Raw genomic sequence first — 51,407 nt, 5'->3', positions numbered from 1 at the left:
TCAGGTCGAACCGGCGACGGGTCATCTGAGGCCTCCAAATCAAAGCCTCATTGAATCAAAGCCATGCCCGCGTGTGAACCCCGTTTATGAGTGTAGGGCCTAGTTCGGCCGGTACCATACGTTCCGTCGTCATCCTCGGGCTCGTCCCGAGGATCTGCCGAGGGTTGGTCTGGGCTGGACGTGCATGGATTTTAACGCCGGTGGGCGGTCCATGACCGTTGAACTCGCGGCGGCGTGCTTAGATCCTCGGGACGAGCCCGAGGATGACGTCGCTGGGTGGGGTTGGCGTCGTGGCGTACTGGCACAAAAGGCTACCGCCCCCCTCAAAACCCGATCGTTTCCTCGAAGGCGTCCCAGGAGCGGGTGAGTTCGTAGCGGCCGATGCCGGGGAGGGCGAAGTGGCCGAAGTAGGGGCTGAGCTGGAATTCGGCGAAGGCTTCGCTGAGCTTGCCGACGGCGCCGACATAGATCGCGGAGGCCAGGCCCGTGCGGTTGGCGCCGTGTTCGCAGTGGATGAGGAGCGGCTTGGGCGCATCGGCCATCAGTTTGGCGAGACGCTCGGCTTCGGGGATCGGCAACAGCTTCGATGAGGACATCGGGAAATCGATCAGGGTGATGCCGGCTTTCTCAGCGGCGGCGGCCTCATTGTGGTACCAGTCGGTACGCTCCTCGTCGCGCAGGTTCACGATGGTCTTGATGCCGTAGGTATCGGCATAGGTGGCGATGTCGGAGCCGCTCGGCTGGGCGGAGCGGTAGAGCTCGCCGGGGATGACTTCGTGGAAATTTCCGGTGAGCTGGCCGATGCCGGCATGGCCGAGGACCAGGAGCACCGCGCCGAGCGCGAGGCCTGCGGGCCACTTCAAAAATTTCAGATATTTACGCGTCATGCCTTCACTTCTCAGCCGTCGTCGTGGCTGTTCCAGCGTCTCTGTCACAGCAACCACGCCTCAAATAGGCAGCCGGATCGCGCCGTGCCAGCGATTTCGGCGACCAGCCTCTTCAACGAAACGTGAGCGGTGGGCTCTAGCGGGCAAATGGCGCGATGATGTGGCGGCGGGGCAAGCGAAACTTCTCACGGGAAACTTAGGGGCGAAACCTGCGGGGGACAAACGGCGCTTGCCAACCTTTCGGAAAGGATTGCGCGGCGATAATCGGCCATCACGGGAATCGGGACGCCATGGCCAAGACAGCGACACGCCGCAAGACATCGACACGCTCGCGGGCGGGAGCGAGGAAGAGCGGGGGCGGCAGCGCGCTTCCCTGGGTGGTCGTGGGTGCGCTCGCCTTCGGTGGCATCGCCGTCTACGACAACTGGAGGAGCGTGAAGCCGTTGCTCGCCTCGCATGCGCCATCGGTCTCGCGGCCGGTCAGCGTGGCGAAGAACACACGCGAGCGCGATGCGGTGCGTGAGGCCATCAAGGATACGAGCCGTGACACGGGGCCGAGGCAGACGGCGTCGATCGCGCCGGTCTCCAAGATCATTCCTCCGGCCGCCGTGCCGATCCCCTCGTCCAAGGGGCTTGCTTCCGAGAGGGCGGAGCCGGTTTCGATTTCGCCCGCTTCCATTTCACCGGCGCAGACGCAATCCGCCAAGGCTGCCTTCGGCTATTGCGGGCAGGGTGAGCATATCAACTGCGTCGCCGATGGCAGCACCTTCTGGTACAAGGGCGAGAAGATCGTGATCGCCGATATCGTCAGCCCCGGCATCGACAACGCGCGCTGCGACGGCGAGCGCAAGGCGGGCTTCGCGGCCAAGCTCCGGCTGCTCAACCTTCTGAATGCCGGATCGTTCTCGATGAACGCCGCCGGCCAGCCCGACAAGGGGGCCGCTCCCCGCGTCATCTCGCGCGACGGTCGCTCGATCGGCGCGCAGCTGGTGGATGAGGGGCTGGCTCGCAAGCCCGGCAAGGGCGCCTGGTGCGCCTGAGGATCGTTTAAACCTACTTCTGCTTCGGTGCCTTGCCGTTGGTCTTGAAAACGGCGGAGAAGGCCGTGTCCGTGCTCTTGGCGCTGCATTCGATCGCGACCGGCTTGCCGTCATAGGGGTTGCCGAGCGTGCAGCTTCCCGAGACCTTGACGTGGCCGGTCATCTTCTGGCCGGCGCCCGTCACCACCATATCTAGCGGCAGCGTGACATTGCCTGCTGATGCCGGCTTGATCTTGGTGCCGTCGCCCTGGAAGCCGAGCATCTTGCCTTCGGCGGAAAAGATGAAGGTGACCTGACCGTTGACCAGCGTGACGCTGGCGATCTCGTTCTGGCAGGGCTTGGAGACATCGACCTTGCCGACGACGAGCTTGCTGCATCGGCCGGCCAGCGTCAGCGCACCAGGCGCGCCGGGAAAGTTCTGCTGTGCCGTGCCCGCTGCCTGCGCGATCGATGCCGACAGAAGTGCGCCGGCGGTCAGAATTACCAGTTTCATTTCAATACCTCGTCATGCCTAAAGCGTGTCGCGATCCTGCGGATTCGCTTGTCACGCTTTAGGCCCTTGTTTTGTCGCATGTCGGTGCCGCAAAACCGCTGCACACTTTTGCGCGACATGCTGCAATCGTGTCGCCACAGCACCGAGGCCATGACATTCTACTGTGTTCGAAATTGGTCAGCACGCTAGACTTTCAATGTCTTGGCACACAACTTCGCAGTCCAAGAAAAGCCACCAGAAATGGCTGCCAAAACCACTTTTACATATGCTCATCCGATAATAAGACCGTCGCGCCCCGTGTGGGGCGTTTTGAGGGGGAACATGAGAAACATCACGCTGTCGGCGGTCTCCGCCATCGCATTTCTGGCATTTGCAGGCGCCTCGCACGCGGAAGACCTGGTCTTCACGCTGAAGAACGGCACCAACTCGGTGCTCACCAATTTCTACACCTCGCCCGTTGGCGTCAACGAGTGGGAAGACGACGTCTTCGGCAAGCAGGTGCTGAACCCGGGCGAAAGCATGGACATCACCATCGGCGACGGCCGCGACGTCTGCAAATACGACATGAAATTCGAATTCGAGGAAGGCTCCAACCTCGACACGACCACCGACACGCAGAACCTCTGCGAAATGGGCTCCTATACGATCCACGAATAAGCGCTCGCGCGGTTCGCTCCGACATGAAGAGGTCCGGCCCATCCGCCGGGCCTCTTTTCGTTTCAGCGCCTGCCTTGCGCCATGCCCGACAGCAAAACGCCCCGGAGACCGGGGCGGTGGTTGCTGCTGCCCGTCAGGCCGAAATCGTTAGCGGCAGACGCGGATGCTTTCCAGGTGGTAGCCGCCGTCATAGGCGTTCTGCACCTGGCGGTCCTCGAACCAGCAACGCGGCGGAGGCGGCGGAGGCGGGTCGATGTAGCGCGGGCCGGAATTGCCGTTGGCAATCGCGCCGCCGATCAGGCCGCCGATCACGCCAGCCGCAAGACCACCGGCGATGACGGCGCCATCATTGTTGTGATGGTGGCGGCGCGGGGGCGGGGGTGGCGGCTGGTCGCGGTAACCATAGCCCGGCGGGCGACGGTCGTAATACTGCGCCATTGCCGGCGCGGTGGTCGCCAGGACGCTGCTGAACGTGGTTGCGGCAACCACGGCGTACAGAGCCATCTTCTTCATTCGCATGCGTCTCCGTTAAGATCGAGAGGCTCGATAGCCACTCAACATGCCCAGAAGATGGCATTGGTTGGCTTAATGGATTCTGAACGAGGTTGGGGGATATAGCTTCGTCAGCTAGACTTTGGACATCTCATGGTTACTGCAACTGGCAATGGCCGCTCTGCTGCCCAAAGGGGGCAATCGCGGCCCTTTTTCTGTGATGAGCAATGTGCAGCTACCGCTGCCAGTCACCTGCCGTTGTGGTTGCGCCGCTCTCCAACGCAACTGCCGCCATCGAGCGTCACGAACGCGCCCGAGTGTCGAGCTACGGCACGAGTTCCAGATCGCCCGGTTTCCAGCTCTTGTCGAACCATGGCTCCAGCGGTGCGTAGAGCCGCATGATGACCTGCCAACTCTTGCCTTCACGGGTCTCAACCCAGTTGCCCTCGTGACCGGCCGGGGCCTTGGGGCCAAACCAGACTGTATAGGACCCGTCGGAGTTGGCCTTGATATCCTTGGAGTTGCTGTCTACGCCCGCCGTGCGTTGATCGGTTTCCAGCATGGATCGCGTCTGGGCGTCATAGACGGTGAAGGACCAGAATTGCTTGGCGGGCACGGGACCGGGCAAGGTGACCTTGTAGGTCTTGCCGCCATCCAAATAGGCCCCGGTCGTGTCCCGCACCGCAAAAGCATAGGCAGAGCCCGTTCCGGGTTTCGCTGCGGCCATCGAGGGGGTGATGCCGGTTGCGGCGTAGTGGAAGAGCGTGCGGGCATCGAGCATGCGCTCGCCATGATCGAGGAACTGGTAGCTATTGCCGATGAAGCCGTTGCCCCACTGGCGATCGGGATAGAACTTGACCCGGGGATCGCGCGAGGAAAACAGGATCGCGCGGGCCGAGGCGTTGCCGACCGCGACGGCATCGACGAGGATCGCCTTCATGCGGGCGTCGGGATTGAATGGCTGGCCCTTCTTGATGCCGATCGCGGCGAAGAGCCCGACGATCTCGGGGTCGAACGCATCCTCGGGCTCATGCTGGATGACCTCGTCGATCTCCTGGTAGAACCTGAAATCGTTGGCATGGATCGTGTTGATCTTCTTGCCTGTCATGTTGACGAAGGCTGTCTCAGGCGGATTGTCGGCCGACGCGTAGGGGTAGATCCGGGCCTTTTCCTTCACGACCTTGACCGCCGCCGCCACGTCGTTGTTTTCGACGAAGACGCGGCACAGCACCCAGTTGATATAGGTGGGTGAGCGAACGACGAAGTAGCCCTCCTTCGGCAGCTCGCCCTTGTAATCGGGCGCGACGAAGAGATATTTGCCGCCCTTGCCCTTGTCCGGACCTGTGAGGCCGATGTCGGTGACGAAGCGGAAATAGGCGTCGTCGACAGGACCAAGCGCGTTCGGCGGCACCTCGACGACCATCGGGCCGTCCTTCAGGTCGATGCAGAAGAAATTATAGACTGTCGTCGCATTGGGCGTGAGAAACAGCGAGCGCGCGTCCATCAGCTCTTCGGTAATGCCGATCCCCTTGTTGGGCGCGACGCCGGCGTCGCTCAGGCCCTTGCACATCGCATGCAGCGAAGCCGCGGGCACGCCGGACAGGAACGCCTGGATGCCGCGGGAGAAATCGAGCTGGTCATAGGCCTTCTGCGCCGTTGCCTCGTCCGGCAGGCCATCGAAGAATTTCAGCGTGCCGATCCGGGTCTCGACCGTGGATGGCGTGGTGATGTCGCTCGGAACATCGGCGGAATATTTCGGCTGCTCGGCCATTACCGGCGCGGCAAGCAGCAACATCAGCGCACCCGCGAGGCGACTGTACATGGTCATGGCATGTCTCCTTGTTTGCGACGGCATCAGGTGCGGATCAGTTGGCGATCGTCGGCTCGGGGAAGGTCCAGGAGCCGTCGAGAATTGCCGCGCGTGGCCGGTAGAGGCGGACGACATAGTTCCAGTCCTTCATCACGGGCAGGCAATTGACGATCTTGCCGTCGCAGCCTCCGAACTGAACGGTGACCGATCCGTTGTCCTCCTTCGCGGTGACGCTATTGAGAGCGTAGGCGTTGTATGGGTTCTTTTCGTAGAACCCTTCAGCGTTGTAGACGCTGATGGACCAGAAGCCATCGACCGGTACGTCCTTGACCGTGAGCTTGTAGACCACCTTGCCGTCATTCTTGGCCGGAACGACGTTAAGGTATCGGGCGTCCTTGTCCGGATTTCCGCCCCATCCATAGGCCGCGCCAATCAAATGACGGATCGGATCGACCTCCGCTTTCGTCCCAAACGCTCTGTCGAAGTTTGAAAGTGTCGATGCCAGAACGAGAAGCGCGTCGTGTACCTTCTTCTGGCTGGCGCTGTCGTATGTCGGCAGTTCCAACGTACCTGTCCCGCCCTGGCTGGCCTTGATCCCATCTTGAAGCGCATGGACCTGCTCAATATCCTTTGGGTCGTTGGGATCAACGAGAATGCGGGTGCCGATCAACACGTAACGCGTGCCGACGGTGGCCTTGTCGAAGCTGTGCGTACCGGCGCCGTAAACGGTGGTCGCATAGTGATCCTGGCTCACGGCCATCAGAGACATGAAGCGCGCGCCGGGATCGGGCAGCGTGAAGGTGACCGGGCCGGCATCGAGGTCGAAGATGCCGAAACTGTAGAGCGTGTCGCGGTTGAGCCGAATGATCGAGTGATCCTCGATGGGCGCCAGCTCGCGGTGATGAACGAGTTTCGCAAGCCCGCCGGCCTGCTTGGCGAGGCCGCCGATATAGGTGTCGGATTCGGCCCGCACGAAGTTGTCGGCCGTCACGAGCGTGGGGGCGGACTGGCTGAAAGCGACGGACGGTAGGAGAAGGAGCAGTGCAACTACGGAGGGGCCAACGCGACGGTTCATCAAAATCTCCCATGTTAGATAGGAGTCTTCTAAGTGGTCGCAGAAGATGCGGAGAAGTACGTAACAGTAACTGCGACGTAAATGGCGATCGTTGACCTGGAAGGGGCGACCGGGTTTGGCGCGATCCTTGGTTAGCGGCGACCGGCCAGACGCGGACATTTACGGGCGTGCTTACCGTTGCGTACTTACGCGGGTTTTGCCTCCATGACATCATTCGATCGTCGCATAAGGCGACGATGCCTGCCGCCAGGCTGCGGCGTTCGATGGAGGTTTGAAAGATGACGATTTCGAAGATGTTGTTTGCAAGCCTTTTTCTCGTAGCAAGCTCAGCACTGGCCGATGACGGAACAAGGGTGACCCCCGACAACTTCGTTCGGGCGGAAAGCGATATGTACTTCGAGGTTTCCGCCAAGGAAGCCGGCATCGGCAAGATCTTCCATCGTCGCGAACCCTTCGACGTGGAGCACCAGACGGTCGTGCGCGGCAACCGTGATACCTTGTATTCCAGTGGCGTCTTCGATCTTGATGCAGGCCCCGTGACGATTACCATGCCGGATGCAGGCAATCGCTTCATGTCGTTGATGACGGTCAACCAGGATCACTATGTGACCGGCGTGTACCACGGTGCGGGGAGCCATACGCTCACCAAGGACGCCACCGGCTCGCGGTACGTCTTTGCGGCAGTTCGCACCCTGGTCGACCCCGGCAAGGAAGGAGATGCCGACGAGGTTCACAAGCTCCAGGACGCCATCAAGGTGGATCAACCGGGCGGTCCCGGCAAGCTTGAGCTGCCCACTTGGGATAAGGCCAGTCAAGACAAGGTGCGCAGTGCGCTCTTGGCCCTCAACGCCACCATGGACAGCTTCAACCGGGCGTTCGGTAGCAAGAATGAGGTTGATCCCGTCAATCACCTGATCGGGACTGCAGCGGGGTGGGGTGGCAATCCCGACAGCGAGGCGACTTATATCGCGGTCACACCAGAAAAGAACGATGGCACGACAATCTACACGCTGCACGTTCCTGCGGATGTACCTGTCGATGGCTTCTGGTCGGTCAGCCGCTACAACAGCGAAGGCTTCTTCGTTCCCAATCCGCAGAAGGCTTATTCGGTCAACAATCTGACCGCCGCCAAGGGTAGCGATGGGTCAATTACAATTCAGTTCGGTGGCTGCGACGGCAAAGCTTCGAACTGCCTGCCTGTCGAGGCCGGGTGGAATTACACTGTTCGGCTCTATCGACCTCAGCCGCAAGTGCTGGATGGAAGCTGGACGTTTCCCGAACCGCAGCCGCAGTGATCATTCGCACAGGCAAAAGCGGAGTACGGCAGAGACTGCGGGAAGCCAGCCCACTTCCCGCGCCCTGGGAGGGTCTCCGACTGCTCAGATGAGCAGAAGCTTCTTCAGGACGGAGAACACCTCCTTGTAAGGCAGTTTGGATGCGCCAGCGATTGCGAATGGGATCAGGGCCGCCGCAGCGACTGGCAGCAGCGTCTTGCGGTTGACGAGCATCGAGGACAGCTTGCGGGTCTGCTCGTACTGCTTGGAAAGATCGACGGGATCGATTGTCTGCTCGGCTTCCTTTGCATCCGGCGCGACGACATTCTCGCCGATCGCTTTGCGCTCGGAAGCGCGCTGTTGCGTTGTCGCCCGCGCCGACATGGTCAACAGCGTGCGATCCTTCATCTGGCGGAGCGGTTTCGAAAAGGCTGACAGCGGATAGGCAAAGAAGGCGAGCACGATCAGCAACCATACGGCCATGATGGTCGTGAGCGTCGCTGCCGATAGATCGGCCTGCATCTGGTGCTTGGCAACCGCGGCTGCCATGCCGCAGCTCACACCGAATACAAAGAGAACGTAGGCGTTCGGATACTCCCCGACGAAGGCAAGGCCGCCTTTGCCATCCGGATGCGTGGAGACCAGCCTCAAGTCGAGACGCGCAATGCTTCTGAGCAGATAGGCCCACACCAGATGGCGCCACACACCGCGTGTGAACAGGAAGATGAACAGCGGAATGCTGATGAAGACGCACCACCAGCCCGCAAGGGTGAGATGACGGACGTCACCTGTCACCGTGGCTGCCCAGCTCGTCGACGGCGCCTGCTTGAAGGTTGCGAAGGCCAGAAACGCGGAGATGATCGCAAGCGCAAGACATGCAGTTTCCGCAAGGGTGGAGTTGCGGCGCGCCATAGCTTTATCCAGTGCGTTCATAGCCGCTCCCTGGGACGTTGCCGGGATCAAAGGCGCGCGGAGGAATTGACCCAACTTGCGTCGCAATCCCGCTTCCACCGCCTGTTCCGCCGCCAGAAAAGCTGCGATGCCAACGAAGAAGCGCGCCCAGGGACCGGGGTCGGTCAGATAGGCCTGAACCGTTGGTGCCTGCGAGGCCAATGTCGGCAGCGTCAGAAGCAGCGGGATAACCCATGCGGCGGCGACAAACAGGAGGATGCGGCGGCCTGTATGAAGATTGCGTTCGTGAACGAGATTGAACCGCCGCTGAAGCTCGAAGAACGGCCCGCCGTGCGACGCCAGATATTCCAGCCGGTCCTGCTGCAGGGCAACCTCGCTCGTCGATTGTGCCACAAGCTTCGTCTTCACCATCCTCAGTCCTCGGTCACCGACCAACGGTCGCCCGGATTGAACTGCTTCATGGCCCGCGCGATTTTGTCGGTGTCGGCCCCGAGATCGGCCTGGTAGACGATGCCGTTGCGGTTGACCACGAAGGTGTTGACCCCTGTCTCGCCATACTTGACCGGCCACGCGACCAGGGCGAAACCGGCGATCATGTTGCCGTTGATCACGTAGTCATAAGGGCCGCCGGCGATATTGCCGCCCTGTCGGGTCAGGACCTTGTACCGGTAGCCGAAGTACCCGTTGTTGTCCTTCGACTTGTCGAACTGGACATAGTCGAGATAGGGCGCCGCCGGGCTTGCGCCGAGACCTTCGCTCTCGGGCCAGTAGAGACCATCCGCCCGACCGGGGCTGCTCACGAGCTTCTGCGCGTATTCGAGAACGCCGTCGCCATCGTGATCGGCGCTCGCATATTGCTGTTGGGCATCGACATAGCCGCGCACGGTTTCGATCGTCTGGATTTCGTTTTCGCCGATGCGGCGATTGATGATCTCCTCGATGCCGACGACAGGGTCGAAGGCGAACTTGCCGTTCTCTGACTTCACGATTGGGAACGGAAACGGCCACATGATGTCACCGACATCGACGATGCTTTGGCCATTCCTCTCCTCAAGGCCGATCCGCTTCCCGATCCCATCCTTGATCGCCGCAAGCGTCTCCGTCACGCCCGCGGTCGCCTTGAGGTGCGCCGCGTCGACGCCGAGGATGGTGGCCAGCTTATCCAGGTCGGAGGCGATGACTGCTTCCTTGAACGCTGCCAGTGCGGCGTCCGCGTTGTCGTATTCAGTCGGCAATTGCTTCGACACGAGATCGACGAGGTTCTTCTCGGCGGCAAACGTCATCGAGGTCGATAACACAACGGACAGCGCTGCAGCGGTGAACAGACGAAATCCAATTCGAGAGGTATGAGCGCTCATGGCAATAACTCCGTTCGGTTCGATTAGCGTCGACGTCCACCATGGGGCACGCGGGCATGGCCACCACCACCGCGGCCGCCGCCACTGAAGTGGGCTCCACCACCACCTCTGCCGCCGCCGCTGAAGTGAGGACCTCCGCCTCCGCCCCCGCGATGCGCCGCGAATTCCGGTCGGCTGGCGTGGTGTCCGCCACCCATTGCGCGGCCGCCGCGCTGCGAGTGGAGGTTGGCCGCGCTTCGCGAGCGGACTTCGCCGAGGCCGGACGGACGGTTCGGCCGTACATCCCGTTTGCCCGCCATTGCGTGGTTTCCGATGTCACGGTTTCCGCGTTCGCCGATTTCGCCGCGACGGTCGCCGGCTGGGCGATTGGCAACACGGTCTCGCAACTCGCCACCGCCGCCGGCGATCTTGTTGGCCCTGATGTCCTTGATGGCGGACGGCGTTACGCGGGCATGGTTGGCGTTGGCTGCTCTTGCCTTGACGGACTTGGCCTTCGTGCGAATGTCATTATTGCCGCCCGCTTCCAGCCGGTTGCGAATGTTGGTCTTGTCGATGTTGGCGAACTGGTTGTGATCGAACTTGATCTTGCTGCGATCGACATTCTTCCAGTCAACATCGTTGAAGTTGACCTTGCCGTTGCGATCGAAACGGTTGAAGCAGTGGTCGCAATCGATGTCGATATCGTTGCCGTCGAACCGGCCGCCCCACACGCCCCATCGATCCCAATCGACCACGGCGCCGAAGATCGCACCGGTCACGAAGCCCGCGAAATAGGTGGCCGTGGGATAATAGTAGTTGGGGTAGGGATCGGGGTAATAGCCGATCGGCGCCGGCGCGTATCCGTCGTCGTAGAGCATTTGCGGCTCGTACTGCGGCACGTAGATCTTCTCGGGGTTAGCGGCCTGAATGACCACATTGTCGTTCTGCTGGACAACCTTCACCTTGTCGTCAGTCTTGATGACGCCGTCCGCGACCGCCTTGTCGCGGAGTGTCTGGATGGCGATCAGCAGGTCCTTCTGCTGGTCGGCGACCGCATCACCCAGCTGCTGCGTCCAGTCGAGATCGTCGCTCATCATCTTGACAATGTCGGGGTAGTTCAGAAGCGAGACGACGCTGCCATCCCAATCATCCTTGGGCTTCAGCGAAGTATTGCTCTTGACCTCACCGAGGAACCGGGAGGCTTCGACGATCTGCAGCGGATAGAGCGAGGCGGAGGTGACCAGCGCGACGAGCTCATCGGGATAGAGCGCGATCCTGGCGACGAGCACCTGCATCTCCTCGTCACTCAGGGCGTCGGTCGCCGGAGCTGGAGCCGATGCCGGCGTTGGTGCGGCCGCCGGCGCCGGGGTTGGCTGCTCCTGAGCGTTAAGAGCGCCCCCACCGACAGCGAGAAACGCCGACGCAAGGACCAGGATCGCCCAACGTCCGGGGGCAGCGAGAGAACACAACGCCATCGACAGGTCTCCTTCGAGCATGAAGCCACAACCGCCAAGCGGCGGGCAACGCAACGGGATCGAAGAAGCATGGGAACAGATAATTCAGCGCGCTGTAAGTACGTTACCGTAAAGCGCAATGTTACAGGGACCTCTGTTACCACCGACGACGCAGAATAACTGCCACCCTGGGCGGTCTAAATCACTTGGGGAAGAGGAATGTAATTCCGGCGCGAACGCCCCAGCCCTGCGGACCACCATCCGGCGATTGTGCCCAGTAGCGTGCACCGAGCTGGAAGCTCACGGGTTGCTTGTCGAAGGTGACGAGCTTGGAGACCGAGAAGTTGATCGGGACGCTCCACTGGTTGCTTTCCCAATCATAGGTGCTTTCGGTGTTCAGCGCGAAGGTCCAGGCATCGTGCGTGGTGTAGGAGATAAACGGCTGCAGGAAGGTCGAGCTGATATCCGACCGCCCTCCGTCGCCCGCCACGGACCAGATATGGTTGGCAAGCGCGCCGTAGGTCCACGGTCCGTCCTGCTTGAGGACGACGCCCGTCGGGCCGAGACCCAGCTTCTCGCTGCCAAGTAACGGTTCCGTCGCCGTGGGGATCAGGATGGCTGGACCCAGCCCCCAGATGATGCTACCGGGTGCCGGCTGTTTCGGCGAAAAGAAGAAGCTCTGCAGCGTGTCGCCAAGGCCGAACTGGGTTCCGCTGTCGCCCGCGATATCGTCTTGCCATGTCACCGGAACGATCGTTCGCGAAATCACTTCCCAGTCGTTGTTTAGGTCGAACGGGATGACGGGCTGGATATTGAGAACCGCCTTGTGCCCATCCTCTGCACCGTAGCCGCTGTCATAGTTGAATTGGAACGGGACGCTGACCAGTGAGGCGATGGGGTTGGAGAGCTTCTTCGCGAGATCGGCGTCCTGTGCCGAAGCGGCCGACATCGCCGAAAGAAGGCTCGCCAGGGCGAGCAGAGGCAACCGTGTCGTCATCTTATTCAGCTCCGACCTTTGGCTCAGAAACGAACCTGCAATCCGAGGATCGGCCCGTGCTGGATCATGTCGTAGGTGAAGCCGTCATTGCTGTAGTTGACACCCTGCGCACGATATCCGGCAACCGCCGAGACCGTTTCGTTGAACTGGTAGCCGATCGCGCCGAGCACATCCCAGTCGAGATCCGCTCCGCCACCGCCGATCATGCCCCATCCAGTGACGAAGATCGTATCGGTGAAGGAATTGCTTCCCTTGAAGCCGACCAGACCATCGACCCAGTTGGCGTCGTCGGAACGCGAGATGTCGCCGAGCGATCCGCCGCTCAGGCCGATGCGGGTTTCCGCGTGCCAGAAACGCGCGCCACCGAGTATGTCGAACCGCGTCTGTTGATCCTCGTAGAGCGTATAGGCGCCGCCGACCATGGCCGTGAAGGTCACGGACTTGAGGCTCACCTCATCGGCGATCACGCCGCGAGGCGTGGCGGCATCGCTGGTGACCTTTACATAGCTGATGTCGGTAAAGACGCTGTACCTGTCGTAACGGGCGTCGCCGGCCGCCGAAAAGGCAAAGTCGAGATCGGAAACGATGTCGCCGAACGACTGGCTGATATCCACGGTCGGCAGGCCGAACACCTGGGACTTTCCGTCGAGCCCAGCCACCCAGAAGTAGGGAGAGAAGGAAAACGACCAGCCGTTGGCGGCCTGCGGCAAAGGCTGTGGAGCGGATGCCGGCAGGAGGTCGGCTGCGAACGCTGAGGATGACATGGCAAGTGCTGTGACAATGCCGGCGACGTACCCAAACTTACGAAACATCAGCTTCCCCCGAAGGCTGTAGTATGAAGGGACATAGGTCAACCTGAGCTTGCTCTCGTTTTTGCGGTAAGGAAAGCGATCACACGCGCGGGGACCCTGGAGCGAGATAGATTACTCTCGGATGTTGCATGGCCGCTACGCGCGATCACCGCTGCACTGCCGTTTGGTTTGTGGGAGGCGATCGCCGTACTCATGCGCTGTGGCGGTGTCATGCGACTTCCGTGCAGACCAGAGTGCTGAAGGCACCCATGGGATAGGAACTGACGAAGGCCGATCGGACTATCTCTTCGTAGAGGCCCGGCGCATCGACGATCGCGAGCCCGTCCGCCATGGCGCGCTCAAAAGGAAGCCGACCGCTGCTGATCTCCGCTGCTGCGGCCTGCGACATCAGGACGACACCGTCGCGGATTCCGTCTTCGTCCGGTTCGATCCTTGGAGGAGACGGGTTGGCCTTCACATCGAAGCCGCCGCGCGTTGGGCTGAAATAGCCCCATGTGCGGCTTTCGATCATGAGAACATAGAAATTGGGCAATGCCATCAACCGCGACGCTGACAAAACCTGCTCCAACCGCTGCTGCATCGTGGTGAGCTGCACGACCGCGTCGTGACGCGATCGTGCCATGTCGATTTCGATCGTCGGATCGGGTTCGGGTAGGAGGCCCCTGTCGATCGCCTGCCGTGTCGCCACCGCAACCGCCAATGACTGCGGGTGCTCGACGGCAAACTCGATCGTCAAGGAGCAGATGGTGCACATTGAAAGGCCTCCTGTCTGATTAAGCCGTGACGATCGGGAACCAGAACTCGAAGTTGTCGAGCAGCCCGACGAACTCCGACAGCTTCTTGGGATCCCCAGTCAGCTTTGCCTTGCCCTCGACAACCTGCTTTTCCATCGTCGACGTTCCGAGCATGACGTCATTCAGCGCCTCTCGGGTTGTCGAGATCGACACGTCGGCGCTGGGCGCGGTCTTGTCCTTGGAGTAGTGGATCGCCGAGTTCTCGACGCCGACGACATACTTCTCCTTGGTGTCGGTCAGCTCCATGTTGATCTCGATGGTCTTGCCGGCAGCCCGGTCGCCGTTCAGGCGGACGCCGAGGAAGTCGAAGAACATGTCGATCGGCATCGCCTTGATGGTGTCCGGGCTCGCCGTATTCGGAACCGGGAGCTCGGTTACGCCTTGGCGAAGTTCGCTGGCGCCCGTGAGATAGAAGTTGCGCCACGGTCCGGATTCCGCCTGATACCCCAATTGCTCGTAGGTATCGGCCAGAAGCTGCTTGGCGGCGACATTATTGCCATCGGCGAAGACCACATGGTTCACGACCTCTGCCACCCACCGATAATCGCCCTGTTCGAACGACACCTGAGCCTGCCGCAAGACATTGTCGGCGCCACCCATGAAGTCCACGTAGCGCTTGCCGGCTTCCGTCGGCGGAAGCTGATGCAGCGTTGCGGGCACGCCGTCGAAGAAGCCGAGGCGAAGGTTATATTGCGCCACCGCGTCGTGATAGACCGTGCCGTAGTAGCTGCGGCAAGCCCATGTCGTCGCCAAGGCCTGCGGGAGCCGGATGACTTCGCCGATCTCCTTGGGCGTCATGCCGCTGTTGGCCATGCGCATGACCTGGTCATGGATGAAGCGGAACATGTCGCGCTGGCTCTTCAGGTGGGCGATGACGCGATCGTTGCCCCATGTCGGCCAATGGTGAGAGGTGAAGAGGACCTCGGTCTCGTCGCCGAACATGTCGATCGACTGCTGGAGATATTTCGACCACAGCAGACCGTCGCGAACCTTGGCGCCACGCAGCGTATAGAGATTGTGCAGTGTGTGGCAGGCGTCTTCGGCAGCGCAGAAGGCTTTGTATTTGGGGATGTAGAACATGAATTCTGACGGCGCTTCCGACTCCGGCGCCATCAGCACCTGAAGCTCGACGCCGTCGATGGTGATCTTCTGTCCCGTCTCTGTTGCCCAATCGGTTGGCAGCGCCAGCCCGATCTCGCCGGTCGAGGTCGTCTTGCCGAGGCCGCCATCGACCTGGCCTTGCGGCCCGCGCGGCAGAAGGTTGCCGTACATGTAACTGGCGCGGCGGCTCATGGCGTTGCCGGCGATAATGTTTTCGCCAACAGCAGCCTTGGTGAATTCTTCAGGCGCAAGAATTTTCACCTTGCCGGCATCGATATCCGCCTGGTTGACCAGGCCGCGGACGCCGCCATAGTGGTCGACGTGGCTGTGGGTGTAGATCACCGCGACGATCGGCTTGTCGCCGAGTTTGGGGATGACGAGCTCCTTCCAGACCGCACGCGCCGTTTCGGAACTGACCAGAGGATCGATGACGATATAGCCGGTGTCGGTACGGATGATACTCATCACCGACAGGTCGTAGCCGCGGGCCTGATAGATGCCGTCAACCACCTCGAAGAGGCCGTGAACCATATTCAGCTTGGCCATGCGCCACAGGCTGGGGTTCACAGTGTCGGGCGCGTCGTCCGTCTCGGAATTGCCGAGGAAGTTATAAACGCTGAGGTCCCAGACGGGCGTCCCTTCCGCGTTCTTGATGATCGCCGGATCAGGCAGTGCAGCCAGCAGGCCACGGTGCGCGTCCTTGAAATCCTGCACGTCGTCGAACGGAAGGCCGTTTCGATAGAGTGCGTTGTAATCAAGGGTCGCCTTGGTCGCGGGCTTGGCCGCGACTCCGCTTTTCGAGACAGGCGGTGCGTCCTGCGCGTTCGCCTGCGCGGACTTTCCGACCAGGGTGACAGCGAGACCGGCCGACGCCATGCCTCGAAGGAAATCTGCTCTGCTGATGCCATTGCCGTCTGGGGAGGTCATGTCGTTCTCCGTGAGTTTGCATGTCTCAACATTCCGCGGCCCGGACGGTACGGGTGCGGAGGCATATTGGAAGTACGTTACGGTAATAGGCGACATTACAAACGTTACAGCTTCAGGCCGTTCGAGCGGTTTACCGTAACGTACTTCTCAACGACGGTGACGGGAGCATCTTCGATCGAGCGTTTGGTCGGAACTGCGAGCAATGATCCGATGAGCGATGCGGAGGAGCCAGCAAGTACGAGTTCGAGAAAGGCCCAGCGCGGCCTCTGGCGTCTCATGCTCAAGTTGCCCGCCATACGTGGGCGCTTGCAAGTCATCGCAGCCCAATCGCCCCATCTCAACGGCATGTTCGAAGCCTACGAGGAGGCATACGTTACGCTGCAGAGGTTCCAGAAGGAGCGTGATCGAAACGATTGCCCGCTGATCGAAGAGTACGAGACGCTTTGTTCCGAGATCGAAAGTGACGTGCTCTCGATCGTCCTTGGCGACACGACATCGATTTAGAACTTCGCCTAATGACTGATGGTTTCATTAGGATTCAAGGTTGCAACTTAATGTTATCGGGTTGATATAGGGTTCTGCGCATATTTCAGCTTTTCGACCGGCGTATCGGGGACGACCATGGGTGCTGAGATTGACGACGAATTCCAGGAGCACGTGGACGACACCGAGGCGGAAGCCGCACTCCAACGGCTTCTCGCAGATCAAAGGTTCAAGACTGCCGACCGCCAGAAGGCAATACTTACCTATCTCGTAGCTCAGCGTATCAAAGACGAGGAAGTCAAGGCCTATGCCATTGCCGTGGATGTGTTGGGACGGCCGAGCAATTTCGACTCTAGCATCGATCCAATCGTCCGCATCGAGATCAGCCGTCTCAGATCAACGTTGGAATCCTTTTACGTTGCGTTCGGCGAAGACCACGACATCTGGATAAGCGTAAAAAAAGGGAAATACATCGCCTGCTTTGCTCGCAACACCGCTAACGCGCCTCATCACAGAAAAGCCGACGAGATACCGCTCGGCCATACCATCCGGCGTAATCCATACCAGCCGGAGAACACGCCGCCCAAGCGGAGGTTGATGTTCGCCGGGTTAATGGTGTCGGTTCTGGCAGCGATCGCCACGCTGAGCATATACTCCTACGCGCAGAGACCCGTCATTTCCACGAAACCCGTCGTGTACGTCACCGTCGACGCGGCGAACCCACAACAGGCCGGAGAGGCAAGCCAGGTACGTGACGGCCTGCTGACGGCACTCACACAGTTTCAGACGATCATCGTCGCGCAGCCGGCATATGCATCTGTAAGGACCAACGCTGCCGACCGGCGTTACTCGGTTCAGCTCAAATACTATTCCGATCTCGACGAGCGAAGCGTCTGGTGGCAGGTCACGGAGAACGCTTCCGGAAACCTGCTGATGTCCGGGTTGGAAAAGGTTGAAACGGCAGGAAAGAGCGAAGCCGTCGCGAGACAGGAGATCGTTGCGTCGCTTGCCAAGCGGATCGCGGCCAGTCGAGGCGTGATCAACTCGATCAAATTGAATGCCGCTCAGGATTCCGTCGGTAACGACTGCGTCGTGCGCGCGGAGTACGCGCTCGAAGTTCGGGGCAGCCTTGAGGCGGCAGCCAATTGCCTCGAACGAACGGTGCGTCTCATGCCGCACGATTCCGACGCCAATGCAGTTCTCGCCCGTATTCTGCTTGCACCCGCCGGAAGAGCGACGCCGCCTGAGGTCGCCGATCGTGCGCTTCGGCTTGCGCAGGACGCCGTTGCCAGAGCCCCATTTTCCGACCGGGCGCAGCTTGCTTTGATGGCGGCTCAAGCAGCAGGTGGAAGGTTGGAAGCTGCGATCGAGGCAGGCAACAAAGCCGTCGCATTGAATCCGAACAGTCCGGATTCCTTAGCGGCCTTGGGTGGCTTGCTTTATTCAGCAGGATACACGTCCGCCGGACTGGCAATGGCGAAGGAGGCAAGCGCGGAAACCGACATCGTTCCCCGATGTGCCATGGTCGTCCTCGCGCTGGACGCCTTCCGTGACGCCCGCTATTCAGAGGCCCTCCTTTGGACCGAGCGGGTGACCGGCCGCAGTTCGCTGACGAGTGTTATCCGCGCTGCCGCACTAGGAGAGCTTGGCTCAGAGCAAGCGCCAGGTAGCGTGACGGATGGAGGCATAGACGCGGCCGCCTTCAAAAAGACCGTTGATGCCGTAGGTCTTCCGCCAGATCTGGTGACAATGCTCGAACGCGGGGTGACCAAGGCAGGGGCGGATCTGGAGCCTGTGGGCAGCATCTCGCGCTAAGTCGACGTGTCATGAATTGTTGCTGAATGTGCCGTGACCCCGTTGTCGGGATTGGATGACAAAAACGGCTGGGCTCAGGTGATGGACGCCACCGGGAAACGCGAATCAGCGATGGTTGTTGATCTCACGGAACTGGGAAAGGTCGCTTTGTCACAGACGGGAAATGTTCCCTGGAGTTCCCGGAAATCTGCTTGCTAGCTGCTTACTGAAAAGGCTTAGCAACGATCAACGATGTCGCTAAGCCCTTGACTATTCAGTCTAATCTGGATGGTGGGCGTGACAGGGATTGAACCTGTGACCCCTACGATGTCAACGTAGTGCTCTCCCGCTGAGCTACACGCCCATCCGATGTCGGCGCATAGACCACAAACCTATTTGGCCGTCAATAGGCCTTTTTCAGATTTGTGACATGCGCCCACAGAACCCTTAGGCCGCAAGCATTTTATTGACTTCGTCAACGAGGTCGCGGAGGTGGAAAGGCTTGGAAAGGACCTTCGCGTCCTTCGGTGCCTTCGAATCAGGGTTGAGTGCCACGGCCGCAAAGCCGGTGATGAACATCACCTTGAGGTCGGGATCGAGTTCGGTGGCGCGGCGCGCCAGCTCAATGCCGTCCATTTCGGGCATGACGATATCGGTGAGAAGAAGGGAAAAGGGTTCTTCGCGAAGGCGGTCGTATGCGCTGGCGCCGTTGTCGTAGGACAGGACCTTGTAGCCTGCCTTTTCGAGCGCCTTCACAAGGAAGCGGCGCATGTCGTTGTCGTCTTCTGCAAGAAGTATCTTCTGAGTCATTATCCAGACCGCTGATCAGTGGAATTTATGCGTGAGTATTGGTCATTTACACTAGATTTCGGCCGGTAAACAACCGGTGAAGCGCCTGTGCAAAGCGTCATCCCCATGAGATAGTATGGACTTGGCGGCCTTCAACTGGCAACATGGGCAAGATAGCTGCCTGCCAGCATGGTTAAGAGGGAAACAGGTGGACGAGATTCCCGCGTACGAGCTTTTTGAGATACGGGAACCCGCGTCGCACACCATTCCATTCGTCTACAATTCCCCCCATAGCGGCCGCATCTATCCGCCCGAGTTCATCGCGCAATCCAGATTGCAGGGGATGTCGATCCGGCGTTCGGAAGACCATTATGTCGACGAGCTGTTTTCCGCCGCCGGCGCGCTCGGTGCGCCGCTGCTGCTCGCGAATTTTCCGCGCGCCTATCTCGACGTGAACCGCGAGCCCTATGAGCTAGACCCGCGCATGTTCGACGGGCTCCTGCCTGCCTACGCCAATATCAATTCGCTGCGCGTGGCCGGGGGTCTCGGGACTATTCCGAGGATCGTCGCCGAGAACATGGAAATCTACGCGCGCCGCCTGCCGGTGCAGGAGGCGCTCGATCGCATCGAGGCGGTCTACAAGCCCTATCACGCGGCACTTCGGCGGCTGATTGCCCGCACGCATGTGCAGTTCGGCTTCGGCGTGTTGATCGACTGCCACTCGATGCCGGGCAATATCCGCGTTGCAGGCGCCACCTCGCGGCCGGATTTCATCATCGGTGATCGCTACGGCACGAGCGCTTCTGCTGAGCTGTCGCGCATGGCGGTCAGCATCTTCGAGGAGATGGGGTTCGCCGCGATCCGCAACAAGCCCTATGCCGGCGGCTTCATCACCGAGCATTACGGCCGCCCCTCGCGGGGCCTGCACGCGCTGCAGATCGAGGTCAACCGCTCGATCTATGTCGACGAGGTGACCCTCGAGCGCCGCGCCGATTTCCCGCTCGTGGCAGCCGCGATCACTTCCTTCATGCGTCAGATGGCCGACTACGTCGCCAAGTTCGCCGGCGATACGGCGCTGGCGGCGGAGTAGGGCGGTTTTTTCGCGCGCATTGATGCTTGGTCGGGGCCGCTCTATTTTTGGCTATCGGTCGATGGTGGTGACGATGGATATCGCAGCTACGGTTTTGGGGACTGTCAATGCGCCTTACGGGCGCAAGCTGACGGCCGCCGAGCTGGCGTTTTATCTCTCGCATATGGATGAGGCCAAGACCGTACCCGGCCACATGTCGTCCTTCTTCGCGGAAGTGACCCCGCAGCTTCAGGCGGCGTTCGCGGCCTCGGTCGGCATTTCGCTGCCTGAATTGGTGGAGGCCGCCAGGGCGTTCTCCGTCTATTCTGGCGAAATCTATCCGTTGGCCGCGTGACGATCGGCGGCTTACCGGCCGGCGGGCGATCCAGCGTACTAATACTGTCTTGAAGATGGTGTAGCTTTTCCGCGGCAGAGTAATGGACTTCGGCGGTTCCTCTTGGTTGCCATTCCAACCCGACAAAAAAAGACCGCCTTGCGGCGGTCCAAGTCTAGGGAGGAAACACCCAAGGAGGGTATTTACAGTCAGAAGACTGTAGGCAGACGCTACTATTGCAGTGCACAATTGTCAATCATTTTATTGCGGTGCGCAAAATATGTGCAGCCGGCTAAAAATTGCTGCTTCCGTTTGCAAAATGAGCCTTTTCGGCTATGGAAAGCGGCATCGACAGTCTCACACGGATGTCCCTCATGTTTCCTGATCGCACCTTCTTCAATCGCCTCGCGGAAGCCGCCAAGGCCGAGACGCTGCCACGGTTCCGCTCCGGGACCGGCGTGACGAACAAGCTGGCGTCGGGCTTCGACCCCGTCACCGAAGGCGACCGGGCGGCGGAAGTGGCGATCCGGGCGCTGATCGAGACGCATTTTCCCGAGCACGGCATTCTCGGCGAGGAGTTTGGCAATGTCGGGCTCGACCGCGAACATGTCTGGGTGATCGATCCGATCGACGGCACGCGGGCGTTCATCTCGGGCGTTCCCGTCTGGGGGACGCTGATCGGCCTTTACAGAGACGGCCGGTCGATCATGGGGATGATCGAGCAGCCGTTTACCGGCGAGCGCTATTTTGCCGATGAGAGCGGCTCCTATTACACCGGTCCCGAGGGCGAGCGAAAGCTTCAGGTGCGCGATTGCGCCGGGCTTTCCGATGCGATCCTGTTCACCACCTCGCCGCATCTCTTCGCCGGCACCGAGATGGACCGGTATCGCGAGATCGAGAGCCAGGTGCGGCTCTTCCGCTATGGCACCGATTGCTACGCCTATGCGCTTCTGGCGGCCGGGCACATCGACCTCGTCGTCGAGAACGGCCTGAAGCCCTATGATGTCGGCGGGATCATTCCCGTCATCGAGAAGGCCGGCGGGATCATCACCACCTGGGATGGCGGGCGGCCGGAGAATGGCGGCTCGATCATCGCCGCCGGCAGCCAGGCGGTCTATGATGCGGCGGTGGCGATCCTGCGGCGCTAAGCTGCGGGTTGTGCCAAGTTCGGCGGGATCAGGTCCGGTTTTGTTAGCTGCAGGCGATGTTTGACAGTATCGGTTGTTCTCGGTCGATGTGATCTCTCATCGGTTGTTTGTTTGCAAAAACATGCGGTTACTTGCCTTGCAAGATGCTCGCAGGGGATGAACATTAATCGAACAGAAAGAGTTCGCTGCAAATCTTGCCGCTGAAATGAATGTTTATGGATCCTTGCTTTTTCGGCGGTCCGCATTTCGGTTTGAGGCAAATTATAATGCAGCTTTTTTCTTTCGGATCCGCCGCGGGCGCCAAGGCCGTTCTTGATGCCGTCAGCCGTTCCCAGGCCGTGATCGAGTTCGACATGGCGGGCAAGATCCTCTTTGCCAACGAGAATTTCTGTCAGGCGATGGGATACAGCCTGAACGAGATCGTGGGGCGACCCCACAGTATGTTCGTCGATCCGGAAGAGGCTCGAAGCGCGGAATACGCTGCCTTCTGGAAGGGCCTGAACAAGGGCGAATTCGATCGCCGGCAATACAAGCGCATCGCCAAGGGTGGGCGCGAGGTGTGGATCGAGGCCTCCTACAATCCGGTCTTCAAGGGCAGCACGCCCTACAAGGTCGTGAAGTTCGCCACCGTGATTACCGATACGAAGCTGAAGAGTGCCGAGGATGCCGGCAAGCTCGATGCGCTCTCGCGTGCGCAGGCGACGATCGAGTTCACGCCGGACGGCCATATCCTGACAGCCAACGAGAATTTTCTGAAGACGCTCGGCTATACGCTGGAGGAAATTCGCGGGCGGCATCATTCGATGTTCTGCGATCCGGCCTATGCCGCAAGTGCGGAGTACAAGGAATTCTGGCGCAGCCTGGCGGCCGGGCAGTTCGCCGCAGACGAGTTCGCGCGTATCGGCAAGGGTGGCCGCAAGGTCTTCATCCAGGCCTCCTACAACCCGATCTTCGACATGAGCGGCAAGGTGTTCAAGGTGGTGAAGTTCGCGACCGATGTCAGCGAGCGGGTGCGGGCCGTCAACGAACTCGCCGTTGGCCTGCAGGCGATGGCGGATGGCGATCTCGACCAGACGATCGAAAAGCCCTTCATCGCCTCGCTGGAGACGCTACGCACCGATTACAACTCCTCGATCGGCCGGTTGCGGGCGGCGATGCAGGCGATCGCCAGGAACGCGACGCAGATTGCATCGGGAACGCGCGAGATCAGTGCTGCGTCCGACGATCTTGCCCGCCGTTCGGAATCGCAGGCTTCGTCCGTCGAGGAGACAGCCGCGGCGGTGACAGAGATTTCCACGACCGTATCGGATTCGGCGCGCCGGGCGGCGGATGCGGGGCGTCTTGTCGACGACACGACGAAGAGCGCGCAGGATTCCGCCGATGTCGTCAGGCAGACGGTGGACGCCATGGCGCGGATCGAGCGTTCCTCGACCCAGATCGCCGGCATCGTCAGCGTCATCGACGACATCGCCTTCCAGACCAATCTCCTGGCGCTGAACGCCGGTGTCGAGGCGGCGCGTGCCGGGGAAGCCGGCAAGGGGTTTGCGGTCGTGGCACAGGAGGTTCGGCAGCTGGCGCAGCGTTCGGCCGATGCGGCCAAGGAGATCAAGGCGCTGATCCATGACAGCGAAGCCTCGGTTCGCGATGGGGTGGCGTTGGTGGACAAGACCGGTGCGGCGCTGGAGGCGATCGCGACGCGGGTGGTGCAGGTGCACGACAATGTCTCCGGCATCGTCGTGGCGGCGCGCGAGCAATCGCAGGCGCTTGGGCAGATCAACGAGGCCGTGATGTCGATGGATCAGGACACGCAGCGCAATGCGGCGATGGTCGAGCAGACCGCGTCCGCCAGCCGCAAGCTGGCGGCGGAGGCGAGCGCGCTGTTCGAGCTGATCGGCCAGTTCAAGGTCGGTGACGAGCGAAGCGCGCGGGGCATGGCGCCGCTGGCGAGAGTGGCCTGACGATCGCGATCTGGCGCGTCAGCGATGACGCGCCATAGACCGGACATACAGACAGATAGGCAAAGAAAAAGGGTTCCGCCGGCAGGCTGGAACCCTTTTTTGTTCGATCGTCTCGGGAGGACTGAGATCAGCCGCCGATGCCGCCGCGCATGCGGGCGGTGTCGAAGGCCGCCGGGCGCGGCGTCGGCACGGCCACTGCCGTCGGGACGGTGTAGGCAACGGCCTCGAAGGCGGCGGGCGCCGGCTCGGATGGGACATAGGCCTGCTGGACTGGAACCTGCAGCACGTGCTGCTGCTTGGCCTGCGCCTGAGCTTGCTGGAACCGATCCTGCTGGAATTGCGGCTGCTGAGTTTGCGCCGGCTGAAGCTGGGCGGTCTGTACCTGTGCCTGCTGAACCTGCGGCTGTTCCATGCGGACCGCTTCGGCGGTCGTCTGCATGGGGGCGGCCTGCGGCACGGGGACGCTTTCCGGTGCTTCGTATGCGGTTTCGACAACGCCCTGCGCCATCGGAATCGGCTCGCGGGCCGGCGAAGCGGCTGGCGTCAGCAATTCGAACTGAGCGGCCATCTGGCTATGAGCGGGCACGAAATTCATCGCGACTTCGTAGGCGGGGAGCGGCGAGGGGGTCTGCAGCTCGCCATCGGCACCGCGCTTCTCATAGAAGGCATTGCCGCCGGCAACCGTCACGTAGTGCATGTTGTCGTAGGGGAACTTCATGCCGTCGGTATGGAAGAACATGGCTTCCTTGACGGCGGGATTGCGCTCACCCTTCAAAAGTGCATCGGCGGCCGCGTTGAGATCGGGCTCCGCCTGGGCCTTGACCTCGCGGGTCATGACGCCGGGGGCGAACTGCTTGGCCTGCGAAACGACGCCGCAAATGGACTTGGGATAAGCAGGGGATGTCAGGCGGTTCATCACGACGCTGCCGACAGCCATATAGCCGTCGTGATCGGAATGCAGCGATTCGAAATACATCGCCCGCTTGAGACAGGTTCGGTCTTCCGTCGTGTAATTGTAGGTGACCTTACCGGGCGTGCCGGTATGCAGACGCTTGGTCGTCTGAATGCTGCCTGTGGTCTTTGGCGTGCTGGTGCAGCCCGTGGCAGCTAAGCCCACAATCATGATCCCGAAGAGAGATCGTCCCAATACGTAATGCGCCCTCAACGCCAGGTGCCCCCTATGTGATTAGTTCAGCCCTTATCGAAAAAGTGGGTAACTATTATCTTACAATCGTAAAAATTCAAACACCGCGTTACATTTTTGTCTCAAAATGTGATCGGCCCGGCCGGAACTTCACGATGCCGGACAAGTGCGGCGCGGAATGGGACCCCGCCTAAGGCGCTTCGGCTCAGGTGCCGAAGCCCTCGAATTCCTCGGAAACCTCGGCATCCGCGCCCGGAATGAAGGCGTGGAAGGCGGCGAGCGCCGCTTGCCGGTAGACGTCGCGCTCCTGCAACACTTCGTGACGAGCGCCGTTGATCGGCACCAGCTGGCCGGCGCGGAAATAGCGCGAGAGACGCTCCTGGGCGATGTAAGGCACGATCGTATCGCGCGTCGGCGCGATGACGACGGTCGGGATGGTGATCGAAAAGAGGTGGTTCGGCGCGGTGACGCGCTCGATGGTCTTGAAGGATTCGACCAGCCAGCGCGCGGTGGGCGGGCCGAGCGTCAGATCGGGATTTGCCTGCGCGATCGCGACGTTGCGTTCGAAGCGGACCTCGTCCGATGTCAGCGGATTGTCGCGGAAGGGTTTTTCCCTGAGCTTGCGCGACAGCGGGTGCGACCCGAGGCCGAGCGCACAGGCCGCCGACGCCAGCCAGCGGATGGTGCCCGCCGAAGCGGCCTGACCCGAGAGGCCAATGAAGGGCGCCGTCAGCACCATGCGCTCGATGCGCGTCGTGAGATAAGGAGCGGCCGAGAGCGCGATCAGCGCGCCGGTCGAATGCGCCAATAGATAGAAGGGCAGGCGGGTATCGGGCAGCACGACTTTCTCGAGGAAAGTGTCGAGGTCGTGCTCGTAATCGACGAAGCGGCGGACATGGCCATAGTGACGCTTCTTCAGCATGCGGTCGGAATTGCCCTGGCCGCGCAGATCGAAGGTGGCGACCCAGAGACCCTTGTCGGTCAGGTCGCGGATCGTCTCGTAATATTTCTCGATGAATTCGTTGCGCCCGTGCAAAAGCACGACGGTGCCCTTGGCGACGGAGGCCTGGGAGCGGAAGACGGCGTAGCGCAGCTTCAGGCCGTCATGCGTCTCGAAGTAGCCTTCCGTGCGATTTTCCGGAACCGGATTGCCGGGTGTCGAAAACAGAACCTGTTCCATAGCCGTCAGCGCGCGCCCTTCGAAAGGATTCGGAATAGAAGTAAAGCGGATAGGCGATCGGCCTGTCAAATCAAAGAAAAAAGCGTTCCTGAGATGCGCGTCGCCCGCGCCCGTCCAAAAAAAGTGGCCGGCATGCGGGACCTGAGGGGAGCGCAGTGCCGGCCGGAGATCGGGCTGAAGACGAAGGGACGATACACTCCAGCCATCGAGCCAGTGTAACCCGATGACGCAATCATTAGGCCCGTGCGTCTGAACGGATACCGAACCGGGTGTTCATGCGCGGTTCACGGTGGCTGGCCGCGGATTTCCGGTGGTTGTGGGCGGCTCTTCGAAAGGGGCTTGAAGTCCGAAAATGCCATCCCCATCTCATGGTAGCGGACGCCAGAACGGGTCCGCGGAACCGTCCCGAAGCTGCCGATCAAGGGGTTTTTGGGGCAATTTATCGCAATCAGTCGCTTCCTCAGGAGGACATCATGCGTCACGTAGACTTCTCTCCCCTCTATCGTTCCACCGTCGGTTTCGACCGTCTCTTCACCATGCTCGACAGCCTGGGCCAGCCCGACCAGGGCCAGACCTATCCGCCCTACAATATCGAGCGCACCGGTGAAAACACCTACCGCATCACCATGGCCGTCGCCGGTTTCGACGAAACCGAAATTTCGATCGAAGCGCAGGCCCATGCTCTCACCGTCAAGGGCGAGAAGAATGAAGACAATGCGGAAGGCTCCGAATTCCTTTATCGCGGCATCGCCAAGCGCACCTTCGAGCGTCGCTTCCAGCTTGCCGACCATGTCGAGGTGACGGCTGCATCGCTGAAGAACGGTCTGCTTCACATCGACCTGCTTCGCAGCATTCCCGAGGCCATGAAGCCCCGCAAGATCGCGATCGCCGCCGAGCCGGTGAGCGCGCCGAAGGCCATCGAGGCCCAGGTCACCAACTAAGTCACCAACTAACCAATCCCTCCCAGGATATGGCAACAAGGCGGCGTCCCCCACGGGGCGCCGCTTTTTTGTTGTCAGAAGGATAAAGATCTCAGCTTCGCGTGCCTGCTGATCGGGATTTCATGCATCGATGGCGGCTGAAGCAGTTTTACGATCTGCACGACCTCTGGCCATCGCAATACCAGGAGGGACGCGACTTGGTGGAGAGGTGTCTTCTGATAGGTCGGCGCGAGGATAAAGCCATGCAGGCCCGCCGAGCGCAGGGCGGCCCTTTCGGCAGGGTTCCTCAGAATTCGGCCGTCGCCGGAAAAGAATATCCACTCGTCATTCGATTTTCGAAGGAAGTCGATCCACTCGACATCCGCCGAGTGGCGGCCTTTCGGTAGTGCGCCCAAGTCTCGTATGTGGACGGCTTGGTGCCCTTCGTGAGCTATGAATCCATTGAGCGTGCTGGCGAAAACGGGGGACGTGCAATTGTCGAAAAAGACGTTCACGCGGCCAGCCGTTGTTCCATCATTGTTTCGAATTCAATGGCGTGTTTGACCGATGTTTCAGGGACATCGTAAGCGCGGGCAACGGCTTTCACATCGCCGTCCTGGCGAACCGCGGCGGCCAGGATCGCAGTCGGGACGCTCGACTGTGCGTCGATCGGCTGGCCGAAGGAGCGATTGGGATCGACCATGACGTTCAATCGCCTTCCGCCCGGCCACCAGACAAGCGGATTGCCGCTCTCGCTGAAATCGACCGTCTTCAGGAGAGGATCTATGATCTCGTTGAATTCGAACTGCTTGCGGAACAGGTTTAGCAGTTGCTCCCGCTTTTCGCCGTCCTCGTCCTCGCTGATGATATGGAGAAAAATCTCCCGCCCGTCCGTCCGGAACCGGTTTGTCGACAGCGGATGATCGTCACCGATGACTTCGCGGGCCACAGCAATTGCCGCGCGTATGCGGATCGCGGAAAGGCCGCGCTTTATGAAGGCGTCGGCGACGCGGATTTCCATCATATCCCGGAAGCTTAGGAATATCCGGTCATCACCGAGCGAAATCTCGGATGTCCAAAGCGGCGGATAGAACTTGTTCTTGATATAATGTCCGCGTAGCCAGCGCGATATTTTCGCCGGAGCGACACGCAGCAGCCTTCCCGCTTCCGCAGGTGTGTAAAGCCCCATGCCGATCAGGTTGCTATCGCTCATGAGCTTATAATTCACCCGGACGAATCCGTGTCAACAGATATGCGGTGCACATGCTGAGTTGCGAGGCAAAGCAGCCGATTTGGGCCGCTTCGCCTCGTTCTGTCACGCCGCATTAGCGGCGCGACCGGTCACGCCGGGTTGGCGGCCTGTTCCACTTCGGCGGCGGTGGCGCGGCGGTGGTGGGCGGCGGCGTATTTTTGGGCGATGACGGCGCAGACCATCAGCTGGATCTGGTGGAAGAGCATCAGCGGCAGGACGATGGCGCCGATCGCCTGGCCAGCGAAGATGACGTTGGCCATGGGGACGCCGCTCGCCAGGCTCTTCTTCGAGCCGCAGAAAGTGATGGTGATCTGGTCGGCTTCGTTGAAGCCCATCAGGCGGCTGCCGAAGGTGGTGGCGCAGAGGACGAGCGCCAGCAGAACCATGTCGGCGACGATGACGACGGCGATGTCCGAGAGCGAGAAGGTGTGCCACAGACCCTCGACGACGGCGGTCGAGAAGGCGAGGTAGACGACCATCAGGATCGAGCCGCGATCAACAGGCATCAGGATCTTCTTCTTGGCGCGGATCCAGTCGCCGATCCAGGGCTGCAGCGCCTGGCCGACGATGAAGGGGAGCAGCAGCTGCGTGAAGATCTGCAGCAGCGCATCCCACGAGAAGCCGCCATGGCCGCCGACCGAGAAAAGCAGGCCGACGAGAAGCGGGGTCAGGAACATGCCGAAGATGTTCGACGCGGAGGCCGAGCAGATCGCGGCCGGCACGTTGCCGCCGGCCATCGAGGTGAAGGCGATCGACGACTGTACCGTGGATGGCAGAACGCAGAGGAAGAGAATGCCGAGATAGAGCGAATGCGGCAGGATCGTATCAGGGATGAAGCCGAGACCCATGCCGAGCAGCGGGAAGACGCCGAAGGTGGTGAGCAGGATCACCAGATGCAGCCGCCAGTGCAGCAGGCCCGCAATCACCACGTCGCGCGACAGGCGGGCGCCATGCAGGAAGAAGAGGAGCGCGATCGCGATGGTCGTCGCCGTGCCGAAGTAGTGCGCGAAGGCGCCGCTTGCCGGCAGGATCGATGCAAGGATGACCGTGCAGACCAGGAGGATCGTGAAAGTATCGGGCAGGAAACGGCGCATGGGCTTAGTCTCGGCTTGTTCGGCATTGTAGCCGGCTTTTGATGGATCAATCCTGTTTCTTCCATTATGATACGCGATGCAAGAAATAACAGTTATCGCGAAGCGGGATAATCATGCTTGATCTTACGCAATTGCGCAGCTTCGTCGCCGTCGAGCAGATGGGGAGCTTCACACTGGCCGCCGAGCGGCTGGGGCTTGGGCAATCCACCGTCAGCCAGCATATCCAGCGGCTGGAGACCTCGGTCGGGCGGCGGTTGCTTGCGCGCGATACGCACAAGGTGGTGCTGACGACAGATGGCGAGGCGCTCTTGTCGCATGCGCGCGCCATGCTGTCGATCGAGGGGCAGGTGCAATCGCTGTTTGGCGGGCCAAGCCTGCGCGGCAAACTGCGGCTCGGGGTGTCGGAGGATTTCGTCACCAGCCAGTTGCCTGGTGTGCTCGAGGATTTCGTACGCTCGCATCCGTCCGTCGATCTGGAGCTGACGGTGGCGCTCTCGGGTGTGCTTTATGAAATGCAGGACAATGGCGAGATCGATCTGGTGCTCGCCAAGCGGCGGCTGGGTGATGCGCGGGGGCGGCTCGTCTATCGCGAGCCGCTGGTGTGGCTGGCGCGTGATCCCGACCATATCATGAGCGCCTCGCCTCTGCCGCTGATCGCCTTTCCGCCGCCGAGCGTGACGCGGGCTATCTCGCTGGAGGCGCTGGGGCGGCACCAGATTTCCTGGCGGATCGTCTGCACCTGCGGGAGCCTCAGCGGGCTGACGGCGGCTGCGCGCGCGGGGATGGGCGTGCTCGTGCAGCCGCGCAGCATGGCGCCATCAGGACTGAAGGTGATCGGCAAGGGCAAGCTGCCCGTGCTCGAGGATGTCGAGTTCGTGCTGGTGCCGCGCAAGGGGGCGGATCAGGCGCTGGTGTCGGCGCTGTCGGACGATATTCTCTCCAAGGTCCGGAGCCTCCGGTCGAGCTGAGATCGTCTGGCCGCCCGGATGGCACGATATGTGGTTAATCGATTGCCCGGCATTTTAAGTATCCTTCAACCCTGTCGCTTAGGCTTCTGGTTACCTTGGAGCCCTTAGTTTGGTCCCGCTCAAGGTCGACGTTCGGGGCTACAGGGAGAACGGACGATGGTATATGGAGCGCTCTTCGTCTCCGGGCTGGTCGCCTGCGTGATGCTCATCGTCGTGGCCGGCCACGATAGCAAGACGACGGATAACGGGGCGCCGCCCTCCGCCGTGATGCTGCATCAGAATTAGACGTTCACGAGAATCAACTCGACGATCTCGATAGTGGTGATCCGCGGCCCTAGGGCGCGGATCACCACTGCCATTCACGCATCATTGCAATGGCTTTCGCGGTGTTGCCTTCACCGGCTGCGTTTTCCAGACTTAGGTAGCCGTTGCCAACAACGACCGCAGTCGGCCCGATTGGTGCCGTTTCAGCCCAAAGCGGCATCGAAGTCCATCTTGCTGTGGAAGAGGCGTCTGTTGGCTCAGACTCGCTCAACTTCCGCTCCTGCGCCAACGTTTCGCTAACAAGACGATGTTGCCCACACTCACGTAAGTTGACAGAAACATAATCGGTAACTGCATGGCAACTGAGAAGAAACCGCCCCTCTCGCACAGCGTTCCTATCGAGGAGTTGCTCAATATCAGATTGGATTCGTTGAAGGTGGACGCGAGGAACGGGTAATTGAAAATAACAAAACAGATCAAGACGAAGATGAACATACCTCGATCAAAGAAATAGCTAAAAATTACAGAGGCTAACGAGATTGCCGTCAGTGCAGCACCTGGATACCGATACACCACGACGACGGCGTTGATTATCGACGCGACGGAACGTTCGCATTCAAGATGCCGACCGTTGTCAAAGACAAAAGCTGTCCCTGTCTGGTTTAGATAGTAAATTGTTAGGATGAAGACGGAAATTGTCGCAAGGCCACTCATGGCCAACGGCAACAGTCCCCACTCTTTGTGAAGCAGCTTAGGCTCAAGTGACATTTGGTTTCCGCGACGTAGTTGTGGAAGGGCGGCACTGTCTTTGATTTCCGAAAAAAATCAATGGCGCTTACAACGTAAGCGTTCGGTCATAGTCTATCCTTCGCCCTTTAAGATGATACTTTTTTGGGTGGACCATGGATTGAAATCGGCCCTTGCAGGTTGGCTGCGATGTCCCCTATTGGCGCAAAGCCGCCGCGCGCTGGCTTGGTGGCGTCTGAGACCGAACTCCGCGATTTTCGGCCGGCACACAAAAATGTCGCAGCGAAATCCCCGGTCATCCGGATCAAAGTTTGATCTATGTCAAAGCTGCCGCGCGGGGGGCGACATAGCTTCCGGGCATGCGCCAGAAAACATTCATATCACGAAATTTTCGCCGGCTTGTCGCACCTCTTGCGCTGCTTCCTCTCAGCGGTTGCAATATGGTGGTGATGAACCCAACGGGGGATATCGCTCTTCAGGAGCGTAACCTCATCCTCGTCGCACTCGGCATGATGCTTCTCGTCGTCATTCCGGTGCTGACCCTGATCGTGGTCTTCGCGTTCCGATACCGCAAGGGCCGAGCGCCTGGGAGGTACGATCCGAATTTCACTCATTCGACGCCGATAGAACTGGTGGTCTGGTCGATCCCGCTCATGATCATCGCGTGTCTCGGCGTGGTCACCTGGATCACCACCCACAGCCTCGATCCCTTCCGCCCCCTCGACCGCATTTCCGCCGACAAGCCGCTGGCCAAGGACCACAAGCCTCTCGATATCCAGGTCGTCGCCATGGATTGGAAGTGGCTCTTCATCTATCCCGAACAAGGCATCGCGACCGTCAACGAGTTGGCCCTCCCGGTCGATGTCCCCGTACGTTTCTCCATCACCTCGACCAACCAGTTCAACACCTTCTCGGCGCCCACGCTGGCGGGCATGATCTATGCGATGCCGGGCATGAAATCGATGCTGCACGCCGTGCTGAACGCACCGGGCGACAGCTGGGGTTATTCGGGCAACTACACCGGCGCCGGCTATTCCGACATGCGGTTCAAGCTGCACGGTGTCGATCAGGCAGGGTTCGACCAATGGGCCGCGGGGATAAAGGCCGCGGGCGAGACGCTGTCGACCGATCGTTACGTCGAACTGGACAAGCCGAGCGAAAAGGTGCCCGTCATGCACTTTTCCACCGTCGCCTCCGGTCTCTTTGATCGCGTTCTCAACCGTTGCGTGGTCGCCGGCACTGAATGCGCGGCCGACATCATGAAGAAGGATCGCGCGCTTGATCGCGACAATGGCGGCATGTTCGCGCCGCAGCCCATGGATCACTCAGCCATGCAAGTCAGCGAGGGGCAGATGAGCCAGGGCATGCCATCCATGAGCCACACCTCGACATCCGGCGACGTCACCGCCGCCGTTCCGGCCGCTCACGACCACACCAACACCGGCACCAACACTGGCACCAACAGTGGCGCGCTCGCCGCGCCTGAACAGCAGGGCTCCAATGCAAGACCATAGCTTCACCACGACAGTCTTCGGGCGGCTGACGCTCGAATCGCTGCCGATCCACGAGCCGATTCTTGTCGGCACTTTCATCGCGGTCGCCGCGCTCGGTCTGATCATCGTCGCCGCACTCACCTATTTCCGGCTCTGGGGCTATCTCTGGAAGGAGTGGTTCACCTCCGTCGACCACAAGAAGATCGGCATCATGTATATCGTGCTGGCGATCATCATGCTGCTGCGCGGCTTCTCTGATGCCGTGATGATGCGCCTGCAACAGGCGATTGCCTTTGGCGGCAACGAGGGCTTCCTGCACTCGAGCCACTACGACCAAATCTTCACCGCCCACGGGACGATCATGATCTTCTTCGTGGCGATCCCCCTGGTCGTCGGCATCGTCAACTTCGTCATGCCGCTGCAGATCGGCGCGCGCGACGTCGCCTTCCCCTATCTGAACAACCTCAGCTTCTGGCTGACGGTGGCGGGTTCGGTGCTGGTGATGATCTCGCTGTTCGTCGGCGAATTCGCACGCACCGGCTGGCTCTCCTACGCGCCGCTGGCGGAAAAGGCCTTCAGTCCGGATACCGGGGTCGACTATTATCTATGGTCGCTTGAAATCGCCGGCATCGGCACGACGCTCTCGGCCGTCAACATGGTGGCAACCGTCATCAAGATGCGCGCGCCCGGCATGACGCTGATGAAGATGCCCGTCTTCACCTGGACCGCGCTTTGCAGCAACGTTCTCGCCATCGCCATCTTCCCGGCGCTGACGGCAGCCTTCTTCCTGCTGCTGCTCGATCGCTATCTCGACACCGCCTTCTTCATCAATGATCTCGGCGGCAATGCGATGCTCTACTGGAACATGGTGTGGATGTGGGGTCACCCCGAGGTCTACGTCCTGATCCTGCCGGCCTTCGGCATCTATTCGGAAATCACCTCGACCTTCACCGGCAAGCGCCTGTTCGGCTACGGCTCGATGGTCTACGCCACCGTGGTCATCACCATCCTCTCCTACCTCGTCTGGCTGCACCACTATTTCACCATGGGATCGGGTGCGAGCGTCAACGCCTTCTTTGGGATCGCCACGATGGTGATCGCCATTCCGACCGGGGCCAAGGTGTTCAACTGGCTGTTCACGATGTTCCGCGGCGAAATCCGCTTCGAACTGCCGATGATGTGGGTCGTCGCCTTCATGCTGACCTTCGTGGTCGGTGGCATGACGGGCGTTCTGCTCGCCGTACCGGCTGCCGACTTCGTGCTGCACAACTCGCTGTTCCTGGTGGCGCACTTCCACAACACCATCATCGGCGGCGTCGTCTTCGGTCTCTTCGCCGGCATGACCTACTGGTTCCCGAAGGCCTTCGGCTTCAAGATGGACGAGTTCTGGGGCAAGGTCGCCTTCTGGGGCTGGGTCATCGGCTACTGGGTCGCCTGGACGCCGATCTACATCGTCGGCCTGATGGGCACCACGCGTCGCGTCAACCACTTCGACGATCCGACGCTGCAACCCTACTTCGTCATCGCCCTGATCGGCGCCGTGATCATCCTCATCGGTGTGCTCGGCTTCGTCATGGCGATCGTCATGGGCATCGTGAAGCGCAACAAGCTGCGTGATGTCACCGGCGACCCCTGGGATGGCCGTACGCTGGAATGGTCGACCACGTCGCCTCCGCCTGCCTACAACTTCGCGATCACGCCCGTCGTCTACGAACTCGACGCCTGGCACGACATGAAGGAGCATGGCTACAAGCATCCGACCGAAGGCTTCCGCCCCGTCCACATGCCGCGCAACACCGCGACCGGCGTCGTCGTCGCAGCACTCGCCACGGCACTTGGCTTCGGCATGATCTGGTACATGTGGTGGCTGGCCGCCATCAGCTTCGCCGGCATCCTCGTCGTCTCGATCGTCCACACCTTCAACTACAGCCGCGATCACTACATCCCGGCCGATGCGATCGCGCTTACCGAAGGCAAGCGTGCGCAGCAGCCGGCAGCGAGGGCCTGACATGACCATTCAACTCGTCAACAAGGACGCCCAGCGCGTCTACCACCAGCCCGAAGCCGAGGAGCATTACCACAGTGGCGGTGCCACGATGCTCGGCTTCTGGATCTACCTGATGAGCGATGCGCTGATCTTCGCCTCGCTGTTCGCCGTCTATGGAACGCTCAGCCGCAATTATGCGGGTGGGCCTCCGCCGCAGCACCTGTTCGAGCTGCCGCTGGTGGCGCTGAACACCGGCTTCCTGCTCGCATCGTCGATCGTGCTTTCGATCGGCATGCAGGCGATGGCAGCCGGACGGGCGGCCACCATGTGGCGGCTGCTTGCCGTCACCGGCGTGCTCGGCGCTGCGTTCCTTTGCGTGGAACTCTACGAGTTCTCTTCGCTGATCGCCGAAGGTGCCACGCCGCAGCGCAGCGCCTTCCTGTCGGCCTTCTTCACGTTGGTCGGGACGCACGGCCTGCACGTGTTGTTCGGCCTGATCTGGCTGGTCACACTGCTGGTGCAGATCGCCCAGCGCGGACTGAATGAGGACAACAAGCGTCGCCTGATGTGCCTGTCGATGTTCTGGCACTTCCTCGACATCATCTGGATCGGCGTCTTTACCGTCGTCTACCTGTTTGGAGCACTCCGTTGAGCACACATCATCACACCGAACCCGCTCACGGCAGCAAGGGCAGCATCTGGACCGGCTCGATCCTGTCGATCATCCTGACGGTCATTCCGTTCTGGCTGGTCATGTCCGGGGCGCTGGAAAATGCCACGGCGACCACCGTGATCATCTTCGCGCTGGCCATCGCGCAGATCATCGTCCACGTCGTCTGCTTCCTGCATGTCGACAGCCGCGCGGAAGACGGCTGGACGCTGCTCGCCTTCATCTTCACGGCCATCATCGTGGTCATCACGATCGTCGGCACGATCTGGGTCATGTACCACATGAACGTGAACATGATGCCGATGAGCGCGGGCGAAATGAGCAACATGTAAGTGAGGAGTGCGCGCCGCATGGCTGGGTGCGGCGCCATGAGGATCGGCCCGGTGATTTCGATCACCGGGCCGATCGGCGTTTGGGGTCAGGATGCGAGGCAGCTCAGGAAGCCGTCGACGTCCTTCGCTTCGGTGGCGAAGCTGGTAACGAGGCGGATCAGGATCTCGTCGGAGCCGACGAGATCAGGCGTGGCTGAGGGGATCGGCCATTCGTAGAATTTCGCGCCCTTGTCTTCGGCGGTCTTTCCGGCACTCTTCTTTATAATGGCGAAGACTTCGTTTGAAGTCGTCGACCAGGCAAGGCGGGCCGAGTTGCTGGCGCCGATGCCCGCGCGCAGGCGGTCGGCCATGCCGTTGGCGTGGCCGGCGAGATCGAGCCAGAGGCCATTATCGAGATAGGCGTCGAACTGGGCGGCGATGAAGCGCGACTTGGAAAAGAGCTGGGCGGCGCGCTTGCGGATGAAGGGCATCTCCTTCGCCTTTTCAGGATCGAAGACGACGATCGCCTCGGCGCACCAGCAGCCATTCTTGGTGCCGCCGAAGGAGAGGATGTCGACGCCGCGCTTCCAGGTCATCTCGGCCGGGCTTGCACCAAGCGCCACCAGCGCATTGGCGAAGCGGGCGCCGTCCATGTGGAGCGGCAGCTTGCGCTTCTTGCAGATCGCGGAAATCGCATCGATCTCGTCAAGCGAGTAGGCGGTGCCGATCTCGGTCGCCTGGGTGATGGTGACCGCCGTCGCGCGGCCATGATGAACGGCATTTTCGGGGAAGCCGGCGATCGCCTTGGAGAGCTTTTCCGGATCGATCTTGCCCAATTCGCCATCGACGGGCGACAGCCGTGCCTGGCTGAAGAAATCGGGCGCGCCGCATTCGTCGGCGATCACATGGGCTTCGGCGTGACAGAAGGTGATGCCGCCGGGGCGCTGGACGCTGGCAAGCGACAGCGAGTTGGCGGCCGTGCCTGTCGCCACGAAGAAAACGGAGACCTCGCGCTCGAAAATTTCGGCGAAGCGGGCCTCAACGCGGCGGTCGAGATCGCTAGTGCCGTAAGCGGCGGCGAAACCGGCGGATTCCTGCAGCAGGCGCTCGGCAATGGAACGATGGGCGCCAGCCCAGTTGTCGGAAGCGAAAATCATGGAAAATGCCTGGGAAAAAATGGAGGTGGGGGCGGGTTCGCATCGGAGCTTAATCCAAAGCTTCACTGGATCAAGCGATTGGCGTTCAACCCATCACAAAAATTGAATTCCGCAATCAAGAAACAATATAATACGAGATGGCGTAATTTTATGTCGCCAACTTGATTGATTTGGTAATCTTGATGCGCCAATTGACGTTTTTTTAATTTCTGGCTCTTGCGGAGCCGCTGCGTTTCTGGCATAGAACCGATGGATTAGGACAGGGTTGCTGTCCTATTTTGGCCGTCAAGGCCGAAGAGGCGCTGAGGGACCTTACACTCGTGGGGTTTCACGCTATAGTTCTTGGAGCGCGGACAAAGTTCCCGCACGGACCTATGGCAGGCGCGGAGCGCAACGGTTGCTTTGTCGGGAAAGGCTCTGCCTTCCCAGAGAAAGCCTGCCGCCGGCGACCGGATCTTCGATAATGCAACAGCGCTGTCATGCGCCGAACCTAAGATCAGGGACGGTGTGCGACGAAGAGCCGCCCGCACGATCGCGGGCTCTGACAGGAGGCAAAACGATGACGAAGAACACGCCATCCACTGACATCGACCAGTTCGCAGCAGCAGACATGCGCGCGGTGGCCGATACGCGTAAGTTCGCCAGCGGTCTCCCGGGCAAGCAGGGCCTGTATGACCCACGCAACGAGCATGACGCCTGCGGCGTCGGCTTCGTCGCGCATATGAAGGGCCAGAAGTCGCATCAGATCGTCAAGGACGGTCTCTTCATTCTCGAGAACCTGACGCACCGCGGTGCTGTCGGCGCCGACCCGCTTATGGGTGACGGTGCTGGTATTCTCGTGCAGATTCCCGATCGCTTCTTCCGCGAGGAAATGGCCAAGCAGGGCATCACCCTGCCGAAGGCCGGCGAATATGGCGTCGGCCATATTTTCATGCCGCGCGACGAAAAGCAGATCGCGCATTTCAAGAAGGTGATGCAGGACGTCATCTCCGAAGAGGGCCAGGTTCTCATCGGCTTCCGCGACGTGCCCGTCGACAACTCGTCGCTGTCGAAGGCGCCGGATATCGCCGCGACCGAACCGCATCACTGTCAGATCTTCATCGGGGCCGGCGATAGCGCTGCGACCACCGATGAATTCGAACGCCGCCTGTTCACGCTGCGCAAGGTGATCTCCAACCGTATCTATGACGAGTTCGATGGCGAGGAGAGCCACTTCTATCCGGTGTCGCTGTCGTCCTCGACGATCGTCTACAAGGGCATGTTCCTGGCCTACCAGGTTGGCGCTTATTACACGGACTTGTCGGATCCGCGTTTTGAGTCCGCAGTCGCGCTCGTGCACCAGCGCTTCTCGACCAACACCTTCCCGTCCTGGAAGCTGGCGCACCCCTACCGCATGGTCGCCCACAACGGCGAAATCAACACGCTGCGCTCCAACGTCAACTGGATGGCTGCGCGCCAGGCATCGGTGTCTTCGCCGCTCTTCGGCGAGGATATCTCCAAGCTCTGGCCGATCTCCTATGAAGGTCAGTCGGACACGGCCTGTTTCGACAACGCGCTCGAGTTCCTCGTGCGCGGCGGCTACTCCATGGCGCATGCCGTGATGATGTTGATCCCGGAAGCCTGGGCCGGAAACCAGTCGATGTCGAAGGAGCGCAAGGCGTTCTACGAATACCACGCAGCGCTGATGGAGCCGTGGGACGGCCCGGCCGCCGTTGCCTTCACCGACGGCAAGCAGATCGGCGCGACGCTCGACCGCAACGGCCTGCGTCCGGCCCGCTATCTCGTCACGTCAGACGACCGCGTCATCCTCGCCTCGGAAGCCGGCACGTTGCCGGTCGCTGAAGAGGACATCGTCAAGAAGTGGCGCCTGCAGCCGGGCAAGATGCTGCTGATCGACATGGAGAAGGGCAAGATCGTCTCCGACGAGGAGCTGAAGACCGAGCTCGCGACCAAGCATCCCTACCGCAGCTGGCTCGATCGCACGCAGCTGATCCTCGAAGACCTGAAGCCGGTGGAGCCGCGCGCGCTGCGCCGCGACGTCTCGCTGCTCAACCGTCAGCAGGCCTTCGGCTACACCACCGAAGACACCAAGATCCTGATGTCGCCAATGGCGACGACGGGCCAGGAGGCCGTCGGCTCGATGGGCACCGATACGCCGATCTCGGCCATGTCGGAAAAGTCGAAGCTGCTCTACACCTACTTCAAGCAGAACTTCGCGCAGGTCACCAACCCGCCGATCGATCCGATCCGCGAAGAGCTGGTCATGAGCCTGGTGTCCTTCATCGGCCCGCGCCCGAACATTCTCGACCACGAGGGTGCGGCCAACGCCAAGCGCCTGGAAGTGCGTCAGCCGATCCTTACCAATGGCGATCTCGAAAAGATCCGCTCGATCGGCCACACGGAAGACCGTTTCGACACCAAGACGCTCGACTTCACCTATGACGTGGAGCGCGGCGCCGAAGGCATGCCCGAAATGCTCGACCGCCTCTGCGAGCGCGCGGAAGCGGCCGTCAAGGGCGGCTACAACATCATCGTGCTCTCCGACCGCCAGATCGGGCCGGATCGCATCGCGATCCCGGCGCTGCTCGCGACGGCCGCCGTGCACCATCATCTGATCCGCAAGGGTCTTCGCACCTCGGTCGGCCTCGTCGTCGAGACCGGTGAGCCGCGCGAAGTGCACCACTTCTGTCTTCTCGCCGGTTACGGCGCGGAAGCGATCAACCCGTACCTGGCCTTCGACACGCTGCTCGACATGCATGCCAAGGGCGAGTTCCCGAAGGAAGTGGACGCGTCCGAAGTCGTCTACCGCTACATCAAGGCGGTCGGTAAGGGCATCCTCAAGGTCATGTCGAAGATGGGCATCTCGACCTATCAGTCCTATTGCGGTGGCCAGATCTTCGATGCGATTGGCCTGCAGCAGGAGCTGGTCGACAAGTACTTCTTCGGCACAGCGACGATGATCGAAGGCGTCGATCTCAAGGCGATTTCCGAAGAGACCGTTGCCCGCCACACATCGGCTTTCGGCAAGGATCCGCTGCTCGCGACCACGCTCGATATCGGCGGCGAATATGCCTACCGTATGCGCGGCGAGAGCCATGCCTGGACGCCGGATGCGGTCGCCACGCTGCAGCACGCTGTTCGCGGCAACTCCGAGGACCGCTACCGCGAGTTCGCCGAGATGGTGAACACGTCGGCGCTTCGGATGAACACCATCCGTGGCCTGTTCAAGATCAAGACCGCCGAGCAGATCGGGCGGAAGCCCGTCTCGCTCGATGACGTCGAGCCAGCGGTCGAGATCGTCAAGCGCTTCTCGACAGGCGCCATGTCCTTCGGCTCGATCTCCAGAGAGGCGCATACGACGCTGGCGATCGCGATGAACAAGATCGGCGGCAAGTCGAACACCGGCGAGGGCGGCGAAGAGAGCGACCGCTACTTCCCGCTGCCTGATGGGTCGGCGAACCCGGAACGCTCGGCGATCAAGCAGATCGCTTCGGGACGCTTCGGTGTGACCACCGAGTATCTCGTCAACGCCGACATGCTGCAGATCAAGGTCGCGCAGGGCGCCAAGCCCGGCGAAGGCGGCCAGCTGCCCGGCCACAAGGTCGATGCGACGGTCGCCAAGACCCGTCACTCGACGCCTGGTGTCGGCCTGATCTCGCCGCCGCCGCACCACGACATCTACTCGATCGAAGATCTGGCGCAGCTGATCTACGACCTGAAGAACGTCAACCCGACGTCCGACGTCTCGGTCAAGCTCGTCTCGGAAGTCGGCGTCGGCACGGTTGCCGCCGGTGTCGCCAAGGCGCGCGCCGACCACATCACTGTCTCCGGCTTCGACGGCGGCACCGGCGCATCGCCGCTGACCTCGCTGAAGCATGCGGGTTCTCCGTGGGAAATCGGCCTTGCCGAAACGCAGCAGACGCTGGTGCTGAACGGCCTTCGTTCGCGCATCGCGCTGCAGGTCGACGGTGGCCTGAAGACCGGCCGCGACGTCATCATCGGTGCGCTTCTCGGTGCCGACGAGTTCGGCTTCGCGACCGCTCCCGTCATCGCCGCCGGCTGCATCATGATGCGCAAGTGCCACCTGAACACCTGCCCCGTCGGCGTTGCCACCCAGGACCCGGTCCTGCGCAAGCGCTTCAAGGGCACGCCGGAGCACGTCATCAACTACTTCTTCTTCGTCGCCAATGAAGTGCGCGAAATCCTGGCCTCGCTCGGCTTCACCAAGTTCGATGACATCATCGGCGCTTCGGAGCTGCTCGAGAAGGACGAGATGCTGGCGCACTGGAAGTCCAAGGGTCTCGACTTCAGCCGCATCTTCCACAAGGTGGAGGCGCCGAAGGAAGCAACCTACTGGACGACCCGCCAGAAGCACCCGATCGACGACATTCTCGATCGCAAGATGATCGCGGAAGCCGAGCCGGCACTCGCGTCGAAGACGCCTGTGTCGTTCGAAGTCGACATCAAGAACGTCGACCGTTCGGCGGGCGCGATGCTGTCGGGTGAGGTGGCCAAGCGCTACAACCACCGCGGCCTGAAGGAAGACACGATCAACGTGACGCTTCGCGGCACCGCCGGACAGTCGTTCGGCGCGTTCCTGGCGCGCGGCGTGACCTTCAAGCTGATCGGCGACGGCAACGACTATGTCGGCAAGGGCCTTTCGGGCGGCAAGATCATCGTGCGTCCGCCGGAGAATTCTAAGATCATCGCCGAGGACTCAATCATCGTCGGCAACACCGTGCTTTACGGCGCGACCGAGGGTGAGTGCTACTTCCGCGGCGTCGCGGGCGAGCGCTTCGCGGTGCGCAACTCCGGCGCTATCGCCATCGTCGAGGGCGTGGGCGACCACGGCTGCGAATACATGACGGGTGGCGTGGTGGTCGTGCTCGGCGAGACGGGCCGCAACTTCGCGGCCGGCATGTCTGGTGGCGTCGCCTATGTTCTCGACGAGAGCGGCGATTTCGCCAAGCGCTGCAACATGGCGATGGTCGAGCTCGAACCGGTTCCCGAAGAGGACGACCTGATGGAGAAGCTGCATCACCATGGCGGCGATCTCGCGCACAAGGGCCGCGTCGACGTTTCCGGCGACATGACCCGCCACGACGAGGAACGCCTCTACCAGTTGATCTCCAACCACCTGCACTACACGGAATCCACCCGTGCCAAGCAGATCCTGGACAACTGGGCGGAGTATCGTCCCAAGTTCCGCAAGGTCATGCCGGTCGAATACCGCCGCGCGCTCGAGGAAATGGAGCGCAGCCGGATGGGGATCGCCGCGGAGTGATTTCACATATCTCAGCGATGTGATATGCTGTTGGCATATGCAGCGATGGAGGTCAGCATGAACGAGCATGTGAAGGACATCCCAGAGAATGGCGAGATTGAAGTCGCCATTTTCAAAAACGGCCGAAGCCGTGCGGTGCGCATACCTAAAGAGATCGAATTCGATGGTGCGAAAGCCATTTTGGTGAAGCAGCCTGATGGCTCGATCATAATGCGAACCGCCGTCACGGCAGGATTGATCGATTACCTGCAACGAGCGGAGCCATGGGAAGGCGCCGATTTCGTTGCCGATAACGACGATCTTGCCGATTTGTCGGAAGTCGATCTGTGACGAGGTTCATGCTCGATACCAACATTGTCTCGGCGATCGTGCGTGATCCCCGAGGCAAGGCATTGGAGCGATTGATCGAGGTTGGTGAAGAGAACGTCTGCATCAGCATCATCACGCACGGTGAGATCTGGTACGGGGTCAAGAAGGACGGGTCCGAGGAACTGGCTAAGAAGGTTTCCAATGTCACGCGCCGTCTTTATGTGGCTTCGCTGACTTTGCCGACGGATCAACGTTATGCCGACATTCGGCTGGCGCTGAGGCAGGGGAAAAATATCGGTCCGAACGACCTCTGGATTGCCGCCCATGCACTGGCTCTTGATGCTGTGCTGGTCACGAACAACGAAAGCGAATTCTCCCGCGTGCCGGGATTAAAGGTTGAAAACTGGCTGCGCTGAACGAAAGAGGCGGTCATGAGTGTAAGGGAAGACAGCAGCATGGGTAAGGTAACAGGGTTTCTGGAAATCGACCGGCAGGTGGCGAAGTATCAGCCGGCGTCGGACCGTATCCGGCATTTCCGCGAATTCACGATCCCGATGTCGGACCCGGAAGTGCAGAAACAGGCCGCGCGCTGCATGGACTGTGGCATTCCCTATTGCCATGGCCCGACCGGCTGTCCCGTGCACAACCAGATCCCCGACTGGAACGATCTGGTCTACAACAACAACTGGGAAGCAGCGATCCAGAACCTGCATTCGACCAACAACTTCCCTGAGTTCACCGGGCGCGTCTGCCCCGCGCCCTGCGAGGAAGCGTGCACGCTGAACCTCGAGGATGCGCCGGTCGCCATCAAGACCGTCGAGCAGGCGATCGCCGACAAGGCCTATGAGCTCGGCTTCATCCGGCCGCAGCCGGCTGCCGTTCGCACCGGCAAGAAGGTCGCGATCATCGGTTCGGGCCCTGCCGGCATGGCGGCGGCCCAGCAGCTCGGCCGCGCCGGCCACGAAGTGCATGTCTATGAGCGTGAATCCAAGCCCGGCGGCCTGCTGCGCTACGGCATTCCCGACTTCAAGATGGAGAAGAACTTCATTGATCGCCGCGTCGAGCAGATCTCGGGCGAGGGCGTGACCTTCCATTGCGGCGTCAACGTCGGCGTCGATCTGAAGGTCGAGCAGCTGCTCGCCGATCACGACGCGGTTCTCTACTGCGGCGGTTCGGAAACGCCACGCGAAGCCGGCATTCCGGGCTTCGACCTTGCCGGCGTCCACGACGCGATGCCTTATCTCGTGCAGCAGAACAAACGCGTCGGCCGCGAAAACATCGACAGCGTCGGCTGGGCTTCGGACCCGATCCTCGCTGGCGCCAAGCATGTCGTCGTCGTCGGTGGCGGTGACACCGCATCCGACTGCGTCGGCACGGCGTTCCGCCAGGGTGCCGTGAAGGTCACCCAACTCGACATCCGTCCGCAGCCGCCGGAGAAGGAAGACAAGCTCGCCGTCTGGCCGTTCTGGGCGACCAAGATGCGCACCTCTTCCAGCCAGGCTGAAGGTGCTGTCCGCGAATTCCAGGTGGCGACGCTCGAGTTCATCGGCGAAGACGGCGTCCTGACCGGCGTCAAGTGCTGCGAAGTCGATGAGCGCCGCAAGCCGATTGCCGGCACGGAGTTCATCATCAAGGCCGATCTCGCCTTCATCGCCATCGGCTTCAGCGGCCCGTTCACCACGAGCGTGCTCAAGGAACTCGACGGCAAGCTGACGCTCAACACCGACCGCCGCGGCTCGACCAACGTCGTCGCCAACGACCGCGACTACAAGACCTCAGTCGACAAGTTCTGGACGGCTGGCGACGTGCGTCGCGGCCAGTCGCTGGTCGTCTGGGCGATCCGCGAGGGACGCCAGGCGGCACGCGCCATCGACGAGGCGCTGATGGGCTCGACGGTTCTGCCGCGCTAAGCAGCGGGGACGTTCGGATTGATTTTGGCTCGGGGCTGCGTGATGCGGCCCCGAGCTTTTTTGTGCGTTCTGCAGCGCCTACCGAGAAAGTCTATCTGGCGGCTGGCGCGTCAGTTCGGCGAGTATGGACGGACTGTTTGTTGTACGGGGGTCAATGAATATGTCTGTTCGATCTGTCATCAGCATTGTCGCGGCCTTCTTGTGTGTCGCGGCATCGCCGGTCGGGGCCTGGGAGCGCGCCGGCTACGTCGATTATCCGGCGACGGCGAAGTGCCTGAGCGAGAACATGTGCCTGCTGGTCAGTTGCCCGGCGGTGGGCGCGCCGAGCTTCGAGATGGTGATCTACGAGCATGGCAAGGCGACCGGCGAGCCGTTCGACATCATCATCGATGGCCGTACATTCACCTTCAATCTGCCGGAGCGGGGCGCCCATGATCTTTATCGCTGGCCGCTTGCCGATGATTTCGCCGACGCGCTTCAGAAGGGGAGCCGGGCGACGCTGGCTTTCGATCCGGTCGGGCTGCCCTATTCGTTTTCACTGCGCGGAAGCGGGGCTGCCGTGCGGCGGGTGCTTTCCGGCTGCGGATCGTCGTCCACGCCCGTCGTCACCGCGGCGGCATCGCGCGAGCGTCTCTCCGGCCTCAGCCCCGAGACGGATTGCCAGGTGGCCACGACGACGGGCGAGGTGGTGGACCTGACGATGAAGGCCTCCGGGCAGGCGATCGAAGGCTTCCAGTTCAAGGACAAGCATGGCACCGGCTACATAAACGTCGATCCGCCGGGGAATGCCAAGGTCATCCAGGCGAAGCTGATGGCGATCATCGTTCCGGGCGCGAAGCTGAAGATCGAGGTGCATGGATGCGGTGCTGCCGCCAGCGTGGAGGTGTTGTCGGCGGTTGAGGTGATCGAGTAAGGCCGGCACGGTCTTAGTCCCGCCAGCGCGATGGGATTGCGGCATGGTCAACCGCGATGCGGCGATCTATGGTGCGCGGGCCATCGCTTCGCATGGCTATGCGGCAAGGAACAACACCGGATGCCATCGACCGAACTGCTGATCACCTTCTTCGTCACGACCGCGCTGTTTGCCTATATTCCCGGGCCGGCCATGCTTTACGCCGCCGCCCAGACGCTGGCGCGCGGACGGCGGGCAGGGTTCATGGCGACGCTCGGGATCCATGTCGGCTGCTATGTGCATGTGATCGCGGCCGCCGCAGGCCTGTCGATCATCTTTCATGCTGTGCCGGTGCTCTATATGGCGGTGAAGCTCGCCGGTGCGGCCTATCTGGTCTGGCTCGGTATCTCGCTGTTTCGCAGCAAGTCTCAAGGGGAGACGACGCTCTCCGCCATCGATCCGAAATCCGGCCGGCGGGCCTTTGTCGAGAGCATCTCGATCGAGGTCTTGAACCCGAAGACGGCGATCTTCTTCCTGGCCTTCCTGCCGCAATTCATCGATCCCGCCGCCAGCTTTCCGGTCTGGCTGCAATTCGTGCTGCTGGGCACGATCGTCAATTTCATCTTCTCGTCGGCCGATATCGTCTGCGTGATGCTGGCGGGCGCCGTCGTATCGAGGCTGAAGCGCTCGGGTTCGGCGCAGCGGCTGGTGCAGCGCGCGGGCGGAGGAATCCTGATCGGCCTCGGGGCGCATCTGGCGCTGCAGCGGAGTTAGTAGCTGCAATTGGTGGACTCGGGACTGCCTGGCGCGGCCCCGAGCTGCAAGGTCGGTTTTTAGAGGCCTGCCTCGGCCATCCAGAGTTCCGCATCGGCACCGCCCGGAATACGCAGCGGCGCGGATGGATCGGTGGCGGCCCGCCAAACGGCCTCGGCCACGTCGGCGGCATGGGTCACCGGGCCGGTGTCGTCCCGCACGCTCTTGATGAACTGCTGAAGCATCGGCGCATAGTCGGCATCATCAAGACCACGGAAATGGGGGCGCGCGTTTTCGCCGAAGCGGGTGGTTGGCGAGCGGCCCGGCAGAACGATATGCACCCGCACGCCGAAGGGCTCCATCTCGACCGCCAAGGATTCCGTCAGCGCGTTCACGGCAGCCTTGCTGGCGCGGTAGACGCCGATGACCGGCAGTGTCTTCACCGTCACCGTGGACGTGACGTTGATGACGACGCCCGCCCGGCGCTGGCGCATCTGCGGCACGACGGCCTGGACCATCGCCAAGGTGCCGATCGTGTTCGTCTCGAACAGGGAGCGCGCGGTCTCCGGCGCGGTGAGCTCGATAGGGGAAGGGGCGCCGAAGCCGGCGTTGTTGACGAGCACGTCGATATGACCGGCTGCCGCCACGGCCTCCGCGATGCTTGTGGGGTTGGTGACGTCGAGCGGCAGAACGCGCAGGCGTTCGGAGGCCGGCAACAGGTCGGGGTCGGGCTTGCGCATCGTCGCGATCACATCCCAGCCACGGTCGAGAAAGAGTTTCGCGGTCTCCAGGCCAAAGCCGGACGAGCAACCGGTGATCAGTATCGTGGGCATCTGCGTCTCCAATTGAAAAGGAATGATTGCAGGGTAGTGACCGCGTGCGAGACTTGATATAGGCTGCAGTCTCCATTTCTTTAGCGATAGTCCTGATTGTGGCCGTTGATCCTCTCGCCGAAATCGTCACGCTGCTGCAGCCCGCAGCACGCTTCTCGAAGCTGGTCGAATGCGCCGGCCTCTGGCGGATTGAACGCGAGGCCACCGGCGAGCCCTTCTATTGCGCTGTTATCGAGGGGCGCTGCCGCGTGACATTCGGGGAGGAGCCGCCGTTCATTCTTGAGGCCGGCGACTTCGTTCTGGTGCCGGCCATGCGTGATCTCGTCAATGAGAGCATCGACGCGCCGCGCGGCTTGCCCGCCATCGTTCCGAAGCAGATGAGCGACGGTCGCTTCCGCGTTGGTCGTCTCGATGGGCCGGCGGATCTGCGCATGCGCATCGGGCATTGCAGCTTCGGTTCACCGGATGCGGCGCTTCTGGTTTCGCTGCTGCCCGATGTCGTTGTCGTTCGCGGCGAACCGCGTCTGGCGACGCTGATGCAATTGGTCGGCGAGGAGACACGCGAGCGGCGGCCAGGGCGGGAGCTGGTGCTTGAACGGTTGCTGGAGGTGTTGCTGATCGAGGCGCTCCGATCCGGCACGCAGCCGACAGGGGCGCCCGGCCTCAGCCGTGGTCTGGCGGATGAACGGCTGGCGGTAGCACTTCACGCGTTGCATGAACGGCCGGCCCATCCCTGGACGGTGGCGGATCTCGCGACCGAAGCGTCGCTCTCCCGATCGGCCTTCTTCGCGCGTTTCAGCCGCGTCGTCGGCCTGCCGCCGATGGAGTATCTGCTGGCCTGGCGCATGGCGCTCGCCAAGCAGCTGTTGCGCGGCCGCGAACTCGCGATGGATGAGGTGGCGGAGCGCGTGGGTTATGGTTCGGCGAGTGCGTTCAGCGTCGCCTTCTCGCGATATGCGGGCGTGCCGCCGGCTCGGTATGCCCGCAGTCAGCCTCTGCTTGAGAGGTGATCGACCAGCACGCGCAGCTTCTGCGGCTGGCGGTGGCGGCGGGGGTAGTAGATGTAGAAGCCGTCGAAGGGTGGGCCGTAGCTTTCGAGAAGCGGCACGAGTTCGCCGCGCGCGATGTAGGGCGCGAAGGTCTCGACCATGCCGAAGGTGATGCCGGCGCCCGAAGAGGCCATGCGCAACATCATGCCCATATCGTTGGTGGTCATGTCGGGATCGACGGCGACATCGAAATCGCGGCCGTTTTCGGTGAACTCCCAGCGATAGGGGGCGGTGTCGGGTCTGGGGCGCCAGCCGATGCAGACGTGATCGACGAGATCGCGGGGGTGCTGCGGCGCACCGCGTCGGGCGATGTAATCGGGCGATGCGACGGCGCATTGGCGCTGGGCTGATGAGACCGATACGGCCACCATGTCCTGCTCGATCACCTCGCCCAGCCGGATACCGGCATCGAAGCCGGCCTCGACGATATCGAACTCGCCGTCGGTGATGGTGATATCCAGGCGCAGCTCCGGATACTTCGCCATGAAGCCTGCCAGCAGCGGGCCGGAGATGACGCGCTCGGCGATGGACGACACGGCGATGCGCAGCAGGCCTGATGGCCGCGCGCGGACCTCGCGCACGGCTTCGATCGCCTCCGCGACGCGGTTCGCAGGCTCCTTCACCAGGGATTGGAACAACTCGCCCGCTTCGGTTAGCCGCACGCTGCGCGTTGTGCGCTGCACGAGCGTTACACCCAGCCGGTCTTCCAGCCGCTGCAACGCCTGGCTGACGGCGGAGCGGGTCACGCCCAGCCGCTCGGCGGCGACGCGGAAATTGCGCGCTTCCGCGACGGCGAGGAAAACGGAGATGCCTTCGAACTGGTCACTCATTGGTTAGAATAACTAACCAAGCTATCTCGGATTGGCAACTCGTTCGATGCCAATGCTGCGCCTATCTCTCATCCCATGGCAAGACGGAAGAGCCGTCGCCTGCAATCACGTCGGCCCTGCGAGGCTGGAAGAGGAAAGATGATGAGCGACCATCCGTATGTCGGCATGTGGATCACCGATGACGGCCGGGTTCGGCACGAGCTTCTAGCGAACGGCCGATACGACGAGGCGCGCGGCAACCGCGAGAGCGCCTATCAGGGGCGCTACGAGGTGCGTGGCGCCCATATCGATTACTGGGACGACACCGGCTTTACCGCCGACGGCGACTTCGTTGACCGCGACACGCTGCACCATGGCGGCATGATCCTGCGCCGCCGCTAAGGCTCAACGAAAGAGTGGGCCGAGAGGCCCGGAAGGAGACGACATGACTGAGACTTCCCCCATCTGGTTCATCACCGGTGCTTCCTCGGGACTCGGCCTCGCGCTCGCCGAAGCCGTATTGGCGCGCGGCTGGCGGGCGGCTGTCACCGCGCGCAAGCCCGGCGCGCTCGACGATCTGGTCGCGCGTTACGGCGATCATGTGCTGCCGCTTGCGCTCGATGTGCGCTCCAAGGCATCGGTAGAGCAGGCAGTCGCTGCGGCGGAGAGGCATTTCGGAGGCATCGACGTGCTGGTCAACAATGCCGGCTACGGCTATCTCGCCGCGATCGAGGAAGGTGACGACCAGGAAATCCGTGACCAGTTCGAGACCAACGTCTTCGGCCTGATCGCGGTGGCCAAGCGGGTGCTTCCCGGCATGCGCGCTCGGCGTCGCGGGCATGTGTTCAACACGTCGTCGCTCGGTGGCCTCGTGGCTTTCGCCGCGACCGGTTATTATCACGCCACGAAGTTCGCGGTCGAGGGACTGTCGGAATCGCTCTCGCACGAGGTCGCGCCGCTCGGGATCAAGGTCACCATTCTGGAGCCGGGGGCGTTTCGCACCAACTGGGCCGGGAGTTCGATGATCGAATCGGCGACCGTCATCGACGATTACGCAGAGACAGCGGGCAAGCGAAGGGCCGCGACCCGTGCGGTCTCGGGCAACCAGCCGGGCGATCCAGCGCGTGCCGCAGCCGCCGTCATTGCCGCCTACGAGGCGAAGGAGCCGCCACTGCGGCTGCTGCTGGGCGCGCCGGCGCTGAAGATCGCTCGCGAGCGGCTGGATGCGCTACGGTCGAATTTCGATGCCTGGGCCGATGTGACGCTGAGTGCGGATTTTCCAAGCTGAGCCAGTTGAGCTGAGAAAGAGAGAGGCGGGCGTGCGAGCGCCCGCATTTATTTGACCGAGACCTCGGCGGTCGATTTGGCGGCGGGGCGGCTGTAGTCGTCGACGCGGCCGGCCGGGGGCTTGGCCATTTCGCCATCCTGCACCAGCTTGTCGCGCGGCGACTTCGTGGCGCTGACGGGAATGGCGGCGCCGCCGAGAAGCGCCGTGCCGCCGTCAAGGTTGGGGTCGGAGAGTGCGATCGGGTCGGTATGATCGGCCGGGTTCGACGAGAGGCCGATCGCCGGCGCGCTGCTATTGTCTAGGCGCACGAGATCGGGGCTTGCCTGGGTGCCGAGGATGCGGCGGGCCGGCTTTTCGACGTAGAAGGCGACCTTGCGGCGGCCGGCATCGGTCATGTTGATGCCGTCGGAGGTGCGCAGGCGCACCTGCTGGCCGTTGATGTCGGAGCCGGTGACGATGAAATCACCGCTTTCGCTGACGAAGCCGTCCCAGATATCGACGAACTCACCGCCGATCGATTCCACCTGCTTGCGGTAAACCTGGTTCATCTGCGCCGCATCCGCCATCATCGAGGGCGAATCGAAAGCGGGCAGGCCGACCCAGAGCAGCGGGATCTTCCTAGCCGTCACCGCCTTGCCGAAGGCGAGAACGCGGCGCTGGTATTCGGTGTACCAGCCATCGGTGCGGAACTTCTCCTTGCCGACATCGGTCACCATCTGCTGGCGGTCGTTGGCGCCGAGCATGACGACGACCATAGCGGGCTTGGCCTCGTCCATGAATTTCGTCAGCTGCGTTGGCCAGTCGTAATAATCGTCGCGCACGAGGCCGGAGGCGACGTTGCTGTGGGTCTCTATGAGGATGCCCGGCGAATCCTGGAAGGCCGCATCCATGCCGACGCCGAGGCCGCCGGCCAGGAAGTCGCCGACGACAAGGATCTTCTGGGCATTGTCGAGCTTCTCGACGACCTTCTCTTCCGGGGGGATCACGGGTGCCGCGCGTGGCGTGGAGACGGCGGCCTTGGGCGGCGTTGTCTTCTTGCGTTGTGGCGCGGCGCGCGGCCGCGTGTATTGGCCGGGCGCCTGCGGGGCCTCGTCGATGTAACGACGGCCCAAGAAGAAATCCATGAGCGAGCGGCGCTGATAATAGCGCTGTTCCTGGGCTTCGGCCGAAACGGGCGGCAGGACAGAAGTGGAAAAGACCAGCACCGCCGCGCCCAACGCGCTCCAGCGGAGCATGCCGCGAAGGCCACTCTTGGCTGTTGTCTGATCTACTCGTTTACGCATATCGGCCGCCCTGCATCGACGCTTATTTTCTCATGGAGCGGGACGGGCGTCCACACCCCAAAGCGCGGTGCGCGTGTTTTTGATCGCGACGTGACGGCTATTTGCGAAGCGCGTTCAGGAGCGGCAGCGAGGGTTCGCCATCCGCCTGCATGCCGATGCGGCCCTGGACGGCG

At 61.5% G+C, this 51,407-nt stretch carries 49 protein-coding genes, 1 tRNA gene and 2 pseudogenes (1 of these 52 cut by a window edge); 25 read left to right on the top strand and 27 right to left on the bottom strand.

The window, feature by feature from the left end; all coding sequences use genetic code 11:
• Positions 1 to 323: 323 nt before the first annotated feature.
• Complete coding sequence (locus tag ACCD05_RS21325) at positions 324 to 887, bottom strand: dual specificity protein phosphatase family protein (RefSeq protein ID WP_413395155.1); 564 nt, start codon at positions 885 to 887, stop codon at positions 324 to 326.
• 290 nt (positions 888 to 1,177) lie between these two features.
• Between ACCD05_RS21325 and ACCD05_RS21320 the strand changes: the two genes are divergently transcribed.
• Entirely contained in the window at positions 1,178 to 1,927 is a 750-nt protein-coding gene (locus ACCD05_RS21320) for a hypothetical protein (RefSeq protein WP_413395153.1), read from the top strand.
• Between the two features lie 13 nt (positions 1,928 to 1,940).
• Here ACCD05_RS21320 and ACCD05_RS21315 read toward each other — a convergent pair whose 3' ends face one another.
• On the bottom strand, positions 1,941 to 2,420 hold the full coding sequence (locus tag ACCD05_RS21315; protein ID WP_413395151.1) for a hypothetical protein: 480 nt from the start codon (positions 2,418 to 2,420) through the stop codon (positions 1,941 to 1,943).
• Positions 2,421 to 2,741: 321 nt separating this feature from the next.
• On the opposite strand from ACCD05_RS21315, the gene ACCD05_RS21310 reads away from it, so the two are divergent.
• The gene (locus ACCD05_RS21310; protein WP_413395149.1) at positions 2,742 to 3,077 is read left to right on the top strand and encodes a hypothetical protein; all 336 of its coding nucleotides are present in this window, start codon (positions 2,742 to 2,744) and stop codon (positions 3,075 to 3,077) included.
• A 147-nt stretch (positions 3,078 to 3,224) separates the two neighbouring features.
• Here ACCD05_RS21310 and ACCD05_RS21305 read toward each other — a convergent pair whose 3' ends face one another.
• The 3 genes from ACCD05_RS21305 to ACCD05_RS21295 all read right to left on the bottom strand — a co-directional run bounded on the left by ACCD05_RS21305 (position 3,225) and on the right by ACCD05_RS21295 (position 6,454).
• Positions 3,225 to 3,590, bottom strand: a complete 366-nt coding sequence (locus ACCD05_RS21305; protein WP_413395147.1) for a hypothetical protein — start codon at positions 3,588 to 3,590, stop codon at positions 3,225 to 3,227.
• A 304-nt stretch (positions 3,591 to 3,894) separates the two neighbouring features.
• Positions 3,895 to 5,397 carry a DUF1254 domain-containing protein gene (locus tag ACCD05_RS21300; RefSeq protein ID WP_413395145.1) on the bottom strand — a complete coding sequence of 501 codons (1,503 nt, stop codon included), beginning with the start codon at positions 5,395 to 5,397 and terminating at the stop codon, positions 3,895 to 3,897.
• Positions 5,398 to 5,434: 37 nt separating this feature from the next.
• A complete protein-coding gene (locus ACCD05_RS21295; protein WP_413395143.1) occupies positions 5,435 to 6,454 on the bottom strand; it encodes a DUF1254 domain-containing protein in 1,020 nt (339 codons plus the stop codon).
• Positions 6,455 to 6,732: 278 nt separating this feature from the next.
• Between ACCD05_RS21295 and ACCD05_RS21290 the strand changes: the two genes are divergently transcribed.
• Complete coding sequence (locus ACCD05_RS21290) at positions 6,733 to 7,749, top strand: DUF1214 domain-containing protein (RefSeq protein ID WP_413395141.1); 1,017 nt, start codon at positions 6,733 to 6,735, stop codon at positions 7,747 to 7,749.
• An 84-nt stretch (positions 7,750 to 7,833) separates the two neighbouring features.
• On the opposite strand, the gene ACCD05_RS21285 is transcribed toward ACCD05_RS21290, so the two are convergent.
• The 8 genes from ACCD05_RS21285 to ACCD05_RS21250 all read right to left on the bottom strand — a co-directional run bounded on the left by ACCD05_RS21285 (position 7,834) and on the right by ACCD05_RS21250 (position 16,340).
• On the bottom strand, positions 7,834 to 9,051 hold the full coding sequence (locus ACCD05_RS21285; RefSeq protein WP_413395139.1) for a hypothetical protein: 1,218 nt from the start codon (positions 9,049 to 9,051) through the stop codon (positions 7,834 to 7,836).
• A gap of 2 nt (positions 9,052 to 9,053) precedes the next feature.
• Positions 9,054 to 9,998 (bottom strand): DUF2950 family protein, encoded by a 945-nt coding sequence (locus ACCD05_RS21280; RefSeq protein WP_413395137.1) that lies wholly within the window; start codon positions 9,996 to 9,998, stop codon positions 9,054 to 9,056.
• Positions 9,999 to 10,021: 23 nt separating this feature from the next.
• Entirely contained in the window at positions 10,022 to 11,452 is a 1,431-nt protein-coding gene (locus ACCD05_RS21275; protein ID WP_413395135.1) for a DUF3300 domain-containing protein, read from the bottom strand.
• Positions 11,453 to 11,633: 181 nt separating this feature from the next.
• Positions 11,634 to 12,428 carry a transporter gene (locus tag ACCD05_RS21270; RefSeq protein WP_413395133.1) on the bottom strand — a complete coding sequence of 265 codons (795 nt, stop codon included), beginning with the start codon at positions 12,426 to 12,428 and terminating at the stop codon, positions 11,634 to 11,636.
• A 23-nt stretch (positions 12,429 to 12,451) separates the two neighbouring features.
• On the bottom strand, positions 12,452 to 13,192 hold the full coding sequence (locus tag ACCD05_RS21265; RefSeq protein WP_413395160.1) for a hypothetical protein: 741 nt from the start codon (positions 13,190 to 13,192) through the stop codon (positions 12,452 to 12,454).
• A gap of 256 nt (positions 13,193 to 13,448) precedes the next feature.
• Positions 13,449 to 13,994 carry a hypothetical protein gene (locus ACCD05_RS21260; RefSeq protein WP_413395131.1) on the bottom strand — a complete coding sequence of 182 codons (546 nt, stop codon included), beginning with the start codon at positions 13,992 to 13,994 and terminating at the stop codon, positions 13,449 to 13,451.
• A gap of 19 nt (positions 13,995 to 14,013) precedes the next feature.
• Positions 14,014 to 16,062 (bottom strand): alkyl/aryl-sulfatase, encoded by a 2,049-nt coding sequence (locus tag ACCD05_RS21255; RefSeq protein WP_413395129.1) that lies wholly within the window; start codon positions 16,060 to 16,062, stop codon positions 14,014 to 14,016.
• Between the two features lie 104 nt (positions 16,063 to 16,166).
• Positions 16,167 to 16,340, bottom strand: coding sequence for a hypothetical protein (locus ACCD05_RS21250; protein WP_413395127.1), 174 nt, complete (start codon positions 16,338 to 16,340; stop codon positions 16,167 to 16,169).
• Positions 16,341 to 16,368: 28 nt separating this feature from the next.
• Here ACCD05_RS21250 and ACCD05_RS21245 point away from each other — a divergent pair, with 28 nt between their 5' ends.
• A complete protein-coding gene (locus tag ACCD05_RS21245; protein ID WP_413395125.1) occupies positions 16,369 to 16,566 on the top strand; it encodes a hypothetical protein in 198 nt (65 codons plus the stop codon).
• Between the two features lie 117 nt (positions 16,567 to 16,683).
• Positions 16,684 to 18,360, top strand: coding sequence for a hypothetical protein (locus ACCD05_RS21240; protein ID WP_413395123.1), 1,677 nt, complete (start codon positions 16,684 to 16,686; stop codon positions 18,358 to 18,360).
• 268 nt (positions 18,361 to 18,628) lie between these two features.
• On the opposite strand, the gene ACCD05_RS21235 is transcribed toward ACCD05_RS21240, so the two are convergent.
• Positions 18,629 to 18,703, bottom strand: a tRNA-Val gene (locus tag ACCD05_RS21235).
• Positions 18,704 to 18,786: 83 nt separating this feature from the next.
• Entirely contained in the window at positions 18,787 to 19,149 is a 363-nt protein-coding gene (cpdR1, locus tag ACCD05_RS21230; RefSeq protein WP_003542883.1) for a response regulator CpdR1, read from the bottom strand.
• Between the two features lie 187 nt (positions 19,150 to 19,336).
• Between cpdR1 and ACCD05_RS21225 the strand changes: the two genes are divergently transcribed.
• From ACCD05_RS21225 to ACCD05_RS21210, 4 genes are all read left to right on the top strand, one after another.
• Positions 19,337 to 20,218 carry an N-formylglutamate amidohydrolase gene (locus tag ACCD05_RS21225; protein WP_113237048.1) on the top strand — a complete coding sequence of 294 codons (882 nt, stop codon included), beginning with the start codon at positions 19,337 to 19,339 and terminating at the stop codon, positions 20,216 to 20,218.
• 73 nt (positions 20,219 to 20,291) lie between these two features.
• The gene (locus ACCD05_RS21220; protein ID WP_413395116.1) at positions 20,292 to 20,552 is read left to right on the top strand and encodes a hypothetical protein; all 261 of its coding nucleotides are present in this window, start codon (positions 20,292 to 20,294) and stop codon (positions 20,550 to 20,552) included.
• Positions 20,553 to 20,905: 353 nt separating this feature from the next.
• Positions 20,906 to 21,679 (top strand): histidinol-phosphatase, encoded by a 774-nt coding sequence (gene hisN, locus ACCD05_RS21215; protein ID WP_413395114.1) that lies wholly within the window; start codon positions 20,906 to 20,908, stop codon positions 21,677 to 21,679.
• A 266-nt stretch (positions 21,680 to 21,945) separates the two neighbouring features.
• Positions 21,946 to 23,637: a methyl-accepting chemotaxis protein gene (locus tag ACCD05_RS21210; RefSeq protein WP_413395112.1), complete on the top strand. Its 1,692-nt coding sequence runs from the start codon at positions 21,946 to 21,948 to the stop codon at positions 23,635 to 23,637.
• A gap of 400 nt (positions 23,638 to 24,037) precedes the next feature.
• On the opposite strand, the pseudogene ACCD05_RS21205 reads toward ACCD05_RS21210, so the two are convergent.
• Positions 24,038 to 24,802: pseudogene (locus ACCD05_RS21205) on the bottom strand (cell wall hydrolase); the annotation flags it as partial.
• 184 nt (positions 24,803 to 24,986) lie between these two features.
• Positions 24,987 to 25,961 (bottom strand): alpha/beta fold hydrolase, encoded by a 975-nt coding sequence (locus ACCD05_RS21200; RefSeq protein ID WP_413395110.1) that lies wholly within the window; start codon positions 25,959 to 25,961, stop codon positions 24,987 to 24,989.
• A 473-nt stretch (positions 25,962 to 26,434) separates the two neighbouring features.
• On the opposite strand from ACCD05_RS21200, the gene ACCD05_RS21195 reads away from it, so the two are divergent.
• Positions 26,435 to 26,902, top strand: coding sequence for an Hsp20 family protein (locus ACCD05_RS21195; protein ID WP_018899772.1), 468 nt, complete (start codon positions 26,435 to 26,437; stop codon positions 26,900 to 26,902).
• A 74-nt stretch (positions 26,903 to 26,976) separates the two neighbouring features.
• Here ACCD05_RS21195 and ACCD05_RS21190 read toward each other — a convergent pair whose 3' ends face one another.
• The 3 genes from ACCD05_RS21190 to ACCD05_RS21180 form a co-directional block, all read right to left on the bottom strand.
• A complete protein-coding gene (locus tag ACCD05_RS21190) occupies positions 26,977 to 27,396 on the bottom strand; it encodes a hypothetical protein (protein ID WP_413395108.1) in 420 nt (139 codons plus the stop codon).
• Positions 27,393 to 28,094, bottom strand: a complete 702-nt coding sequence (locus ACCD05_RS21185; protein ID WP_413395106.1) for a hypothetical protein — start codon at positions 28,092 to 28,094, stop codon at positions 27,393 to 27,395. Before ACCD05_RS21185 ends, ACCD05_RS21190 begins: the two co-directional genes overlap by 4 nt.
• A gap of 128 nt (positions 28,095 to 28,222) precedes the next feature.
• Positions 28,223 to 29,227, bottom strand: coding sequence for a bile acid:sodium symporter family protein (locus ACCD05_RS21180; RefSeq protein WP_413395104.1), 1,005 nt, complete (start codon positions 29,225 to 29,227; stop codon positions 28,223 to 28,225).
• A 113-nt stretch (positions 29,228 to 29,340) separates the two neighbouring features.
• Between ACCD05_RS21180 and ACCD05_RS21175 the strand changes: the two genes are divergently transcribed.
• Together ACCD05_RS21175 and ACCD05_RS21170 are read left to right on the top strand one after the other, a co-directional pair.
• Positions 29,341 to 30,195: a LysR family transcriptional regulator gene (locus tag ACCD05_RS21175; RefSeq protein WP_111563399.1), complete on the top strand. Its 855-nt coding sequence runs from the start codon at positions 29,341 to 29,343 to the stop codon at positions 30,193 to 30,195.
• A 156-nt stretch (positions 30,196 to 30,351) separates the two neighbouring features.
• Positions 30,352 to 30,480 carry a hypothetical protein gene (locus ACCD05_RS21170; protein WP_018899769.1) on the top strand — a complete coding sequence of 43 codons (129 nt, stop codon included), beginning with the start codon at positions 30,352 to 30,354 and terminating at the stop codon, positions 30,478 to 30,480.
• Positions 30,481 to 30,541: 61 nt separating this feature from the next.
• On the opposite strand, the gene ACCD05_RS21165 is transcribed toward ACCD05_RS21170, so the two are convergent.
• Positions 30,542 to 30,730 (bottom strand): hypothetical protein, encoded by a 189-nt coding sequence (locus tag ACCD05_RS21165; RefSeq protein WP_413395102.1) that lies wholly within the window; start codon positions 30,728 to 30,730, stop codon positions 30,542 to 30,544.
• On the bottom strand, positions 30,727 to 31,227 hold the full coding sequence (locus tag ACCD05_RS21160; RefSeq protein ID WP_112981572.1) for a hypothetical protein: 501 nt from the start codon (positions 31,225 to 31,227) through the stop codon (positions 30,727 to 30,729). Before ACCD05_RS21160 ends, ACCD05_RS21165 begins: the two co-directional genes overlap by 4 nt.
• 338 nt (positions 31,228 to 31,565) lie before the next feature.
• On the opposite strand from ACCD05_RS21160, the gene cyoA reads away from it, so the two are divergent.
• From cyoA to cyoD, 4 genes are read left to right on the top strand one after another with little or no spacing between them, the layout of a single operon-like run.
• Entirely contained in the window at positions 31,566 to 32,720 is a 1,155-nt protein-coding gene (gene cyoA, locus ACCD05_RS21155) for a ubiquinol oxidase subunit II (protein ID WP_413395100.1), read from the top strand.
• Positions 32,707 to 34,707 carry a cytochrome o ubiquinol oxidase subunit I gene (cyoB, locus tag ACCD05_RS21150; RefSeq protein WP_413395098.1) on the top strand — a complete coding sequence of 667 codons (2,001 nt, stop codon included), beginning with the start codon at positions 32,707 to 32,709 and terminating at the stop codon, positions 34,705 to 34,707. Before cyoA ends, cyoB begins: the two co-directional genes overlap by 14 nt.
• 1 nt (position 34,708) lies before the next feature.
• Positions 34,709 to 35,338, top strand: coding sequence for a cytochrome o ubiquinol oxidase subunit III (cyoC, locus tag ACCD05_RS21145; protein ID WP_413395096.1), 630 nt, complete (start codon positions 34,709 to 34,711; stop codon positions 35,336 to 35,338).
• Positions 35,335 to 35,688 (top strand): cytochrome o ubiquinol oxidase subunit IV, encoded by a 354-nt coding sequence (gene cyoD, locus ACCD05_RS21140; protein WP_111563392.1) that lies wholly within the window; start codon positions 35,335 to 35,337, stop codon positions 35,686 to 35,688. Before cyoC ends, cyoD begins: the two co-directional genes overlap by 4 nt.
• An 86-nt stretch (positions 35,689 to 35,774) precedes the next feature.
• Here cyoD and ACCD05_RS21135 read toward each other — a convergent pair whose 3' ends face one another.
• The gene (locus ACCD05_RS21135) at positions 35,775 to 36,824 is read right to left on the bottom strand and encodes a threonine aldolase family protein (protein ID WP_413395094.1); all 1,050 of its coding nucleotides are present in this window, start codon (positions 36,822 to 36,824) and stop codon (positions 35,775 to 35,777) included.
• Positions 36,825 to 37,383: 559 nt separating this feature from the next.
• Here ACCD05_RS21135 and gltB point away from each other — a divergent pair.
• The 6 genes from gltB (at position 37,384) to ACCD05_RS21105 (ending at position 45,993) form a co-directional block, all read left to right on the top strand.
• Entirely contained in the window at positions 37,384 to 42,108 is a 4,725-nt protein-coding gene (gene gltB, locus ACCD05_RS21130; RefSeq protein ID WP_413395092.1) for a glutamate synthase large subunit, read from the top strand.
• 57 nt (positions 42,109 to 42,165) lie between these two features.
• Positions 42,166 to 42,438 (top strand): AbrB/MazE/SpoVT family DNA-binding domain-containing protein, encoded by a 273-nt coding sequence (locus ACCD05_RS21125; RefSeq protein ID WP_197067334.1) that lies wholly within the window; start codon positions 42,166 to 42,168, stop codon positions 42,436 to 42,438.
• An 8-nt stretch (positions 42,439 to 42,446) separates the two neighbouring features.
• The gene (locus ACCD05_RS21120; RefSeq protein ID WP_413395090.1) at positions 42,447 to 42,833 is read left to right on the top strand and encodes a type II toxin-antitoxin system VapC family toxin; all 387 of its coding nucleotides are present in this window, start codon (positions 42,447 to 42,449) and stop codon (positions 42,831 to 42,833) included.
• A gap of 39 nt (positions 42,834 to 42,872) precedes the next feature.
• Positions 42,873 to 44,327 (top strand): glutamate synthase subunit beta, encoded by a 1,455-nt coding sequence (locus ACCD05_RS21115; RefSeq protein ID WP_209191644.1) that lies wholly within the window; start codon positions 42,873 to 42,875, stop codon positions 44,325 to 44,327.
• A 160-nt stretch (positions 44,328 to 44,487) separates the two neighbouring features.
• Entirely contained in the window at positions 44,488 to 45,240 is a 753-nt protein-coding gene (locus ACCD05_RS21110) for a hypothetical protein (protein WP_413395088.1), read from the top strand.
• A gap of 120 nt (positions 45,241 to 45,360) precedes the next feature.
• Positions 45,361 to 45,993: a LysE family translocator gene (locus tag ACCD05_RS21105; RefSeq protein ID WP_113237061.1), complete on the top strand. Its 633-nt coding sequence runs from the start codon at positions 45,361 to 45,363 to the stop codon at positions 45,991 to 45,993.
• A 59-nt stretch (positions 45,994 to 46,052) separates the two neighbouring features.
• Here ACCD05_RS21105 and ACCD05_RS21100 read toward each other — a convergent pair whose 3' ends face one another.
• Positions 46,053 to 46,805 (bottom strand): SDR family oxidoreductase, encoded by a 753-nt coding sequence (locus ACCD05_RS21100; RefSeq protein ID WP_413395086.1) that lies wholly within the window; start codon positions 46,803 to 46,805, stop codon positions 46,053 to 46,055.
• 98 nt (positions 46,806 to 46,903) lie between these two features.
• Here ACCD05_RS21100 and ACCD05_RS21095 point away from each other — a divergent pair, with 98 nt between their 5' ends.
• On the top strand, positions 46,904 to 47,815 hold the full coding sequence (locus ACCD05_RS21095; RefSeq protein WP_413395084.1) for an AraC family transcriptional regulator: 912 nt from the start codon (positions 46,904 to 46,906) through the stop codon (positions 47,813 to 47,815).
• Here the strand turns inward: ACCD05_RS21095 and ACCD05_RS21090 are convergent.
• Positions 47,794 to 48,684, bottom strand: coding sequence for a LysR family transcriptional regulator (locus tag ACCD05_RS21090; RefSeq protein WP_413395082.1), 891 nt, complete (start codon positions 48,682 to 48,684; stop codon positions 47,794 to 47,796). The two genes, ACCD05_RS21095 and ACCD05_RS21090, sit on opposite strands and share 22 nt — an antisense overlap.
• Before the next feature lie 141 nt (positions 48,685 to 48,825).
• On the opposite strand from ACCD05_RS21090, the pseudogene ACCD05_RS21085 reads away from it, so the two are divergent.
• Together ACCD05_RS21085 and ACCD05_RS21080 are read left to right on the top strand one after the other, a co-directional pair.
• Positions 48,826 to 49,065 (top strand): annotated as a pseudogene (locus ACCD05_RS21085) (Atu4866 domain-containing protein); the annotation flags it as partial.
• 43 nt (positions 49,066 to 49,108) lie between these two features.
• Positions 49,109 to 49,951, top strand: coding sequence for an oxidoreductase (locus ACCD05_RS21080; protein WP_413395080.1), 843 nt, complete (start codon positions 49,109 to 49,111; stop codon positions 49,949 to 49,951).
• A 47-nt stretch (positions 49,952 to 49,998) separates the two neighbouring features.
• Here the strand turns inward: ACCD05_RS21080 and ACCD05_RS21075 are convergent, their stop codons facing one another.
• Together ACCD05_RS21075 and ACCD05_RS21070 are read right to left on the bottom strand one after the other, a co-directional pair.
• Positions 49,999 to 51,234 carry an SGNH family hydrolase gene (locus tag ACCD05_RS21075; protein ID WP_413395078.1) on the bottom strand — a complete coding sequence of 412 codons (1,236 nt, stop codon included), beginning with the start codon at positions 51,232 to 51,234 and terminating at the stop codon, positions 49,999 to 50,001.
• 97 nt (positions 51,235 to 51,331) lie between these two features.
• Positions 51,332 to 51,407, bottom strand: the 3' end of a protein-coding gene (locus tag ACCD05_RS21070; protein ID WP_413395076.1) for a lytic murein transglycosylase. It continues 1,148 nt past the right edge of the window; only the last 76 of its 1,224 coding nucleotides appear in the window; its start codon lies off the right edge, out of view — the gene reads right to left on this strand; it ends in the stop codon at positions 51,332 to 51,334.

This window comes from Rhizobium sp. Rhizsp42, from assembly GCF_047304155.1.
Lineage (GTDB): Bacteria > Pseudomonadota > Alphaproteobacteria > Rhizobiales > Rhizobiaceae > Rhizobium.
Note: the sequence above shows the minus strand (reverse complement) of the source record. Positions and strands in the feature narration are given on the sequence as shown.

What these genes read in the sequence shown, in the direction of transcription:
- cyoA (WP_413395100.1), top strand. Translation starts at nt 31,566, where the DNA reads ATGCGCCAGAAAACATTCATATCACGAAATTTTCGCCGGCTTGTCGCA.
- ACCD05_RS21305 (WP_413395147.1), bottom strand. Translation starts at nt 3,590, where the DNA reads ATGAAGAAGATGGCTCTGTACGCCGTGGTTGCCGCAACCACGTTCAGC.
- ACCD05_RS21260 (WP_413395131.1), bottom strand. Translation starts at nt 13,994, where the DNA reads ATGTGCACCATCTGCTCCTTGACGATCGAGTTTGCCGTCGAGCACCCG.
- ACCD05_RS21320 (WP_413395153.1), top strand. Translation starts at nt 1,178, where the DNA reads ATGGCCAAGACAGCGACACGCCGCAAGACATCGACACGCTCGCGGGCG.
- ACCD05_RS21075 (WP_413395078.1), bottom strand. Translation starts at nt 51,234, where the DNA reads ATGCGTAAACGAGTAGATCAGACAACAGCCAAGAGTGGCCTTCGCGGC.
- ACCD05_RS21195 (WP_018899772.1), top strand. Translation starts at nt 26,435, where the DNA reads ATGCGTCACGTAGACTTCTCTCCCCTCTATCGTTCCACCGTCGGTTTC.
- ACCD05_RS21310 (WP_413395149.1), top strand. Translation starts at nt 2,742, where the DNA reads ATGAGAAACATCACGCTGTCGGCGGTCTCCGCCATCGCATTTCTGGCA.
- ACCD05_RS21115 (WP_209191644.1), top strand. Translation starts at nt 42,873, where the DNA reads ATGGGTAAGGTAACAGGGTTTCTGGAAATCGACCGGCAGGTGGCGAAG.
- ACCD05_RS21110 (WP_413395088.1), top strand. Translation starts at nt 44,488, where the DNA reads ATGTCTGTTCGATCTGTCATCAGCATTGTCGCGGCCTTCTTGTGTGTC.
- ACCD05_RS21185 (WP_413395106.1), bottom strand. Translation starts at nt 28,094, where the DNA reads ATGAGCGATAGCAACCTGATCGGCATGGGGCTTTACACACCTGCGGAA.
- cpdR1 (WP_003542883.1), bottom strand. Translation starts at nt 19,149, where the DNA reads ATGACTCAGAAGATACTTCTTGCAGAAGACGACAACGACATGCGCCGC.
- ACCD05_RS21295 (WP_413395143.1), bottom strand. Translation starts at nt 6,454, where the DNA reads ATGAACCGTCGCGTTGGCCCCTCCGTAGTTGCACTGCTCCTTCTCCTA.
- ACCD05_RS21220 (WP_413395116.1), top strand. Translation starts at nt 20,292, where the DNA reads ATGGATATCGCAGCTACGGTTTTGGGGACTGTCAATGCGCCTTACGGG.
- ACCD05_RS21090 (WP_413395082.1), bottom strand. Translation starts at nt 48,684, where the DNA reads ATGAGTGACCAGTTCGAAGGCATCTCCGTTTTCCTCGCCGTCGCGGAA.
- ACCD05_RS21080 (WP_413395080.1), top strand. Translation starts at nt 49,109, where the DNA reads ATGACTGAGACTTCCCCCATCTGGTTCATCACCGGTGCTTCCTCGGGA.
- ACCD05_RS21100 (WP_413395086.1), bottom strand. Translation starts at nt 46,805, where the DNA reads ATGCCCACGATACTGATCACCGGTTGCTCGTCCGGCTTTGGCCTGGAG.
- ACCD05_RS21325 (WP_413395155.1), bottom strand. Translation starts at nt 887, where the DNA reads ATGACGCGTAAATATCTGAAATTTTTGAAGTGGCCCGCAGGCCTCGCG.
- ACCD05_RS21180 (WP_413395104.1), bottom strand. Translation starts at nt 29,227, where the DNA reads ATGCGCCGTTTCCTGCCCGATACTTTCACGATCCTCCTGGTCTGCACG.
- ACCD05_RS21175 (WP_111563399.1), top strand. Translation starts at nt 29,341, where the DNA reads ATGCTTGATCTTACGCAATTGCGCAGCTTCGTCGCCGTCGAGCAGATG.
- ACCD05_RS21105 (WP_113237061.1), top strand. Translation starts at nt 45,361, where the DNA reads ATGCCATCGACCGAACTGCTGATCACCTTCTTCGTCACGACCGCGCTG.
- ACCD05_RS21255 (WP_413395129.1), bottom strand. Translation starts at nt 16,062, where the DNA reads ATGACCTCCCCAGACGGCAATGGCATCAGCAGAGCAGATTTCCTTCGA.
- ACCD05_RS21250 (WP_413395127.1), bottom strand. Translation starts at nt 16,340, where the DNA reads ATGAGACGCCAGAGGCCGCGCTGGGCCTTTCTCGAACTCGTACTTGCT.
- ACCD05_RS21300 (WP_413395145.1), bottom strand. Translation starts at nt 5,397, where the DNA reads ATGACCATGTACAGTCGCCTCGCGGGTGCGCTGATGTTGCTGCTTGCC.
- ACCD05_RS21200 (WP_413395110.1), bottom strand. Translation starts at nt 25,961, where the DNA reads ATGGAACAGGTTCTGTTTTCGACACCCGGCAATCCGGTTCCGGAAAAT.
- cyoC (WP_413395096.1), top strand. Translation starts at nt 34,709, where the DNA reads ATGACCATTCAACTCGTCAACAAGGACGCCCAGCGCGTCTACCACCAG.
- ACCD05_RS21275 (WP_413395135.1), bottom strand. Translation starts at nt 11,452, where the DNA reads ATGGCGTTGTGTTCTCTCGCTGCCCCCGGACGTTGGGCGATCCTGGTC.
- ACCD05_RS21290 (WP_413395141.1), top strand. Translation starts at nt 6,733, where the DNA reads ATGACGATTTCGAAGATGTTGTTTGCAAGCCTTTTTCTCGTAGCAAGC.
- ACCD05_RS21270 (WP_413395133.1), bottom strand. Translation starts at nt 12,428, where the DNA reads ATGACGACACGGTTGCCTCTGCTCGCCCTGGCGAGCCTTCTTTCGGCG.
- cyoB (WP_413395098.1), top strand. Translation starts at nt 32,707, where the DNA reads ATGCAAGACCATAGCTTCACCACGACAGTCTTCGGGCGGCTGACGCTC.
- ACCD05_RS21285 (WP_413395139.1), bottom strand. Translation starts at nt 9,051, where the DNA reads ATGGTGAAGACGAAGCTTGTGGCACAATCGACGAGCGAGGTTGCCCTG.
- ACCD05_RS21120 (WP_413395090.1), top strand. Translation starts at nt 42,447, where the DNA reads ATGCTCGATACCAACATTGTCTCGGCGATCGTGCGTGATCCCCGAGGC.
- gltB (WP_413395092.1), top strand. Translation starts at nt 37,384, where the DNA reads ATGACGAAGAACACGCCATCCACTGACATCGACCAGTTCGCAGCAGCA.
- ACCD05_RS21170 (WP_018899769.1), top strand. Translation starts at nt 30,352, where the DNA reads ATGGTATATGGAGCGCTCTTCGTCTCCGGGCTGGTCGCCTGCGTGATG.
- ACCD05_RS21240 (WP_413395123.1), top strand. Translation starts at nt 16,684, where the DNA reads ATGGGTGCTGAGATTGACGACGAATTCCAGGAGCACGTGGACGACACC.
- ACCD05_RS21210 (WP_413395112.1), top strand. Translation starts at nt 21,946, where the DNA reads ATGCAGCTTTTTTCTTTCGGATCCGCCGCGGGCGCCAAGGCCGTTCTT.
- ACCD05_RS21315 (WP_413395151.1), bottom strand. Translation starts at nt 2,420, where the DNA reads ATGAAACTGGTAATTCTGACCGCCGGCGCACTTCTGTCGGCATCGATC.
- hisN (WP_413395114.1), top strand. Translation starts at nt 20,906, where the DNA reads ATGTTTCCTGATCGCACCTTCTTCAATCGCCTCGCGGAAGCCGCCAAG.
- ACCD05_RS21280 (WP_413395137.1), bottom strand. Translation starts at nt 9,998, where the DNA reads ATGAGCGCTCATACCTCTCGAATTGGATTTCGTCTGTTCACCGCTGCA.
- ACCD05_RS21125 (WP_197067334.1), top strand. Translation starts at nt 42,166, where the DNA reads ATGAACGAGCATGTGAAGGACATCCCAGAGAATGGCGAGATTGAAGTC.
- ACCD05_RS21265 (WP_413395160.1), bottom strand. Translation starts at nt 13,192, where the DNA reads ATGTCATCCTCAGCGTTCGCAGCCGACCTCCTGCCGGCATCCGCTCCA.
- ACCD05_RS21135 (WP_413395094.1), bottom strand. Translation starts at nt 36,824, where the DNA reads ATGATTTTCGCTTCCGACAACTGGGCTGGCGCCCATCGTTCCATTGCC.
- ACCD05_RS21160 (WP_112981572.1), bottom strand. Translation starts at nt 31,227, where the DNA reads ATGTCACTTGAGCCTAAGCTGCTTCACAAAGAGTGGGGACTGTTGCCG.